The following is a 54,764-nucleotide window of genomic DNA, read 5'->3' on the forward strand; positions in this document are numbered from 1 at the left end:
AAATCACGCACCCCTAGATTGACCTGTCGGCTCTGGATCTGATGGCATGGTGTGGCGGTCTTCGTACTGACCACGGACAGAAGCATGATCCTGGCGACGAGATATCGTTCAGAGGGACTTGACGATCAAAGGCCCATTACAGAAGCCTTCTGTGTTTGCATCGGCTGTCCCGAAGACCGCAATCCGGTTTTCGGGCCGATGCTTAGACAGCCGGTGCGTTCCGGAGTCCGCCGATGTTTTTCGTCCTGTCCAAGATCATCTGGTTCCTGTTCTCGCCGGTGAATCTGCTGATCCTGCTGGCGGCCTTGGCGGCGCTGCTGGCCTTCACCCGCTTCGCGCGCCCGGCGCGCTGGCTCGGCGGATTTGCCATGCTCGGCATCCTGGTGCTGTCCTTCAGCCCGCTGCCGCGGATCATCGTGCGGCCGCTGGAAAACCGCTTTCCGCAGCAGGAGGCCGCCAGGGGGCCGGTTACCGGCGTCATCGTGCTGGGCGGTGCAATCGGCGTCGCGCGCGGCGACATCGTGCTGAACCACGCCGGTGCCCGCATGACCAAGGCGGTCGAGCTCGCCCGGCTGCATCCGCAGGCGAAAATCGCCTTCACCGGCGGCGGCGCCAATCTGCTCTCGCCCGTGGTCAGGACCGAGGCCGATGGCGCCAGGCTGCTGTTCGAGGCGCTGGGCCTGCCGCCCGAGCGGGTGGTGCTTGAGGACAAGTCGCGCAATACCCGCGAGAACGCGATCTTTACCCGCGACCTCGTGATGCCGAAGCCGGGCGAGCGCTGGTTGCTCCTGACCTCGGCCTGGCACATGCCGCGCGCGATGGGCGTCTTCCGAAAGGCCGGATTCGCGGTCGAGGCATTCCCGGTCGACTATCTCTCGAGCAATGAGCCGGCCGATTTCTTCAGGCCCTACCGCGAGGCGTCGCGCGGCCTCGACATCGCAGAGCTCGCCTTCAAGGAATGGGCTGGTCTCGTTGCCTATTACGCCGCCGGCTACACGGATGCGCTGTTCCCCGCTCCCTGACGTTGCGGGGAGCAGGGCCTATTCGCTGCTTGGCAAGGACAGGCGGTAGACGCCGCGGAAATCGTCCGGATCGACCGGGCGGCCCTTTCGGGTAATGACGAGGCGACCTTCCTTCATCATCCGCACGGCGATGCGGCGGATCGGCTGCATCAGCGGCCCCCAGCCATCGGGATGGTCGCCGCCGACGCGGCGCGCGGCATCCATCGCGCTGATCGTACGACCCAGTCCTGCCTCCGTGAGCAGGTCGAGTATGGCGGCTTCGAGGGCGTCAACGTGATCGGTCATGCCTCCCAGAGAGGCAGGGCTGCAGGATTCGTCAAGCGGCGAGGCCAGGGCGGAGGGATCGGCTTGCCCTGCCGCGTGAGGTGAAAGGCACTGCGGTCGCCATCGCGGCAGTGCGCGGAGACGAAGGGCTCAAGCCGGTGCGGTCGCTTTGGCTGCTTCGTCGATCAGAGCGGCGACTTCGGCCGGCTTGGAGGCGAGCGAAGCGTGGCTGGCAGCGAGCGTGATGACCTTTCGCGCGTTGAGGCGGGCCGACATGCGCTCCTGGTTCGCGGGCGCGATCATCCGGTCCTCACCGGAGATCTGGTACCAGGATGGCTTCTTCTTCCAGGCCGGCGCGGTGATGGTGTTGCCGAAGGTGCTGGCAAGCGGGGCCTTCTGCGTCACACCCATCACGAAGCCCTCTTCGGGCGTCAGGTCGGGGCAGAAGCTCTCATGAAATTTGTCGGGCAGGACCCAGAGATAGCCGTCGCTGTCGGGAGAGAGGTTTGCTGCCGCCTCTGGCGGGTGTTCCTGGGTGATTCCGCCCGGGCTCTCGCCAGCATCTGGGGCAAAAGCCGCGATATAGACGAGACCCACCACATTGGGCAGATCTCCGGCTTCCGTGATCACTGCGCCGCCATAGGAGTGCCCGACCAGCAGCACGGGGCCCTTCTGCTGCGTCACCATCTTGCGGGTGCGCTCGGCGTCATCGGCCAGCGAGGTCAGCGGCATTTCGACGGCGTGGAGCGATGTGTAGCCCATCCGGGAGAGTTCGAGGATCACCCTGTTCCAGTGTGAGGCATTGCCCCAGAAACCATGCACCAGGACGATTGCTGGCTGCTTGCTCATGCTGGCCTCCTGATCCGCGGATCGGCTCCCCCCCGGGGCGGACGGTCTCACGGAGGTTCAGCCGGTGTCCAGAGCAATCATTGCGGACGGACAGCCCGAATCAGTGACCGGGGCCTGTGAAGATTCGTGCGGATTCCGACGCGAACTGCCGGCGCCACATCACTGTCAGCACTGCGGCCGTTGCAGCGAGGAACAGCCAAGGATCGATGAACCAGCCGAGATAGGCGAGTGCAAAGAAGAAGGCGCGTTGGCCGCGGTTGAAATGCCGCCCGGCGGCGATGTTCATCGCGATGGTCTCGCGGACGGCCTCCTTCGTCTCCTGCTCGTCGACCCGCTCCCTTGGCGGGATCGCGCCGAGAAGGATCGCGCAGTAGTTGAAGAGCCGGTAGCTCCAGGCGAACTTGAAGAACGCATGGGCGAAGATCACCGCAAGCCCGATCACCTTGATCTCCCAGGCCGCGCGCGAGGTCGGCGCGGTGAAGGGCAGATCGGCGAAGATCGCGACGACGCGGTCGGTCGACTGAAGCAGGGCGAGCGAGCCGCCGATCGCGATCAGCGAGGTCGAGGCGAAGAAGGCGGTGCCGTTCTGCAGTCCGTTCATCACCTGGGTATCGATGATGCGGTTTTCGCGCCGGACCGATTCCTGGATCCAGCGCGCGCGACGGAGATTCATCCGCGCGTTGAGGCTTCGCTCCCCATGTGGGCCCTTTTCCACGGCCAGGCCATAGCCAAGCCACGAGGCGACGAAGAAGATGAAGGCGATCATATCGATCGTCGTGAAGCCGGCCATGAATCGCCTCCCTTGGGCCAGAGTGCTGTCGGCATGGCCGCGCTGCAAGCCCGCGATTGACGCGATGTGCACGAGCGGCCACGGTGCCGCCGACGAGATGGAGGCCGGCAATGCCGCAAGTGATCACCAAAGGCTACAAGGCGTTGCTGGCGGAAGCCGAGGCCAAGGTCGAGACGCTCTCCGTCGAGCAGGCGAACGCGCTGGTCGGCCGTGACGACGTCGTCTTCGTCGATCTGCGTGATCCGCGTGAACTGGAGCGGGAGGGGCGCATGCCTGGTGCCTTCCACTGCCCGCGCGGCATGCTCGAATTCTGGATCGATCCCGAAAGCCCCTATGCCAAGCCGGTGTTCCAGCAGGACAAGCGCTTCGTCTTCTTCTGCGCAGGCGGCTGGCGTTCGGCGCTTGCTGCGCAGGCCGCGCAGGAGATGGGGTTGAAGCCGGTGGCGCATGTCGCCGGCGGGTTCGGCGCGTGGAAGAAGGCTGGTGCGCCCCTCGATGCGCCGGAGCCGAGGAACGCCGGCGACAAGGGCTAGGTCTGCATCTTGTCCCATATCCTGATCGTTCTGCTCGTCGCGGGCTTCATCTTCCGCAAACCGCTCGGACGCCTGCTGGCTCGCCAGTTTCCCGATCGCGCCAAGCGACAACAGGTGCTCGGCACGATCATCGTCGCCTTCCTGCTGGTAATCGCCGTCAGGCTGGTTGCCATGTTCTGGTAGGAAATCCGGCAGGTCCGATAACGGGACTTGCCCATGCAGGGCGTCATCGCTGCGGTCCGCTTTCCAGGGTTGCCCGAAGATTGCCTGTGCCCCCGAGGTCACACATGCCTCGGTTGCAAATGAAGCGGCTTGCGCGTTCGCTGCCGATGCGGCATGTTGTCCGCCTTGGCTTCAACACGCGAAAGGGGAGGGCTGAATGCAATTCATGATCATCGTCGCCACTCCCCCACGAATGTCCCGCCACTAGGTCGGACATTGCCGCGGCCCGCCTGAGGCGGTCCCCAGCCAGGGTTTTTCATCTCTACGTTTCATCCGGAGACGATCGCATTCGCATCGGCTCCACCTGATTTGGAGTCGGCTCCCGCGCGGCGCCGAATGATTTCTATGTCTCTTCAATCCTCAACCGGGCGGCAGGAGCCGTTTCGGGCCGTTCTCGGCTTCACATTCCGGCACTGGGCGCGCCGACCAGGGCCGGTTCTCGGCGTGGCCGGGGCCATGATGGCGGCGACTGCCGCGGACCTGTTCATGCCACTTTATGCCGGCCGCCTCGTCGATGCGGTGGCGGGCGAGGGCGCCAGCGCACTCGATGCGGCGCTATGGGCGCTGGGCGCGATGCTCGCACTCGGAGCGGTCAGCGTGCTGTTCCGGCATCTCGGTTTCATCGGCATCACCGGCATGACGTTGCGCACCATGAGCGAGACGGCGCAGGAGGCGTTCGCACGCCTGCAACGCTTCTCGACCGATTGGCACGCCAACAACTTTGCCGGTTCGACGGTGCGCAAGATCACCCGCGGGATGTGGGCCCTCGACCTGCTGACCGACACGGTCCTGATCGCGCTGTTGCCGTCGCTGGTCGTGCTGGTGGGCACGACGGCACTGTTGGCATGGCATTGGCCGGCGATGGGCCTCGTGGTCTTCCTCGGCTCGGTGATCTATGTCGGTGTCACGATCGCGCTGTCGCTCAGCTACGTCGCGCCCGCTGCGCGGCTCGCCAATAGCTGGGACACGCGTGTCGGCGGTGCATTGGCTGATGCGATCTCCTGCAACCCGGTGGTCAAGGCCTATGGCGCCGAATTGCGCGAGGACGGCCGCCTGGCCGGCGTCCTGGCGAAATGGGCGCTCAGGACCCGCCGGACATGGGTGCGCGGCACGACCTCGGGCACGGCCCAGCAGATCGTCCTGCTGGCGCTTCGCGCCGCGGTCATCGGCCTCGTCATCTGGCTCTGGGCCAACGGCCAGGCCACGCCGGGCGACGTCGCCTTCGTGCTGACCTCCTATGCGGTCGTTCACGGCTATCTGCGCGATGTCGGCCAGCACGTGCACAACCTCCAGCGTTCGGTGAACGACATGGAGGAACTCGTCGCCATGCATGCCCATCCCTATGGGGTGCCCGATCGCAAGGGAGCGACCGACATGGTGGTGCCGGCGGGCGAGATCGCCTTCGAGCAGGTGACCTTCCATTACGGAGGCCATGTCGAGCCGCTCTATCGCGATTTCTCGCTGACGATCCGGGCCGGCGAGAAGGTCGGTCTGGTCGGGCGCTCCGGCTCCGGCAAGACGACCTTCGTCAAGCTGGTTCAGCGTCTCTACGACGTCTCCGGGGGGCGCATCGCCATCGACGGGCGCGACATCGCTGATGTGACGCAGACCTCCCTGCGGGCGCAGATCGCCATCGTGCAACAGGAGCCGGTGCTGTTCCACCGCTCGCTGGCGGAGAACATCGCCTATGCCAAGCCGGGCGCCTCGATGGCCCGGATTGTCCAGGCGGCGAAGCTCGCCAACGCGCATGACTTCATCATGCGCCTGCCCAAGGGCTACGCGACGCTGGTCGGCGAGCGTGGCGTCAAGCTCTCGGGTGGCGAGCGCCAGCGTGTTGCGCTCGCGCGTGCCTTCCTGGCCGATGCGCCGATCCTGATCCTGGACGAGGCGACCTCGAGCCTCGATTCGGAATCGGAGGCGCTGATCCAGGAGGCGATGGAGCGCCTGATGCAGGGTCGCACCACCATCGTCATTGCGCACCGGCTTTCGACGGTGCGGGCGATGGATCGCATCCTGGTCTTCGATCGCGGCAGGGTGGTCGAAGAAGGCAGTCACGAGGCGCTGCTGACCCGCGAGAACGGCGCCTATCGCGCGCTGTTCGAGAAGCAGGTCAGCGAACTGGCGAAGGGTCTGGCGGCATAGATCATAGGACCGGACATCGTATCCGGTCCGATGATCTAACCATCTGTCATTGCATCGGCTTTCCCGAAAACCGCAATCCACTTTTCGGGCCGATGCATAAGCCGCCAGACTGCCTGGCGGCGCGCCCTTTGCGTATGGTCGGGCTTGTCCCGGCCATACGCGTGTTCGCCTCCGGGGGGCAAGACGCGGAGGTTCCCGCCGACCTATTTCGGAGCCGGGGCTCGCGGCCGGACACCCGCGACAGGGCCGGGCGGAAGCTCCGCGCTCACATCTGGATTCAACGACTTCATTTCGAGATTCGGTTTGGTCAGAAACCGATTCAGGCCTGTGACGTAAGTCTCTGGTAACGCCCAGTGTTTGGCGCTCGCGATTACGGTTTCCATATAGCCGGGGCGCGGCTTTCCGAGCGTGCCGCTGCCGCCGATATAGACCAGGGCCCGCTTGGCGCCGCCCTCGACGATGACCGGCTGGCTGATCTTCACATAGAGACCGCTGGCGATGTCCTCGAACTTGTCGAGTGCGCGGATGTCGCCGAGCGAGCAGTCCCAGAGCACGCCATGGACGGTTTCGCGCGGATCGCGAACAGCCGAGGCATAGCCATCGCTCGTCACGATGAAGCGATGGCGCGGCAGGCGCGCGAGTCCGAGTGGCTTCGAACCGGGACAGCGCTTGGCCATCCCGGCGATGTCCATATTCAGACCATAGGCGAAATAGAGGGGCACTGGCCTATTTCGTCTTCTGGAACAGCTCGCGGCCGATCAGCATACGGCGGATCTCGCTGGTGCCGGCCCCGATCTCGTAGAGCTTTGCATCGCGCAGCAGGCGGCCGGTCGGGTAATCGTTGATATAGCCGTTGCCGCCCAGAAGCTGGATGGCGTCGAGCGCGATCTGCGTCGCCTTCTCGGCCGCGATCAGGATGGCGCCGGCGGCATCCTCTCGCGTGGTCTCGCCGCGGTCGCAGGCCTTGGCGACGGCATACACATAGGCCTTGCAGGCATTCATCATCACATACATGTCGGCGACCTTGCCCTGGACGAGCTGGAATTCGCCGATCGACTGGCCGAACTGCTTGCGCTCGTGGATATAGGGCATGACCACGTCCATGGCCGCCTGCATGATGCCGAGGGGCCCGGCCGAGAGCACGACGCGCTCATAGTCGAGCCCCGACATCAGCACGTTGACGCCGCGCCCGACCTGGCCGAGCACGTTTTCCTCCGGGACCTCGCACTCCTCGAAGACGAGCTCGCAGGTGTCCGAACCGCGCATGCCGAGCTTGTCGAGCTTCTGGGCGGTCGAAAAGCCCTTCATGCCCTTCTCGATCAGGAAGGCGGTGATGCCCTTCGCGCCGGCGGCGGGGTCGGTCTTGGCGTAGACCACCAGCGTCTCGGCGATCGGGCCGTTGGTGATCCACATCTTGTTGCCGGTGATGACGTAGCGGTCGCCCTTCTTCTCGGCCCGTGTCTTCATCGAGACCACGTCCGAGCCGGCGCCGGGCTCGGACATGGCGAGCGATCCGACATGCTCGCCCGAGATCAGCTTTGGCAGGTACTTCGCCTTCTGCGCGGCATTTCCGTTGCGGGCGATCTGGTTGACGCACAGATTCGAGTGGGCCCCGTAGCTCAGGCCGACCGAGGCGGAGGCCCGACTGACCTCCTCGATCGCCACGACATGCTCGAGATAGCCGAGGCCTGCGCCGCCATCCTCTTCCTTCACTGTGATGCCATGCAGGCCGAGCGCGCCCATCTGGGGCCAGAGGTCACGCGGAAACTGGTTCGAGCGGTCGATCTCCTCGGCGCGCGGCGCGATCTTCTCCTGCGCGAAGGCGTGGACCGTGTCGCGGATCGCGTCGGCGGTCTCGCCGAGATCGAAATTGAACGGGCGCGGGGCGTTGGCGAGCATGGTGGCCTCCCGGAAGACGCCGCGCATCGGGCACGGCTTTGCAGCGTTATAGCGCGCTTTGTGGCCCTGTCAGGCTGTTCCGGCGCGATCTCCCGGATGGGCGTGGCCACACCGGTGGGTGATCTGCCATGCCACTTGCAGCCGGCGACCGAGAGGGGGTGGGAGCGCCGACGCTCGGTTTACATATCCTATCCCCCTGGATAGGATATGAGCATGAGCCACGCACATGATCCCGATATCGTCAAACGGCTGCGCCGGGCGCAGGGGCATCTCGACACCGTCGTGAAGATGCTCGGGGGAGGGCGCGAGGTGCCGGAGGTGGTGCAGCAGCTCCAGGCGGTCGAAAAGGCGTTGGAGAAGGTCAAGATGCTGCTGATCTTCGACCATATCGACCATCACCTGTTCGAGACGACAGGCACGCAGACACCCGAGACGCGGCGCTCGATCGAGAGCCTGAAGGCGCTGACCAAGTATCTTTGAACCAACCGGAGTTCCAGCGATGTCCGAACTGGCCAGCCTGGCGCCGCGTCACGACCATGTCTTCCTCGGCTCCGATCACCAGGAGAACGAGCGGCGCACCTGGATCGTCATTGCGCTGACCACGATCATGATGGTCGGCGAGATCGTCGCAGGTACGCTGTTCGGCTCGATGGCGCTCGTCGCCGATGGCTGGCACATGTCGACCCATGCGGCGGCGCTGCTGATCGCGGCTCTCGCCTATCGCTTCGCGCGGCGTCACGCCCGCGACCCACGCTTCAGCTTCGGCACCGGCAAGCTCGGAGACCTCGCGGCTTTCGCGAGCGCGCTCGTCCTGGCGCTGGTCGCTCTGTTCATCGGTTGGGAATCGGTGATGCGGCTTGTCCAGCCGGTGCCGATCGTCTTCGGGCAGGCGATTGCCGTCGCGGTTCTGGGCCTTGCGGTCAATCTCGCCAGCGCCTGGTTGCTGAAGGGCGAGCACGGACATGACCATGGCCATGCGCATCACCATGACCATCACCATCATGCGCATGGTGGCGCGGACCATAATCACCATCATGACCACCACCCCGGGAGTGGGCGGGATCATAATCTGCAGGCGGCCTATCTGCATGTGCTGGCGGATGCCTTCACCTCCGTGCTTGCCATCGTCGCGCTGCTCGGCGGCAGCCTCTATGGCTGGGTCTGGCTCGACCCGGCGATGGGCATCGTCGGCGCGCTGGTGATCGCGCATTGGTCGTTCGGATTGCTGCGCGCCTCGGGAGCGGTGCTGCTCGACACTGTGCCCGACAAGGCTCTCGCCGCCGGGATCGAGGCGCGACTCACCGCCGAGGGCGCAGAGGTCGCAGACCTGCATCTCTGGCAGGTTGGGCCGGGGCATTGCTCGGCGATCGTCTCGGTCGTGGCCACTGATCCGAAGCCGCCCGCAGCCTACAAGGCGTTGCTCGCCGGGTTGCCGATGCTGTCCCATGTCACCGTCGAGGTGAACCCGCGCATCGCCGCGCTGTGATGCATCAGGGGCCCGCCCGGGCTCAGTGGATCATGTCGCGGCGCTTGAGTAGTAGATACACGCTGAGCGCTGCCAGGGCGCACAGGATCACGACATAGACAAAGCCCCATTCGTTCTCGAGGAAGGGCAGGCCCTTGGTGTTGACGCCGAACAGGCCGGTGATCAGCGTCGCCGGCATCAGCGTCGCGGTCAGGATCGAGAGCACATAGAGATGGCTGTTGGTCTGGGCGGTCAGGCGCGAGGCAATCTCGTCCTGCAGCAGGCGGGCGCGCTGCTGCACGATCTGGACGTCGGTCAGCATGGTGTCGACGCGCTGCAGCAGGCGGCTGGCGGCGCTCTTCACGGTCTCCGGCGCAGCCCGTGTCGAGGCATTCTCGGAGAAGCGACGGAAGAGCTGGTGCAGCCCGTTGAGCTGGCGGTGCAGCCTCACCGTCCGCCGGCGGATCAACCCTAACCGGCGCGCCTCGTCGCTGACGCGCTCGTCGATGACATGGTCCTCGATCGAGTCGGTGTCCTCTGTCAGCTGCATCACCGCTTCGGCCACATCCTCTATGACGAACTCGATGATGCGCTCGAACAGCATCACCGGCGAGCTCGCCCGGTAGCCGGCCTCCAAGGCGTCGCGCGTCAGGCGCGTTGCCTGCATGGCCTGTCTCCGACCTGTCAGCAGAAACCGGTCGGCGATGATCCAGTGCAGCATGCCCATCTCGTCGGCGGGGCTGTCGACCTCGCGGATCTGGTCGAAGGTGATGCCCCAGGCGAAGTCACGATTGTGATGGAGGCGTTGGTGATCGTCCTGGGTCAGGAACAGGGTCTGCGCCTCGGCGGGCAGAGCGGTGCAATCGGCGACCCATTGCTTGGCGCGGCCATGCACGAGATCGAGATGAATCCAGATGAACTCGGCCCCGGGGAGGGCAAGGTCGGGCATCTCGCGGCGAGGAAGGAGATGCGCACGGCCGTCGGAAGCAAAATGGTAGACCCAGACGAACCCGGCCCGGGATTGCAGATCATGGAGCATTCCGGCCACGCCCTGGCGGGCGATTTCTCATGAGAGGTTGCGCTGCCCGGGATCAGGGCGCGCGTCTCATGACAGCTTCGTGACAGCGCAACGGGTGCCGCAAAGTCAATCGCGGGCGAGAGAGCCGGTCACTTGTGGATCACGGTTGGCGGTCGCCTTGCCCGGAACGCGCGCGGGAGGCAGCATCTTGAGCGTCGCGCCTCCGGCAGCCTGCGGAGCCTTGGAGCCAGCCGATGTCGCAGGTGCGCGGTTGCCGGCAACCTTCGGTTCGCCACCTCGCCACTTCCGGGCTCCAATGTCGAAACGGCCCTCGCGCCAGGCCGCGAATTCCCGCTCGGAGCCGAAGAAGGCGTTGCGGTCGACGTCACCGGTTATGCCGGGCAMGCGTCCTGTGGTGGTGAACTGCCAGAATTCCCATTTGCTGCGCTCATAGCGGTGGCGCAGTGGGGCCGCGGTTGAGCGCAGCCAGTAGGGATGATCGTTGAACTCGCCTTCCAGCACATCCTCGTGGAAGGTGATGTCGGTATAGATGATCGGCTTCTTGCCAGTGTGTTCCTGCAGGCCCTTCAGCATCTCGCTGATCTTCGCCAGCGCCTTATCGCGCGGGATCTTCTTGCCGCAGCTCTCCGACTCGCCGTTCCATTCGACATCGAGCACAGGCGGCAGGGCCTCCGGGTCCTTCGGGATATGCCGCTTGAACCAGCGCACCTGATCCTTGGCCGGGCGGCACCAATAGACGAAATGGTAGGCGCCGCGCGCGACGCCGGCCTTCTTCGCCCCCTCCCAGTTCTTGCGGAAATTGGGGTCGAGGTGGTCGCCGCCCTCGGTCGCCTTGATGAAGGCAAAGCGGGTGCCGGCATCCTTGACCTTGGCCCAGTCGATCTCGCCCTGCCAGCGCGAGATGTCGATGCCCTGGATAGCCTGGCGGCGTGCATCTCGGACGCCGTGATGGGGCGAGGCGTCGCCCTTCTTGGGATAGAGCGCGAGGGCAGGGCCGGAGCAGCCGAGTGTGAGGCCGAGAACTGCAAGAAAGCACCGCAGTCCCTTGTAATCGGTCTTCATACGCGCCGGCATCCGCCCCTCCTGCATGCAAACAGTGGTGCGGCAGTCGTGGTTAAGGCGCGGTAAGCGTTCGCTCGGATGCGAGCGGATGATTTCAGGGTTGGTTAACCGGCGCGCCCGCTATCCGCCGATCTGCAGCGAGGACGGCACGGGCTGCAGCGCGCCGGGTATGACCGGGGCGGGCGGAGCCTGGCTGACCGGAGGCTCGAATTCCGGATCATTGACGATGCTGGGGCTGGGTTGCGCCGGAGAGGCGCGCCGCTTGGTCCACTGCCTCCGGCCGATGTCGAACTCGCCGTTGATCCAGCCGATGAACTGCTCTTCGTCGCCGAAGAACGCGTTGCGGTCGACATCGCCCCTTATGCCCGGCACGCGGCCGGTCGTGGTGAATTGCCAGAAGGCCCAGGGGCGGTTCTCGTAGCGTGTCTCGGGCTTCGCTGCCGTCGAGCGGATCCAGTAGGGATATTCGTTGAACTGCCCTTCCAGCACGTCCTTATGGAAGGTGATGTCGGTATAGATGATCGGCTTCTTGCCGGTGAGCTGCTCGAGCTCGGTCAGCATCAGCTGGATCTTCTCCAGTGCCAGCGAGCGGTCGATCTTCTGCGGGCAGGTCTTGGAATGGCCGTTCCACTCGACATCGAGCACCGGCGGCAAGGCGCCGGGGTCGTTCGGGATATGCTGCTTGAACCAGACTGCCTGCTCATGGGCGGGGCGGCACCAGAAGACGAAGTGGTAGGCTCCGCGCGGCACGCCGGCCCGGCGCGCGCCTTCCCAGTTGCGCAGAAAGGAGGGGTCGATGTGGTCGCCGCCCTCCGTCGCCTTCATGTAGACGAAGCGGGTGCCGGCGCCCTTGACCGCGGCCCAGTCGATCTCGCCTTGCCAGCGCGAGATATCGATGCCCTGGACGGCATAGTTCAGGGCGCTCGCGACGCCGGGATGCGGCCGGGCATCGCCCTTCTGCGGATATCGGCCCTCGAACGCCACGCAGCCGCCAAGGACCGCGAGCGCGGCGACGGCGACGGCGAGAAATGGGGCTGAACGGAGGCGGGACATGCGACGGGCGATCATCTCGCAGAGAATTGCGGAGAAAACTTGACGCCCGGTTTACGTTACCGAAGTTTTTGCTTTCGTCACCCCAGGCCGAGCAGAAGTGTGGCGATCCCCAGAAAGGCGAAGAAGCCGACCACGTCGGTGACCGTCGTGACGAAGGTTCCGGACGCAATCGCCGGATCGATGTCGAGTTTGTCGAGTGCCAGTGGAATGAGGACGCCGGCAATGGCGGCCGAGATCAGGGTGACGACCATCGCGATCGCGATGACGGCGCCGAGGCCCGCGCTCCCGAACCAGGCGGCGGCGATGGCGCCGGTGATCACGGCAAAGCCGAAGCCATTCACGAGGCCGACGACGAGTTCGCGGGTGAAGAAGCGCCGCAGGTTCCAGGCGCCAAGCTCCTGCGTGGCCAGGGCGCGGACGGCGACCGTCATGGTTTGAGTGGCGGCGTTACCGCCCTGGCTCGCTACGATCGGCGCCAGGATCGCCAGCGCCACGACTTTTGCGAGCTGATTCTCAAACAGGCTCATCACCGCGGCGGCGAGAAACGAGGTCATCAGGTTGACGAAGAGCCAGCTGAAGCGGCTCCAGATGATCTTCCGGACCGGGTCCGAGAGCTCTTCGTCGGGATTGACGCCGCCGAGCTGTTTCACATCCTCGTCCGCGGCTTCCTCGATGACGTCGACGATATCGTCGATGGTCAGCACGCCGACGAGACGACCGGTCGCATCGATCACCGGTGCGGCAACCAGATTATAGCGCTGGAACAGCCGCGCCACGTCCTCGAGTTCGTCGGTCGCCTCGACGACCCGCCGGTCCTCTTCCAGCAGCTGCGAAATCACCACGGGGCGCCGGTTGCGCAGCAGTCGGTCCAGCCGCACCGTGCCGACGAAATGATGGGCCGGGTCGGCCACGAATATTTCGAAGAATCGGTCGGGCAGGTCTGCGGTGTCGCGCAGGAAGTCGATGGTCTGGCCGACGGTCCAGAAGGGCGGCACGGCGATGACCTCGCTCTGCATGCGCCGGCCGGCCGTGTCCTCGGGATAATCCAGGCCCTGCTGCAGGGCGATGCGCTCGGAGGGCGTGAGCTTGTCGAGGACCTCCTGCTTGTCCGCCTCGTTGAGGTCCTCGAGAATGTAGACCGCGTCGTCAGTGTCGAGTTCGCGTACGCCTTCCGCGACGGTCTCGGCCGAGAGCTCTTCGAGAATCTCCTCGCGAACGGTGTCGTCGACTTCGGTCAGCGCCGTGAAGTCGAAATAGGAGCCGAGCAGCGAGATGAGGCGCGGGCGTTCGTCGGCGTCGAGCGCTTCCAGCAAGGCGCCGAGATCGGCCTCGTGCATGTCGGCAACGATGCCGCGCAACGTCGTGATGTCCGAGAGCAGGACGGCCTGCGAGACCTGTTCGACCAGCGCGGGATCGATCGCGCCATCCTCGTCACGAATCCTGCGGGCGGCGGATTCGTCGGGAGCGTTTTCGGCTTCGACCATCGGTCCGACTCCACAATTCAAGGAAGAGGCATGGATTCGAGGAAAAGGCATAGATTCGAGGAAGGGGCCCCTTGTGTCAGTCGTGGACTGTGCTGGCAACGCGCCGCGGCGACCTCACGTTTCATGGCCGGCAGGGCCGAAAACCAAAACGGCGACCCGCGAGGGTCGCCGTTTCAAGGCATCAGCCTGAATTTGGTGCGGTCAAGAGGACTCGAACCTCCACGGGTCTCCCCGCTACCACCTCAAGGTAGTGCGTCTACCAATTCCGCCATGACCGCAGCGGCTAAGAGAAAACCGCGGTGAGGCGGTGAACTCCGGAGCGGCGCGGGTCTAACAAATCGAATCCGCCGCGACAAGCTCGTTGTGTGGAAAACTTTGAAATCCTTTTCAGGCGGCCTCGGCAATGGTCTGCGCGCTGAAGACCGTGGGGCGCTTCAGGAGCTCGGTGATCTCGACAGAGATGCGCGAACCGCTGACCACGACGTTGCCGCGGGCGAACGGGTGATTGTTGGCGAGAATCTGGACTTCGTCGTTCTCGGTGGCGTTGAGCTCGATGATCGCACCGCGGCCCATGCGCAGCAATTTGTAGATCGGCATCTGAGTCGAGCCCAGAACCACGGTGAGCTCCACCGAAACGAGATCGAGATCGGCCTTCAAGTCCTGCCTCCGAAACCCTACTTGCGAATTCAACCAACGAAACTTGCCTGCCGGCCGGCTTCGGCGCATGAGCCTGCCGGCGACAGGCGGTAGCCGGTTAGCGATCGTTGAACAAACAGAGTTAATGCACCGTGAAGACACGTGAGACGCTTGCGGTTTCATTCCTGCCGCAGCCGGGCTCCGAGCCCGTCGAATGGGTCCATGCCGGGGGGCTTGTCGGCTATGACGAAGCTGTCGCCGAGATGGACGCGCGCGCGGCGCTGATCGCGGACGGCAAGGCCCGCGAGCGCGTCTGGCTGATCGAGCATCCGCCGCTCTATACCGCCGGCACCTCGGCCCGCGAGGCCGATCTGATCGAGCCCGAACGCTTTCCGGTGCATCAGAGCGGCAGGGGCGGGCAGTTCACTTATCACGGTCCCGGCCAGCGGGTGGCCTATGTCATGCTCGACCTGAAGCGTCGCGATCCCGACCTCCGGCGATTCGTCGCCGCCCTCGAAGCCTGGCTGATCGGCACGCTTGAGCGCTTCAATGTCCGCGGCGAGCGGCGCGAGGACCGTGTCGGCGTCTGGGTGCGCCGGCCCGAGAAAGGAGCGGATAGCGAGGACAAGATCGCCGCCATCGGCATCCGCGTCCGGCGCTGGGTTTCGTTCCACGGCATCTCGCTGAATGTCGAGCCGGAGCTGTCGCATTTCGGGGGAATCGTGCCCTGCGGCGTCAGTGACCAGGGCGTGACCTCGCTGGTCGATCTCGGGTTGCCGGTGACGCTTCCGGAGGTCGATTCGATGCTGCGCGCCGAGTTCGAGAGGATCTTCGGGGCAACCGTTCTCGCCTGAGCCTCGACTAAGGCTCTTCATCCTTCGTTCACCATCCGTTGACCAAAGCCGGCCAACCTCCCGCGGTGGGATGAATCGGAAACGGGGACGAAGATGATCCGGACAGTGATGTTCGCGGCCGCCTGCGCGGTCGTGCTGGGTGCCTGCACCACCAACGACAAGATCATCGCCGGCGCGGCTGCGGGCGCCGGCACGGGGGCCCTTATCGGCGGGCCGATCGGAGCGGTTGCGGGGGGCGCGGTCGGCGCCGTGGCTGCCCCTGCGGTGGCGCGCTGAGAGCGGGCGGATTTGCGCTCGCGCCCCTGCGCATCCGCGCCGGTTGGCGTTTTTCGCGTGGCGCGCCATAACCCGGCGAGGACTTCTTCGCTTAAGGGAGCGTGCCGTGGCGGTCATCGAGAGCAAGGTCGATCTCAACTCGGCCGAGACGCGCGCCAACGCCGAGGCCTGGGACGGCCTGCGTGCCGAGCTGGCCCGGCACCGCGCGGCCGCTGCGCTCGGTGGCAATGCCAAGTCGCGGGAGCGCCATACCGCTCGTGGAAAACTGCTGCCGCGGGAGCGGGTGCTGCGCCTGCTCGATCCGGGCTCGCCCTTCCTCGAAATCGGGGCGCTGGCCGCCTTCGAGATGTATGACAAGGAGATCCACGGCGCAGGCATGATCGCCGGGATCGGTCGCGTTGCCGGCCGCGAGGTGATGGTCGTCTGCAACGACGCCACCATCAAGGGTGGCACCTATTACCCGATGACGGTGAAGAAGCATCTGCGCGCGCAGGAGATCGCACGCGAGAACCGGCTGCCCTGCGTCTACCTCGTCGATTCCGGCGGTGCCAACCTGCCGCACCAGACCGATGTCTTCCCCGATCGCGAGCATTTCGGCCGGATCTTCTACAATCAGGCGACGCTCTCGGCGGAGGGGATTCCGCAGATCGCCGTCGTCATGGGCTCCTGCACGGCCGGCGGCGCCTATGTGCCGGCGATGTCGGACGAGACGGTGATCGTGCGCCGGCAGGGCACGATCTTCCTGGGCGGTCCGCCGCTGGTGAAGGCGGCGACCGGCGAGGTCGTCTCGGCCGAGGACCTGGGCGGCGCCGATGTCCATGCGAGGCTGTCCGGCGTCGCCGACCATTATGCCGGCGACGACACCCATGCGCTCGCGATTGCGCGCCGCATCGCTGCCAACCTGAACAGCGTCAAGCGTCCCGATATCGACATTGCCGAGCCGAGGGAGCCACTCTACGACCCCGCCGAGCTCGAGGCCGTGGTGCCGACCGACCTGAAGAAGCAATACGACATCCGCGAGGTCATCGCCCGGCTCGTCGACGGCTCCGAATTTGACGAATTCAAGCGACTCTACGGCACGACGCTGGTCACCGGTTTTGCCCGCATCCACGGCATGCCGGTCGGCATCATCGCCAATAATGGCATCCTGTTCTCGGAGAGCGCGCTGAAGGGCGCGCATTTCATCGAGCTCTGCTGCCAGCGTCGCATTCCGCTGCTCTTCCTGCAGAACATCACCGGATTCATGGTCGGCCGCGATGTCGAGACGCGCGGCATCGCCAAGGACGGCGCCAAGCTGGTCACGGCAGTTGCCTCGGCCCGCGTGCCGAAGATCACCGTGCTGGTTGGCGGCTCCTTTGGGGCCGGCAATTACGGCATGTGCGGGCGCGCCTATTCGCCGCGTTTCCTGTTCACCTGGCCCAACTCCCGGATCTCGGTGATGGGCGGCGAGCAGGCGGCAAGCGTGCTCGCGACCGTTCGACGCGACAATATCGAGGCCGAGGGCAAGTCCTGGTCGGCCGAGGAGGAAGAGGCCTTCAAGGCCCCGATCCGCGCGAAATACGAGGATGAGGGCTCGCCCTATCACGCCACCGCGCGGCTCTGGGACGATGGCATCATCCTTCCCTCCGAGACGCGCCGCGTGCTGGCGCTGGCCTTCTCCGCCTGTCTCAATGCCGAAGTGCCGGAGACCCGCTTCGGCGTCTTCCGGATGTGAGGCGGGAGCGCTGGCCGCCAGGGGCTCAGCCCAGCACAAATGCCTCGTGCACGGCGCTCTGGACGCCGCCGCCCATTACCGGGCCGCCGCCGGCGACATGGATGGCGTCTCCGACCAGTGCAGCGCCGAGCCCATGGCGGGGCGTCGGCATCGGAGCGTATTGCTCCCAGGCATCGCCAACGGGGTCATAGGCCTCCATCTGGCCGAAGACGCGGTTGGTGCCTTCGCCGCCCATGACGAAGACCTTTCCGAGGTAGAGCACCGCGCCGTGGCCGGAGCGGGCTGTTGGCAGCGGATTGCGCGGCGTCCATTTGTCGGTCGCCGGGTCATAGGCGTGGTGCAGGTTCGAATTGGTGTGGAAGGAGTCGACGCGGCCGCCGATGACATGGATCAGGGGGGCGATGGCGAGCGTGCCGGTGTGGTCGCGGGCGGTCGGCAACGGCGCGCGGTTCTCCCAGTTGTCGGCCTTGGGATCGTAGGTCAGGTGCCAGTCGATCGACTTCTTGGTGTCGGTCGTCTCGCCGATGGCGCCGCCAATGACATGCAACCGACCGCCCAGGCCAACAATCGCCGCCGAGCCGACGGGGCGCGGCAGGGACCTGATCTCGGCCCATCTGTCGCTCGCCGGATCATAGACGAAGCAGCGCGGATGCGGCTTGCGATTCTGCTCCAGGAAGCCGCCGATCGCGTAGAGCTTTCCGTCCAGGAAGGCGACGCCGACATGGTTGGCGCCTAGCGGCAACGGAGCGGCATCGCTCCAGCGGTCGGAGGCTGCCTCGTAGACATGGTGATAGGGGCGGTCGACGCGCTGCTCGGCATACCCCCCGACGATGTGCATCTTGCCCTCATGCGCCGTCGCCCAGGCCATTTCCGAGCGCGGCATCGGCAGCGGCGCCTTCGCCTGCCAGCGGCCAGGGTTGGCGGCCTTCGGGGCAGGAGAATCGAAGACGTTCTGCGTCTTTGCAAGTTCCGGCCGGTCGATGCGGCCGGGCTGGTTCAGCCGCTCATAGGCGCCGCCATGGTGCTCGTGGCCCGGCTGCTGGGCCAGTGCGGGGGCAGTTGCAAGCGTTGCCGCTCCGGTGGCGATGAAACGGCGGCGGCTCAGGCTGGTCATCATGCATCCTCCCTCGCTACAAGACTATGTCAGCCGCGGGCCTTGGCAAGCGAAAGGGCGGGGACGGGCTTGCGCCAAACCCTGTTCCGCATACTGCATACGCTGTTATGGTCCGGCCGCCTGAAACGGTTGAAATCACGGGAAACGCGAGGATACGCATGTCTGGGCACAACAAGGTCGCCATCATCACCGGTGCGGGTTCGGGCGTCGGCCGCGCCGTCGCGATCGCCTTCCTCAAGGACGGGTATCGCACGGTCCTCGCCGGGCGTCGGGTGGACGCGCTGGAGGAGACGATCAAGCTCTCGGGCGCCCCGGCCGCGCAGGCGCTCGCCGTCTCGACCGATGTGACCGACCAGGCTTCCGTGAAGAACCTCTTTGCCAGGACGAAGGAGACTTTTGGCCGCCTCGACGTGCTGTTCAACAATGCCGGCGTCAATGCACCGGGCGGAATCCTGCTCGAGGATCTCTCGCTGGAGCAGTGGCAGGCGGTGGTCGACACCAACCTGACCGGGCCGTTCCTCTGCACGCAGGAGGCCTTCAAGCTGATGAAGGACCAGAGCCCGCGCGGCGGTCGCATCATCAACAACGGCTCGATCTCGGCGCAGGTGCCGCGCCCGAACTCGGCCGCCTATACCGCGACCAAGCACGCGATCAGCGGCCTGACCAAGACCGCATCGCTCGACGGCCGCAAATACGACATCGCGGTCGGCCAGGTCGATATCGGCAATGCACTGACGGAGATGGCGCAGAAGATGACGACCGGCGTGCCGCAGGCCGACGGCTCGATCAAGGTTGAGGCGGTGATGGACGTGGCGCATGTCGCCTCCACGGTTCTGCACATGGCGAGCCTGCCGATCGAGGCCAATGTGCTGTTCGTCACCGTGATGGCGACCAAGGCGCCGCTGGTCGGGCGCGGCTGATCTCTCGGCGTCACGGCTGGGCCTGTCCCGGTCATGACGCCTTGCGTCGCCAGCTCGTTGCAGGACAGTGGGATGCCGGCCTTGAGGAGCGCCTTGCATGTCCGCGTTCGAGACGAACACGCCGTTTGAAGACATGGAAGGTCGGGGCGGGCCCGGCCATGACGGCAAGGCGCAGGCACGCATGGCCCGCGCCTATCGCCTGACCATCTGGGGCATCGCGCTCGGCATTTTCCTGTTCGCCGCCCATGTCGTGGTCTGGGCGCACGGCATCGGCAACGCCCAGCTGCTCAAGGACGGCGTCGACTGGGTCTACGACGTCCTGCTCTACGGCATCGCCGCGCTGGTCTTCGGCCGTGACGAGCGGGCCGAGCGCTGGGCCGCGCTCGGTATCGGGGCGGTCATGGCGGTCGCCGGTATCCACACGCTCTACGACCTCTGGGACAAGATCGTCAGCCCAAGGCCGATCGAGATCTGGACGCTCGGCTTCTCCGCGGCGAGCGCGATCGTCATCGCCATCCTGATCGTCGGCCTGCTCTGGCGCTTCCGCCGCGAGACCAATCCGGTGATCAAGGCGACCTGGCTCTCCAGCCGCAACGACGTGATCTCGACCACCGGCTTTGCGCTGCTTGGTCTCGTCGCCCGCGTCGCCCCGGTGCGCTGGCCGGAATATCTGTTCGACCTCATCGTGGCCGGCATCTGCTTCCAGGCGACCTGGGCGATCTGGAAAGCTGCCCGGGCGCCGCAGGACAAAACCCTCCCAGCGGAAGCCTGACAAGGGCCTTTCGGAAGGATCTTCCCCTACGGCAGGCGCCGGGGGACGGTTCTTGTCCGCACCCGGCAAACAAAAAAATCCTGTTCGGCTGTTCCTGCGCGGCCCTGGCGGCGACGATCTCCCTCCCGATTTCTCGATCAAATGGACGGAGTTGAGGCGATATGGCTGGGAAGAGGCGACTGGGATGGGTGCTCGGTTCGGTGCTGGGGGGGCTCGCATCGATCGGGGCTGCCTGGGCGAATGGCGGTCCGCTGGTGACGACCGAATGGCTCGAGCAGAACCTCGCGAATCCGACGCTTCGCATCGTCGAGGTCAGCGTCGAGCCTGGGCTCTATGAACGCGGCCATATCCCGGGGGCGCAGAACGTCGTCTGGCACACCGATCTGGTCGAGACCGTGTCGCGGGATATCGCGACGCCTGAGAAATTCCAGGCGCTGGCCCGCAAGCTCGGCCTCGACAAGGATACGACGGTCGTTCTCTACGGCGACAGCAACAACTGGTTCGCCGCCTGGGGCGCCTGGGTGTTCGACATCTACGGCCTGCGCGACAACGTGAAGCTGCTCGATGGTGGCCGCAAGAAATGGGAGCTGGAGAAGCGCCCGGTCGCGACCAGTCCGGCACCGGTCAAGGCGTCGGGCTTCACCGTCTCCCAACCCAACCGCACGCTGCGCGCGCGGCTGACGGATGTCGTGAATGTCGTCGAAAGGAAGTCGGATGCCCGCATCCTCGACATCCGCTCGCCCGACGAGTTCTCGGGCAAGATCATCGCACCGGCTGGGTTCCAGGAACTGGCGCTCCGCGCCGGCCATATCCCAGGCTCCGTCAACCTGCCCTGGGCACGCGCAGTAAACCAGGCTGATGGCACGATCAAGCCGGTCGAGGAGCTGAGGAAGCTCTATGCCGAGATCGGCATCGACGGCTCGAAGCCGATCATCACGACCTGCCGGATCGGCGAGCGATCGAGCCATAGCTGGTTCATCCTGTCGCGCCTGCTTGGCTACCAGGTCGCCAATTATGACGGTTCTTGGACTGAGTACGGCAATGTCGTCGGCCTGCCGATCAATAACCCGGCGGGCACGGTCTGGAGCGGCAAGTGAGCGCCAGGCTGGCGAGTCTGCCCGGGCAGCATCCATGAGCATGTCCGACGACACTGGCGCGCTCGATTATCAGCGGGCGCGCGAAGCCGCCTCGGGCGGAATTGCTGCCGATGAGCTGCAGTTCCCGCCTGCGCGCTTCGTGGCCGCGACGGCCGTCGTCCTGGTGCTCGCCGGGGCGATCCAGCTCGTCGGAACCCATGGCGACCCGGCACCGCGACTGCAGCTCTCGCTGATCCTCGGCGCGGTCTTCGGTTTCGTGCTGCAGCGCTCCCGCTTCTGCTTCCTCTGCATCTGGCAGGACTGGCTCGACCGGCGCGACCCCCGCGGTCTGCTCGGTATCCTGACTGCGCTTGCGGTCGGCATCGTCGGCTATACCCTGATCTTCGGAGCCTGGCTGCCCGACCCGTCGGGGGCACGGCTGCCGCCGACGGCCCATATCGGTCCGGTCGGTCCTGTGCTGGTTCTGGCGGGCCTGGCTTTCGGCGCCGGCATGGCGATCTCCGGCTCCTGCATCAGTGCCCATTGGTACAGACTGGGCGAAGGCTCGCCGACCGCGCCCTTCGCGCTGATCGGGGCCGGGCTTGGCTTCGGGCTCGGTTTCCTGAGCTGGAACGAACTCTACCTGCTCAGCATCTCGGAATCCGCGGTGCTCTGGCTGCCGCGCCATCTCGGCTATGCCGGCGCGCTGCTCGGTGGCCTTGGCGCGCTGGCCGCACTGGCGCTCGTGCTGTTGCGGGCAGGGCAGCCGATCGGCGGGACCGAAGCGGAGTCACAAGCCCCTTTGCATCAGGTCTTCGTCGCGCGCTGGCCGTCCTGGCTCGGCGGTCTCTTCGTCGGCCTCGTCGGCATAGCAGCCTATCTGCGGCTGAGCCCGCTCGGCGTCACGGCCGAACTCGGCTCGCGCTCACGGCAGGTGGCGAACGCTTTCGACCTGCTGCCGGAGCGGCTGGAAGGCCTCGACAGCTTTCGCGGCTGCGCCACGGTGATCCGTGACGCCTTGCTGACGCCGAACGGTCTGTTCGTCATCGGCCTTGTGCTGGCGTCCTTCTGCGCTGCGCTCGCTTCGGGCGAGTTCAGGCCGAGCCTGCCGCGTCCGCCACAGATCCTGCGTGGGATTCTGGGTGGCGTGCTCCTCGGCTGGGGAACACTGGTCGGGCTTGGCTGCACGGTCGGCACGCTGCTCTCGGGCGTATCGGCAGGCGCAGTCTCCGGCTGGATCTTTGGTGTGGCGCTGCTGGTCGGAGCTACGGTCACACTGAAACTCGGCCGCCGACTCGGAGTGCTGAGTTAGGCGGGTCTTCCCTTGGAGCGCAACGAAGCCATCGAAAGGGCTGCTCTGTTGCCTCGCGATCGGTCAGTCGGCTGCGCCTCCTCCCAAAGCGGGGAGGAGGTGTAAGCGCGAGGAGCCGCGCATCCGCAGATGCGCAATGGCGCGCAGACATCGCCGTGCGGATTGCTATAACGGGGCAGACGTTCAGAGGACGCCGCCCATGACGATCGCTGAGAAACTGCCTTCCATCCTGATCGCCAATCGCGGCGAGATCGCTTGCCGCGTCATCCGGACAGCCAGGCGCCTGGGCCTGCGCACCATCGCGGTCCATTCCGACGCCGATGAGGATGCACTCTTCGTAGAGATGGCGGACGAGGCCTATCGGATCGGTCCTGCGCCGGCCCGTGAAAGCTATCTCGACGCCGAGAAGATCCTGGCCGTTGCCAGGCAGGCGAATGCTGCCTGCATCCATCCGGGCTACGGCTTCCTCTCCGAGAATGCCGATTTCGCCGATGCCTGCACCGCTGCCGGCATCGTCTTCGTCGGTCCGCCGGCCTCGGCCATTCGCGCCATGGGCTTGAAGGATGCAGCCAAGGCGCTGGTCGAGAAGGCGAAGGTGCCGGTGGTCCCGGGCTATCACGGCGCCGAACAGGATGTCGGCTTCCTCGCGGGGCAAGCCGAAGTGATCGGCTATCCCGTGCTGATCAAGGCGGTCGCGGGTGGCGGCGGCAAAGGCATGAAAAAGGTCGATCGGCCAGAGGATTTCGCCGACGCGCTCTCCAGCGCCCAGCGTGAAGGCAAGAGCGCCTTCGGCGATGCCCGCGTGCTGGTGGAGAAATACGTGCTCTCGCCGCGCCATGTCGAAATTCAGGTCTTTGGCGACAGTCATGGCAATGTCGTCCACCTCTACGAACGCGATTGCTCACTGCAGCGCCGGCACCAGAAGGTGATCGAGGAGGCCCCGGCTCCGGGCATGAGCGCCGAGGTCCGGGCGGCGATGGGCAAGGCAGCCACCGAGGCGGCGCGCGCTGTCGGTTATGTCGGCGCCGGCACGGTCGAGTTCATTGCGGATGGGCGGGAAGGCCTGAGGGCCGACCGCTTCTATTTCATGGAAATGAATACGCGCCTGCAGGTCGAGCACCCGGTCACGGAGGCGATCACGGGGCTCGATCTGGTCGAGCTCCAGCTCAAGGTGGCGGCTGGCGAGCCGCTCGGCTTCACCCAGTCCGATGTGCAGGCGAATGGGCATGCCGTCGAAGCGCGGCTCTATGCCGAGGATCCCGAAAAGGGGTTCCTGCCGTCGACCGGCAAGCTCTGGGCGCTGCAGTTCACCGAGGGGGAAGGCATCCGCATCGATACGGGCGTCGAGGCCGGCGACACGGTGACGCCGTTCTACGATCCGATGATTGCCAAGGTCATCGCCCATGGCGCCGATCGCAATGAGGCGCTCGACCGACTGGCGCAGGCGCTGGGCGAAACGATCGTCGCCGGGCCGCGCACCAACCTTGCCTTCCTCAAGCATCTCGCGGAGGCCGAGGGCTTCCGGCAGGGGCCATTCGATACCGGTTTCATCGATCGTAATCTCGATGCGCTGGGTGCCGTGCCGCAGCCGCTTGATGCCGCTGCGGTAGCTGCTGCCGCGCTGCAGCTCGAGGAGCAGCGCCAGGAGGCCGGCCTCGTTGCAGCGGCGGCGCATGAGGGCGGGGCGCTTTCGCCCTGGGTCGTTCCCGATGCCTTCTCGCTGATGCCGCGCCAGCCGCTTGGCCTGCCGCTCTCAGTCGACGGCGAACGGATCGATGCCCGGATCGAGTGGCATGAAGACGGTGCGCGCGTCAGCCTGCCTGGCCATGAGATCGATGAGGGCGAGCACGAGATCACGCTGGCGCAGGCCGAGCGGGGCGTCTGGTTCGCGCTGCACCGCGGGCGGCAGACGACGGTTTCGCTCTACGATCCGTTTGCGGTCGATCTCGACGCCGCCGCGGGGTCTGGGGGCGTCATCAAGGCGCCGATGCATGGCAAGCTGATCGCGCTCTTCGTCCAGCCCGGCGAGCTGGTCACCAAGGGCCAGCGGCTCGCGATCGTCGAGGCGATGAAGATGGAGCATGTGCTGACGGCTCCGCKCGACGGCACCGTGACTGAAGTTGCCGGTCAGCCGGGGGCACAGGTGGCCGAGGGCGCCAAGGTCGTGGTGCTGGGAGAGTAGGGCTCCAACTGATTTCGGTTATCCCAGCGTTGCTGGCCCGCCATCGTTGATGCCACCGCCGCGCTTCAGCGGGATAGCCTTGTGCCAGCCGAGAATTGGGCCGGCTCTAGGTTTCATCGAGGAGCGCCGCAGCCTTTTCCGCGACGGCAAGATTGATCTCTGCAAGCGGGTCGTCGTCGCCGAGGAACCAGGCGGCCKACAATCCGCACCAGGCCAGGAGCCAGCTCAGCAGGCGGCGGCGTTCCAGCCCCGATTTCTCCAGAACGATCTCCAGCCGACGCTCGAAACGCCCCGGGACGATGGCGACAGGCGGATCGGGGTCCGAGAGATCGGGATCGCAGAACAGGATCGTGTACTCGAAGGCGCGGTCGCCGAGCACACATTTCGGGTCGATGGCGAGCCAGCCGCGCGACTCGAAATCGAGCACGTTGTCGTGGTGGAGATCGGCATGCAGCGGCACGATCTCGCGCTGCGCCGGGAGCAATTCGGTCGCCGCCGCAGCAGAGCGCGCCAGGATGCCGCCCCGCTGCGAGGCCATCGGAAACAGGTCGGCAAACCAGGTTTCGAGCGGAATGAGGCCGGCCGGTGCCGGGCCGCGCGGTTTGTGCAATCCCGCGATCGCTTCGCACAGGATCGCCGTCGCCTCGTCGTCGGCAGCGGCGCTGTTGCGAGCCATGGCCGAAAGCGAACGTTGGCCGGTCGCGCGTTCGAGCAGCATGGCGTCGCCGGTCGGGCTGCGGGCGAGCAGCCGTGCCGCCCCCTCGCCAGCCCAGTATTCCAGCGGCAAATAACCGAGGCGCTCGTCGGGCGCCTCCGGCAGCTTCAGCATGGCGGGTGCGCCGCGATGCCTGACAGGGAGAAGGTGGCTGCTATGGGTGACGATCGGCACGCCGTCGGGCACCAGGCCCCAGCGTGCGAGATGGGGCGCGAAGTCATAGTCCGGCATGGTCTCTCAGGTCGTCTGCGTGCGGTTGCGGCCGATCAGCGGATATTGCTCGACCTCGTAGATCTGGCCGGAGACCGGCGCGCTGTCGTCGGAGAGCCAGAACGCTGTGTGGGCGGCGATCTCGTCGGGCTGCATGATCCGGCCCGTCGGGGCGAAGACCGGCGAAACATGGTTCTGCCAGCCCGGCTCGCGCCCCTCGCGCTGCTGGGTCGCGTCCTCGTTCGCCGTAAAGGTCCAGCCAACATTCAATGCGTTGACCCGGATGCGTTCCTGCCCGAGCGCATCGGCGAGATTACGCGTCATCGTCGTCAATGCGCCCTTCGACATGGAATAGACCGTCAGGTCGCTCTGGCCGCAGAGCGCGTTGATCGAACCGACAGTGACGATGGCGCCTCCGGATTTCTGCAGGCGGAAGGCGGCGATCGCCGCCTCGGCGCACAGAAGCGGGGCGCGGGTATTGATCGCGAAGACATGGTCGAAGAAGGCGGCCGTGGTCTCGCCGATGACGCCGCGTGGATAGATGCCGGCATTGTTGACCAGCCCGTCGATGCGGCCAAAGGCCCCGACGGTGGCGTCGACGAGCACCTGGGCGGTGGCGGGCTCGGCGAGGTCGCCAGCCGCGCCTTGCGTGGAGGCTCCGAGCTTGGCGCAGGCGGCCGCCACATGTGCGTCGTCCTGGCCATGAACCAGGACTTTGGCGCCTTCGGCGACGAGACGCTCAGCCATCGCATAGCCGATGCCCGATGTGCTTCCGGTAACGAGAATAGCCTTGCCGGCAAGTCCACGCATGTTCTGGGTCTCCTTCTCCCGGTACTGAGGTATCGCGTCTCTCGGCTGTCGTCATCCCGGGTCAGCGCAAGCAGAGCCCGGAGACGGCTGAGAGCGGGCGATCCAGCCTCTGTGGAGAAACTCCGGCAACGCTGGCCCGGTTCGCCAGGGGGGATTAATATGCGGCCATGGCCTTGCACATGCTCAAACTCTGCGTCGGCGCCGAATCCATTCGCGATCTCGAGGAATGGGTCGAGGAGCAGATGGCGTTGATGCGCCGGCTCGGCCGCCGGGAAGAGCAGACCCATACCACCCGCATGGTGCCCAAGCGCATCGAGGAGATCGTCGATGGCGGCTCGCTCTACTGGGTGATCAAGGGGCAGATCTCGGCGCGCCAGCGACTGACGGATATCCGGCCTTTTACCGATGGCGAGGGGATCGGGCGCTGCCATCTGGTGATGGAGCCGGTGGTGATCCCGGTCGAGCCCCGGCCGTTCCGTCCCTTCCAGGGCTGGCGCTACCTGCAGCCCAAGGACGCCCCGCGTGACATCGGCCAGCATGGCGGCGACCTTGCCGAGATGCCCGAAGAGATGCGGCGCGAACTGGCTGGGTTGGGACTGCTCTAGGCTGGCGTTCTCTCGCGGAGCGGCCGGCTGCGCCCCCAAGGGCTGCTCGGGGTCCGGGTTAGCCCGTCACACGGAAATATTGTCGATCAGCCTCGTTCCGCCGAGGCGCGCCGCCACCAGCAGCCTGATCGGGCCGTCGGCCAGGCCGGTGACCGGGGCCAGCGTCTCGGCGTGGCGGGCCTCGAGATAGTCGAGCTCGAACCCGGCGGTGATGATCTCGCTTTGCGCCTGGCCGACCGCCTGGAAGAGCGGGTCCTCGTTGCGGATGCGCATGGCAAGGTTTTGCATGACATGGTGGAGCACGGGCGCCAGCGCGCGTTCCTCAGGGGAGAGGTAGCGGTTGCGTGAGGACATCGCGAGGCCATCCGGCTCGCGATGGGTCGGCGCGGGGATGATCTCGATGCCGAGATCGAGGTCCGCCGCCATCCGCGTCACCACCTTGAGCTGCTGGTAGTCCTTCTCGCCGAAGACGGCGCAATCAGCCCGGCTCTGGGTGAACAGCTTGCAGCAAATCGTTGCGACACCCTCGAAATGCGTCGGGCGGAAGCGATCGTCGAGGCCGACGGCGGCCGGGCCGAGCAGCAGCACGCGGCTGGCGAAGCCCGCCGGGTACATCTCCTCGACCGAGGGGAAGAAGATCGCGTCCGCCTGCGCCGCTTCCAGCAGGCTGCGGTCGGTGTCGAATGTGCGGGGATATTTCTTGAAGTCTTCGTGCGGGGCGAACTGGGTCGGATTGACGAAGATCGAGACGACAACGCGGCGCGCATGCTGCTGCGCCAGCTTCACCAGCGCGATATGGCCCTCATGCAGGGCGCCCATGGTCGGCACCAAGGCGACCCTTTCGCCCGCTGCGTGCCAGCCCGCCACCGCCCGGCGCAGGTCCCGGACCGTCTCCACCACCGCCACCTGCGTCATCGGTTCTCTCTCCATCGGCCGGAGACGGGTAGCAAATGCCGGAGCGATGGCCAATATCAGGTTTGGATTCGAGTTTGGCAGCGTGATGCGCCCGGGACCCTGATGACGCGAGAGACCGACAAGGCTGTAGGCAAGGCGGCGGGCGTTTCGCCCAATGCGCCACAGGCCGGCCATTCCGCGCCGGGAGAGATCGACAGGTTCCTCGGCGCCGCCAAGCAGCTCGCACCGCTTGCGACCGGGCAGGCCGGTCGGCTCGTCTTCGCGCTCGACGCCACGATGAGCCGTCAGCCGACCTGGGACCTCGCCTGCTCCCTGCAGGCAAGAATGTTCGAGGTCGCGGCCGGCTCCGGCGGGCTCGCTGTGCAACTCGTCTATTTCCGCGGCTTTGCCGAATGCCGCGCCTCGGGCTGGATCGGCGAACCGCGCCGCCTGACCGGGCTGATGACGCAAATTGCCTGCGAAGGCGGGCAGACCCAGATCTCGCGTGTGCTCAGGCACGTCCGCGACGAGGCCAGGGCAGTGCCGGTGCGCGCCTTCGTCTTCGTCGGCGATGCGATGGAGGAGGATGTCGACACGCTTGCCACCCTTGCCGGCGAACTCGGCCTGCGCGGCATTCGCGGCTTCATGTTCCAGGAGGGGGGCGATCCTGCGGCAAGCGCTGCCTTCGCCTCCATCGCGCGGCTGACCGGTGGCGCCTATGCGCGTTTCGACGCGACTGCGCCGGGCTCGCTGCTCGATCTGCTGCGCGGCGCTGCCGCCTATGCCAGCGGAGGACGCGAGGCGATGCTGAAGCTTGCCGGTGCGAGCCCCGCCGTGAAGGGCCTGCTCGCCGCCATGGATGGAGGCCGTCGGTGACGCTGCTCTACGGCATCGCCGTCGTGATCCTGCTCTGGTGGGTTTCGAAGCTCTTCACCGGGGCCAATCCGCAACTGCTGGCGAAGGCGCTGAAGACGCTGGGTGGCGTTCTCTCGCTTGGCGTGGCGGCTCTCATGATGCTGCGAGGCCGGCTCGACATGGCGATCTTCGTCGGCGGTATCGGAGCCTGGCTGCTCGGCTGGAGTGCCTATGGGCCCGGCGGAATGCGCTTTCCCTGGAGCGGCGGGGCCCGGGAGACACCGGGCGCGCGCTCGCGTGTCTCGTCGACATTGCTGGAGATGGAACTCGACCATGATAGCGGCGGCATGACCGGTAAGGTCAAGGCCGGCGCTTTCGCCGGCCGCGATCTCGATGCGCTGAGCCTCGACGAGATCGCCCGTCTGATGCGGGACTGCCTGGCGGGGGACCCGGAGGGAGCGCGGCTGCTAGAGGCTTATCTCGACCGCCGGACGCCCGGCTGGCGTGAACACGCTGATGGTCACCGCGACGCGGGGCAGGGCGGCGCGACGCGCCCGGGCGCGATGACGCAACAGGAGGCCTACGAGATCCTGGGGCTTCAGCCTGGGGCGGGCGAGGAGGCGGTCCGCGAGGCCCATCGAGCCCTGATGAAGCGGATCCACCCGGACGCCGGAGGCACCAGCGGGCTTGCTGCTCGCGTCAATCAGGCCAAGGATGCTCTGCTGAAGTGAGATTCCGGGCTGGAACGACATGGCTGAGGTCCTTTCCCAGTTCGTTCAGCCGCGGATCGCGAAGCAGGAGAAGCCGTCGCGCTTGAGCTTGGCGCAGGCGTTCTGAGCGTCCTTCGGATCCTCGAAGCCGGCGAAGCGGGCGCGGAAGAGCGTGGTGCCGCCCTTCTCGACCTTCTCGGTGAAGGGGGATGCCTCGGCGAGCGGGCCTGCGGCCTTGGCGCGGGCCTTGGCCAGGATATCCTTGGCCTTGGCTTCGTCATCGGTGGCGCCGAGCTGGATCACCCATTTGCCGGATGGGATCGCGGTTGAACCGCTGCGTGCATCGCTCGCCTTGTTGCTGTCCTGGGCCTTGGCGAGCGTCGTGGTGCCGGCAGAGGGAGCCTTGGCCTGGGCGATGGCCGGGGCGACTTCAGGCTGGCGCAGTTCGACCTTGGCGGGCTCGGGAGCCCGGGCGACGGGCTTTTCTTCAGGTTCGGCAACCTTTGCAATCGACGAGGTGACATCGACATTCGCCGGGGGGCGCAGGATCTTGCCGTCAACCGGCGGGGCGCCGATCGACCAGCGCATGGCCGAGGGTGTGGTCGTCGCGGTGACCGGACGCATGCCGGAGAGCGGCAGCGGCTGAGCGCCGAGATTGATCGGGCGCGGCGGCGCGATCGGTGTGGTGGTGGTCGCGGCATAGGCGCGGGCAGCCGCCGGGACTTCCGGCTCGCTCTCGACGCGCGGACGCGGCACCGGCCTTGGCGCGGGCTCGCTGGCGGCCGCATGCTGGACGGGAGCCGCGGCAACCTGGGTCGCCTGATGCGGACGCTCCTGCGCCGGCTCGGCCTCGGCGACCATCGGGGCGGACCGTCCGCCGGCCGCGGCGCGCGGCAGATTGGCGGCGACCAGGTCGGCCATGATCTTGTCGCGGCTGGCGCCCGAACGGCCGCCGAGCACGACCGAGACGATCTGGCGACCATCCGACTTGGCCGATGTCATCAGGTTGAAGCCCGAAGCGTTGGTGTAGCCGGTCTTGATGCCGTCCACGCCCTCGACGCGGCCGAGCAGCTTGTTGTGGTTGCGATAGGCGCCGCCCGCATAGTTGAACACGCGGGTCGAGAACATCGGGTAATAGCGCGGGAAGCGTTCCTGGATCGCGCGGGCGAGAATGGTGAGGTCGCGCGCCGTCGTCAGGTTCGGCGGATTATGCGGCAGGCCATGCGGGTTGTAGAAGCTGGTCCGGCTCATGCCGAGCGAGCGGGCGCGCGCCGTCATCATCCGTGCGAATTCGTCCTCGGAGCCGCCGACATTCTCCGCGACCGCCATGGCGACGTCATTGGCCGATTTGGTGATCAGCGCCATGATCGCGTCGCGCACCTCGATCGTCTCGCCGGGCGCGAAGCCGATCTTGGAAGGCGCCTGACGCGCCGCGTAGGACGAGACCGTCAGCTCGGAGTTCATGTTGAAGCGGCCGCGCTCGAGCTGCTCGAACAGCAGATAGAGCGTCATGACCTTGGTGAGGGAGGCGGGGATGCGCGGGGCATCCTCATTCGCCGCGTGCAGCGTGCGACCGCTCTTCACGTCGACGACCATCGCCGCATAGGGCGGCGTATAGCCACCGCCCACATGGCGCCGCTTCTTGCGTGCGGCCTCGGCAGGGGACGCGGCCACGCTGAGCGCGACGGCGACAACACCGATCAGTCCGACAAGTGCGCGAAGACGCACGCGCCGGGAACCTACGCTACCAGAACTCATGCAACCCGCCTCAACCCAGTACTACTGTTCCCCGGTCTCCGCGGCGTCTGGCGACGTGGCGCGAAGGACACAGTTGGGAAGGTTAGGATGATGGGGTTACGGAGCCGTTAAACGGCGAAAGATCGTGATCCGATCCCGCTCCCGGATGGGCTCCGGGCGGAATGGCATTACCCAGCGTTTGATGCATTGCAGCGCGGCCTTGACTTTTATGTTGCGCTGCACAATATACAGGAAGTCCCCGGTGGTGAACAGTTTCATCAGGCCTTGGGGCGTGGAAACAGGGCCTACGGGCTCGCCAGCAAGGAGGCAACGCTAACGCGTTGTGGGAAGAATGATCCAGCAGTTCGAGACGATCCAGAAGGCTTCCAAGGATAACGTTGATGCGGCTCTGAAGGCCTTCGGCGTCACCTCGAAGGGCGTGCAGACCATTGCCGTCGAAGCCACCGACTATGCCAAGAAGTCCTTCGAGGCCGGCACTGCCGCCATCGAGAAGCTGGCTGGCGTCAAGACGCTCGACAAGGCGCTTGAGATCCAGGCCGACTTCATCAAGACCTCGTTCGAGGGCGCCGTTGCCCAGATGACCAAGATGGGCGAGCTCTACAGCGCCCTGGCCAAGGACGCCTACAAGCCGTTCGAAGGCATCGTCGCCAAGGTCACCCCGACCGCTAAGTGATACCGGGCCTGCTGCCGCGCCGCCTCATAGCGGCGCGCTGCGGGCAGATAGCGTTGAGTTTCGGAAAGCCCGGCCATCTGGTCGGGCTTTTTCTTTGCGGAGGCGCGAAAGCTCCCGATCTCGCTGGACGGGACGGGAGCACGCCTGATGGAGTCCCGCTTTGAGTGCAGATCAGGCAGATCGCCTCTGAGCGCGACCAACCTCCGAAGGGGAGAGGGCCTTGGCGCCCGCGCCTTATCGAGAGTGCGAGAGGATGTTCAGGCCCGCGACATTCGCCTCGATCTGTTGCCAGCCCAGGGGAAAGTAGAAGGGCGTGTTGTCAGGCGTCGCGCAGAGATAGACCGTTGGAAAGCCCGCCTCGAAAGCCCTTGCCGCCGCGGCCCGCACCAGTGCCGCTCCTACGCCCCGGCGGCGCTGCGCGGGATCGACCCACAGCGCCGCAATCCAGGGGCTGTACCCGGGCCGTTCGTCCATATCGTTGTCGATCAACGACACCGTTCCGAGAAACCGTTCGCCCGCGGCAGCGACAAGCGCAGCCGGGATGATTTCGGGTCCGAGGCTTTGCCGAACGCGGTCGTCGATCTGCTCGAGGAGGTATCCCTCGTCGCGCCACCATGCCTTCCAGATCCGGTCGGACACCGCCTCGCGGAAATGTGGCCGTTCGCTCAGCGCCGTAATCTCGATGGTCTGGTCAGTCGTCGTCATCATCGCACCGGCTTTTCCAAGGGGCAGTTCGCAATGGCAAGCCAAAGGCGGTCGCGCTATGGGAGAAGGCGAAGTTACGCTGGCCACGCGGGCGGCCAATGTACGGAACCGGACTGCGGGATGCCTCACGACATGATCGTTACCGGCGCCGGTGCCTGCAACACCTTCGAGACCGAACGACTCTTGCTTCGTCCGCGTACGCTGGCCGACACCAATGATTGCCTCTGCATGGATCGTGAGCCGGAGGTCACCCGCTTCGTCAGCGGTCCATGGTCCGACCCATCCGCCCACCGGGAATTCATCGAGAATCGGACGTCCGGCCCGTGGCTGCCAGGCATGGGCTACTGGACGATCGTGCTGCGCCAGGAGCCTGCCGTTTTCGTCGGATGGGTGCTCTTGATTCCCGTCGACGCAGTCGGACCGGACATCGAGATTGGCTGGCGGCTTCGCCAGCGGTTCTGGGGTCAAGGATTGGCCACGGAAGCCGCGCGACCCGTTCTGACCCACGCCTTCGAGGTGCTGAAGCTCTCGGAGGTCGTTGCGGAGATCGACCGCGAGAATCTCGGTTCCCTGCGGGTTGCGGAGAAGATTGGATTGAAGCAGCGGGGGGCCGCGCCGCATTCGGCAAAGCCCGCTGTCCGGTATTCACTGACCTTCGGCGAAGCTGCAACGGCTTCCTAGCGCCCTCGACCGCCGTGATTGGGGATGGCGGCCGAAGCGAAGAGCCATGTCGACCTTGTCGTCAAGCAGGGCGTAATCGTCGCCGATCCGGTTCGGGCTCCCTGATCCCAGTCAACAATCCCAGCCCGGCTTTCGTATCATTCTTCCCTTCGGTCATGAACCGTCGGATGATGACCTGGAAATCCAGGCCGAGACGATGTCCGGTGCCCCTATGACCGAACCGACGACGGAGAGGCGAAGGAAGCGGCGAGCTGTGAAGCTCCTTGCTGCGACCCTCATTCTCTATCTCGGCGTCAGCTATCTCATTCTGCCCGCGGTCTGGACGCGCATCGAGCGAGAGCCGGAGCTGTCAACACGGACGATGTTGACCGCGAATGCGCAGGGCATCCCGGGCGATCCGATCAATGTCGGCCTGATCGGAACGCGTGACGATGTCGTGCGTGCGTTTCATGCGGCCGGTTGGTATCCCGCCGATCCGGTCACCCTGCGGACCAGCCTGGAAATCATCGGGAGCGTCCTGCTCGACAGGCCCTACAAGACCGCGCCGGTCAGCCCTCTCTACTTCGAAGGACGACGCGAGGACCTGGCATTTGAAAAGCCGGCGGGCGGCAGTGCCGATCGCCGTGAGCACGTGCGGCTCTGGCAGACGCTTGCAAACGGAACTGATACGCGTCCTGTCTGGCTCGGCTCGGCAACATTTGACAGCGGGGTCACGCTCAGCCGCGACACCGGACAGGTTACACACCGCATTGCCCCCGCTATCGACGAAGAGCGCAACAGGCTGATCGAGGGGCTGAACAGAGCTCGCATGGTGGTCGGCATCGATCAGATGAAGGGCATTGGCCCGACGCTGACTGGCCGCAACGCTGAGGGCGACCCCTATTATTCGGATGGCGAGATTTGGATAGCCCGCCTCGTCACCGCTGGTAGCGAGGCAGCCAAGCCTGCCGAGATCACGGCGCCACCTCCCCTGATACAGCTGAAGGATGCCGCATTCTCTCTGGGGTCTCGCCTCCTTGCTGATTGACAAGGCTTCGTGTCGGGAGAGGCGCACCATCCTGTCCCGGCGATGTGCTGCGCCGGTTGCAATGCGCGGCTGCTCCGTCGCGGAGCCGCGCACTTCAAAGCTTGCGCCTGTCAGAACCTGACGTCGAGCCTGCCCTTGAGCGCATGATCGCGGGCGTTGTCGCCCAGTGCGGCGCTGTAGCTGACGCCGAGCGTGGCGGTGGCGGTTGCGCGCCAGGCGAGGCCGGCCTCGGCCACCAGGGCGTTGCGGGCAAGCGGGGCGGCGTAAGTCTGAAACGGTGTTGCGGCACCGATGAAGACAAGCTTGGCCGCGGGGGTGGTGTCGCCGAAGGCATGGCGCCAACCGAGCATGCCGCGGGCCAGCAGCGGCGTCGCGCCGAGCTGCATCTCGGCCCGCAGCCCGAGCGTCGAGAAGCCGAGGTGCTGATCCCGGCCGAGTACCTGCAGTGCGGTCGGGCCACCTGTCTCGGCGTCGCGGCTGGTGCGGACCGTGACGGCTGCGATCTGCGCGAAGGGCTCGAACGAGACCGGCCCGTAGGGCAGGGCGTAGCCGATCTCGGCGAAGGCCTGTGCGGTCGCGCTGCGGCCATCGAAGCGCAGCACATCGGAGATGCCGGGCAGTGTCACCCGGCGCGTTACGTCGAGATCACTCCACGCATAGGCCGCGCCGGCCCGCAGCGAGACCGCCCCGAAACGCATGCCGCCATAAAGCGCGCCATGGGCGCTGCCCAGCTCTCCGCTGGAGCGGCGCCCATCGACATCGAAATCGGTGCGCGTATAGCCGCCGGCGATGCCGAAGCGCCATTGCCCGGCATCGCTCCAGGTCGAGTTGAGCTCGGCGCCGAACAGCATGCCACCGCCGCGCCGGTCGAGCGAAGCCGCGTTGCGGTCCCCGTCCGTGCGTCCCTGCGCTCCGATCGCCTCACCCCAAAGCGTGAAGCGTTCCATGGCGAGGCGCGGCGCCGGCAGAGTTGTGCCGGCTGATCTGCCGGGCGCGTCGGCGCTGAAGGCGCCGTTGACCGAGCCGCCGGACGAGCCGGCGGCCAGGGGCCAGCGCAGCCGGTTGAGGATGGATTCGCGAATGAGATGGCTGTCCTCGATCGCGACGCTGACTGCTTGCGCGTGGATCTCGCCCGAGAGCGCATCGAAGCCGGCGCGGGCGTCGGCGACACTTGCCGTGAGCAGCGCATCGTAGACACGATGGCCGGCGCCCAGCGCTTCGGCCGCTCCCGCGGCACCGGCCTGGTTACGGGTCAGGGCGACCTGCGGAAAGGCGATCGCGTTGCGATCGAGCGTCAGCGCCACGTCATTGGCGCCATAGGCGAGGCTCGGGGTCAGGAAGGCGAAGTTCGAGGTCACCGCGGCGAACTGGCCGATGACCCCGCCCTGCGCCGTCAGGATGGTGTAGCGCGTCGAGGCGCCATAGCCGCCTTGTTCCGCCAGGAGCTGCACCGTTCCCCCGGACACGGTCGCGGTCCCGGTGGCGGCGATCCTGTCGGACTGGCCGGCGGCGTTGACCTCGAGCTGATAGGTCGAGCCGGGGTTGAAGGAAATGTTGCCGGCAACGTTCAAGGTGCCGATCGAATTGCCCGGTGCGACCGTGCCGGCATGGCCGACAATGACGCTCCCGACCGTGCCGGAACCGCCGAGCGCACCGCCGGCCAGGGTAATCGCGGAGCCCGTCAGCGAGCCGTTGACCGTGAGCAGACCCGACAGCACCGAGGTCGCCCCGGTATAGCTGCTGTTCCCCGTCAGAATGAGCCGGCCGGAACCCTGCTTGGTCAGCGTCCCCGTGCCCGAGATGTTTGCCGCAAGGATGGAGACATCGACAAAATTGGCGAGGATCTCGCCGTCATTGACGATCGCCGGTGTAACGATCGTGCCGGCAAGCCCGCCGGCGCCGATCGCGAGCGTGCCAAGGTGGCCGATCTGCAGGCCTGCGCCGGCATTGACGGTGCCGCCGTCAGCCGCAGTGAGAGCACCGGTGTAATCGCCGCAGCCACAGCCGGGATAGCCGACGAGCAGGCCGCCATTCGCGTTCAGCACGGAACCGGCGCCTGTTACGCTGACGCTGGCGCGGGCAAATCCGAGCGACGGATCCGGGTCCGAGCCGATCCAGAGCGGCCCGGAGGAGTTGACGGTGCCTCCGGCCGAGATGGTCAAGGCACCAGTGCCGCCGAAGGAAAAGCCGCCGACGAACAGAGTGCGGCCGACCGTCCAGCTCGAGCCGGGCCCTGTCACCGTGACGGTCGTCGACGCCCCGATGCCTTCGATAGCGGCCTCGGCCCTGCTCTCCATGGCGGCGCCGGCGCTGATCGAAAGGCCGACGTTGCTCGGGCCACCGATCGCCGTGAAACCTTCCACGGTCACCAGGGAATTCGGGCCGGAAACCTCCATGTTCGACTGCATGGCGAGAAGCCCGGACGGATCGACCATATGCAGCCTGCCGCCATTGACGACCCGCAAGGTGCCGCCGGCCACAGCGACGCTACCGAAGCCCCCCGCCGGATCGCCGACGCTCAGCGACCCGCCATTGATTTCGAGTGTCGGGTTCGAGCAGCCGCAAAGGAGAAGCAGTCCCTCGATGCTGTTGTTCGAGCCGGTCAACGACAGCGTGCCAGGCCCATCAAGGGAGAGAGAGCCCGGACCGGAGATCTGGCCGGAGAAGATAGTTGCGAGGGGCTTGGCGCCGATGCTCAGCATGGTGCCACTGCCGATGACGACATTGCCCGCTCCCGACAGCGCACCCACCGTGGCGCCGAACCCGGCAGCGCTTGCAATCTCCATCGTCGCCCCAGCCGCGACCCCGTAATGTGAGTTCGCCGAGAACGCGGTCGAAGAGTCGGCGACCAGGCGCCCACCCAGGATACTTGTTGCGCCCGTGTAGTCGTTGTTGCCGGAAAGGGTGACCGTGCCGGAGCCGGTCTTGGCGAGTGCGCCCGTGCCGGTCACCGCGTTGGCGATGGTGATGTCGACGCCGTTGCTCTGGTCGAGCGTCAACGTGCCGGCGCCGAGAGCGATGTTGCCGGTGAGATTGGCGGTGCCGGCCGTCGCGACCGTCAGGCTACTGTTGCCGGATAGCGCGAGAGCGTTTCCACGGGCGCCGCCGCCATCCAGACCGCCGGAGATCGAGCCGCTCGCGCCCAGCGTGATGCTCAGGCTTTGACCGGAGATGCCGGCTCCTGCCTGGCCGGTCGAGCCCGGGACGATGCCGGAGCCGCCGGCGCCGCCGTCTCCACCACGCACCGCGCCATTGACCACGAAGCTGGTACCAGTGGAACCGATCAGGCCGACGCCGCCAGAGCCGCCGCTTCCGCCAGTCGCGCCGGTGCTGTTCCCTCCAGCTCCGCCGTCGCCGCCCCTGACACCGGCACCGATCGTGAGCGACGTGCCGGCTGCGCCGGTCACTGCCAAGCCGATGCCGCCGCTGCCGGCATTGCCGGCCTCCGAGTGACCGCTGCCACCATTGCCGCCATTGCCGCCCGTCGTTGTCGACGTGAGCAAGCCGAGCGCACCGGTGCCGGATATCACCGCGCCATATCCGCCGGCGCCGCCACCGCCGCCGCTTCCCGCGAGGCCATCGCCGCCATTGCCGCCATTGCCGCCTGAGACGCTGCCGGTGGGAGCCGCCACATCCACGCTGCCATGAGCGCCACCGCCGCCACCGCCAGCGCCGTTGGAATCCTGCCCGTCCTGTCCCGCAGCTCCCGCGGTGGCTCCTCCGATTCCGCCGGTGCCGCCGATACCGGCGTTGCCTCTGCCGCCTGAGCCGCCGGTTATGCCGGAGCCGCCCCCGCCGCCGCCCCCGCCGCTACCGCCGACGTTCCCGCTGTCACCGGGAAGGGTGAGATTGTCGCCACCGCCTGCGCCGTCCCCTCCGCCGCCAGCTCCGCCATCGGCCAGAGCCGGCGCAGCCAGTGCGAAGGTGAGAAGGGCGAGCATGGCAGGACGTGACCGCGCAACACAAGGTCGCCGCAGCGCGACGCCTCGCGACACCTCATCCAGTCCCGCTGCTGATGACACGCAATTGCCCCCCGGCCGAGTCCGCACCATAGCCTCTGGTGTGAGGCAGGCAACGAACCACCGTTCATCGCCGATTAACTCTGCGGAACGTTGCATTCCAGGCACAGTTCAAAGGGGCGGATTTCCAGGCCGGATTCTCGCGAGCGGCGCATCAGCTTCGCGCAAGGAGGCACCCGGCAAGGACCGCTCCGCTAATCCAGCTCGAATACTCTCTGTGGTGGCCGCGGTGCTGCTCGGCGCCAGTGGGTGGGCTGCCAGCCGAGTGGGGTGCCATCATCGGCCAGCCAAGCGGCCTCCGCTTCGCGCGTCGGGCCGCGACCATCCCGGAAGCGGGCATGCTGCGTGCGGTTGCCGTCCGTCACTTCGACCTGTGCGCTGAGCCCCCTCCGTGTGGGGGGAGTCCCGAGTGTCCAACAATTCGCCATCGCAACCATGCTTCACGTCGCGGCGACGTCCTGCTCATGCTGTTTCGCGCCTCGCATCTCACCGTGGTTCAGCAGTAACACTCCAACCTGAATCGACGATTTCCTTGTTTTGGTTCGAGCCCAGTAAAGTAGAGCATTAAATATTCAATCAGAGCGTGGCGTGAGCATATTGTGTTCTTTGTCTCGCCCTGAATGGAGAAAATAATCAGATTGATCCCTCATATTCATGCCTCAGTCACGAAAGTTGGAATGTGATCGCATCCGGAAGAGAGCTGCTTGTCTCCTAAGTTCCGATATTCTTCTTCCGCCCTCTCGGTGAGAGCTCTATTCACAGCAGAACGTAGCAAGCCGCCGATAACGCCCGTCGACCATCGAAGCAGCCAGCGATGCCAACATCCAAGCGACTACTGAGTTCGCCCGACATGCGGCTCCGGGTGATCGAGGACAAGTTCAGCATTGGAACCTGGAGCTGGGATCTCGACACATCCGAGGTCACCTGGTCGACCGGACTGTTCAGGATCCTCGGCCTGGACGCCGCGGCGGTGGTGCCAACGATCGATCTCTATCAGTCCCTGGTGCATCCGGACGACCAGCTGGACTTCAGCAATGCCATCGGGCTCGCGGCAGACAAGCGGCTCCAGGACCGGACGTTTCGGATCATTCGCCCTGATGGCAGCCTGAGATGGTTGCGCAGCAAGGGGCAGGCTCATTTCGATCGAAACGGCCGCCCTGTCGCGATGTTCGGCGTCATTACGGACGTCACCGATGTTCAGGAACTCATGACGACGCTCGATCTCGAGACGATGTGGCGGCAGGCGCTCTCTCGCCTGCTGGGTGATCACGTCTGGCGCGCCTATCCGAATGGAAAGCTGGTCGAGACGACGGAGTGGTCGAAGCTCACGGGGCAGTCACCGGCGGAAGCCAGGAACTGGGATGAACTGGCGGCCATTCACCCGGATGATCGAAGGACCTTCCTCGAAGCCTGGAAGTCTGCGGTCGCGACGGAGAAGGAATATCAGGCCACGATCAGGGTCCGGACCGTGAAAGGGGATTATGTCACCCTCACCGGACGAGCGCTCCCGGTGCGCGGACCCAGCGGGGAGATCCGGGAGTGGATTGGCTGCACGACCTATGAACACGACGCCCGTCCGCAACCGCGGCAGACGGCACCGCTGCACGCCGCGCAGGTGCGGGCGGCGCGCGCGCTCCTGAACTGGTCGGCGCCTACGCTTGCCAGGGAAGCGCAGGTTTCCTTCTCCACCATTCGCCGCATGGAAACTTCAACGGCGGGCGTCCGGTCGGAAAATCTGCGGAAGGTCCGGGACGTGTTCGAGCGCAATGGCATTCGCCTCTTCCATGACGGCGAAGGGCGGGCCTGCCTCGGCCTGGCCGAAAGGGGCGCTTCGTAGCGGGCCGATGGGCTGTCCCGGAGAGCGGGCCGGCGAGCAGCTGATCGCCAGGGCAACGCAGGCCGGGGGAGCAGAGCGCAGGCGTGCTTTCCATTGATTTGCCCTTCCGTTAGGGCATTCAATTTGCCGCGATGCTCCTGTGGCGGCTCGTTGCCGGAGCAGAAGCGATCTGCTGGAAACTCTGCCTGGACCGTACAGGCAGCAACGCACCCCAATGACCGGGAGAACCTGCCGTGAATATCTGGGCCTCGATGATCCTCATGGACGGCAGCGACCCTGCCATCGATCGTATCGTGCGGGAAACGGCCTCGGAGCGCCTGACGATCGTCTTCGTGCCGACGCCCGAAGCGGCCCCTGACGTTGCTCTGTCCCTGATCGCCGAGGGCGTCGAACTGATCGAGCTCTGCGGAGGCTTCGGCGTCGAGCCGGGTGCCGCGGTCGTCAGGGCTGTCGCAGGCCGCGCCGCGGTCGGCCTGGTCAGCTTCGGCATCGATTCCCTGACCCAGGCGGCTGCCTACAAGGCCAAGTTCGAGGCCGGCGGCTGAACGCCGCGGGGCGCCCAGGGGCGCGGCCCGGCCCGTCGCGCCCGGTTTCAACATACCAGGATATCAGGCGGACAATTTCCTCGGACCTCGGCCGGGAGGGCGCTCCGTGACGGTCTCGTTGAGACGAGTTCCTGCCGCTGATCCGGCACGCTGGTTGCTTGTTCCCAATCATGGACATGCGGTGGCGGGGCCTTCGGCCTGTGTCATCCACAAATTCCTTCGTGCCCGCCATGCTTGTGCCCCACCTGCATGGAACGGACTGGCGAAGGGGAGGAGAGGCCTGTAAATTCTCTTGCGGCGCATTATCTGCGGTGAAGCGTCAGGACGATAGCTTTGAAGACAGCGGCGACCATGGGAAGCGGAACGGAAGCGGGGCCTCGGGGCGACGGCGAAGACCTGCGCGCGCCGCTCTCAATGGCCGATCGGCCGAAACGCCCAAGTTCTCCCGTCGATGGCGGTGGCCGCGAAGGGGCCGGCACCGCCGTGCTGACGCGGACCAGGACACGCAAGCCCAATCTCTATCGCGTGCTCCTGCTCAACGACGACTACACCCCGATGGAATTCGTGGTGCATGTGCTCGAGCGGTTCTTCAACAAGGACCGCGCCGAAGCGACCCAGATCATGATGCATGTGCATCAGAACGGCGTCGGCGAATGCGGGATCTTCACCTACGAGGTCGCCGAGACAAAGGTCACCTTGGTGATGGACCTGGCGCGCAAGCACATGCATCCTCTGCAATGCGTGATGGAGAAGAAGTAGTCTTGGATTCGATCATCCTCCTGAAAGCGGAATAGGAGCGCATCAGTGCCGAGTTTCTCGCGCAGTCTCGAACAGGCGCTTCACCGGGCTCTGGCGCTCGCCAATGAGCGTCATCACGAATACGCCACGCTGGAGCATCTGCTGCTCGCCCTGGTCGATGATCAGGACGCTGCCGCCGTCATGCGCGCCTGCAGCGTCGATCTCGACATGCTGAGGCGCAATCTCGTCGATTATATCGATGCCGAGCTGAGCAATCTCGTCACCGATGGCCGCGACGATTCCAAGCCGACAGCCGGGTTCCAGCGCGTGATCCAGCGCGCGGTCATCCATGTCCAGTCCTCCGGTCGCGAAGAGGTGACCGGCGCCAATGTGCTGGTCGCGATGTTCGCCGAGCGCGAGAGCCATGCCGCCTATTTCCTGCAGGAGCAGGACATGACCCGTTACGACGCGGTCAATTACATCAGCCATGGCATCGCCAAGCGCCCCGGCGCGAGCGAGAGCCGGCCGGTGCGCGGCAGCGAGGAAGAGCCCGAGCAGCAGCAGCGCGAGTCGCGGGCCGACCAGGGCAACGATGCCGACAAGGACAAGAAGAAGAAGGAAAGCGCGCTCGAGGCCTATTGCGTCAACCTCAACCGCAAGGCGCGTGACGGGCGCATCGACCCGCTGATCGGCCGCGAGGCCGAGGTGCAGCGCACCATCCAGATCCTTTGCCGCCGGCAGAAGAACAATCCGCTGCTGGTCGGTGACCCCGGCGTCGGCAAGACCGCGATCGCCGAAGGGCTCGCGTTGAAGATCATCCGCGGAGAGGTGCCGGAGGTTCTCGAGGACGCGACGGTGTTCTCGCTCGACATGGGCACGCTGCTGGCCGGCACGCGCTATCGCGGCGATTTCGAAGAGCGCCTCAAGCAGGTGATCAAGGAGATCGAGGCCCATCCCAAGGCGATCATGTTCATCGACGAGATCCATACGGTGATCGGCGCTGGCGCGACCTCGGGTGGGGCGATGGATGCCTCCAACCTGCTGAAGCCGGCGCTGGCTTCGGGTACGCTGCGCTGCATCGGCTCGACGACCTACAAGGAATACCGTCAGTATTTCGAGAAGGATCGGGCGCTGGTGCGTCGCTTCCAGAAGATCGACGTCAACGAGCCGTCGGTGCCGGACACGATCGAGATCCTGAAGGGGCTGAAGCCCTATTTCGAGGAGTTCCACAAGCTCCGCTACACCAATGACGCCATCAAGGCGGCGGTGGAGCTGTCGGCGCGCTACATCCATGACCGCAAGCTTCCGGACAAGGCGATCGACGTGATCGACGAGACCGGCGCCTCGCAGATGCTGCTGACCGAGAGCAAGCGCAAGAAGACCATTGGCGTGAAGGAGATCGAGGCTGCGGTCGCGGTCATGGCGCGTATCCCGGCCAAGACCGTCTCCAAGGACGACGCCGAGGTTCTGCGCAATCTCGAGAACACGTTGAAGCGCACGGTCTACGGCCAGGAGAAGGCGATCGAGGCGCTGTCGTCCTCGATCAAGCTGGCGCGTGCCGGCCTGCGTGATGGCGAAAAGCCTATCGGCTGCTACCTGTTTGCCGGCCCGACGGGCGTCGGCAAGACCGAAGTGGCGCGCCAGCTCGCCGCGTCGCTCGGCGTCGAGCTGATCCGCTTCGACATGTCGGAATATATGGAGCGCCACACGGTTTCGCGGTTGATCGGCGCACCTCCCGGCTATGTCGGCTTCGATCAGGGCGGGCTTCTGACCGATCAGGTCGACCAGCATCCGCATTCGGTGCTGCTGCTCGACGAGATCGAGAAGGCCCATCCCGACCTGTTCAACATCCTGTTGCAGGTGATGGATCACGGCAAGCTGACCGACAATAACGGCAAGCAGGTCGATTTCAGGAACGTCATCCTGATCATGACGACCAATGCCGGAGCCGCCGACATGGCACGCGCAGCCTATGGTTTCACGCGGGCCAAGCGCGAGGGGGACGATACCGAGGCGGTGAACCGCCTGTTCGCGCCGGAGTTCCGCAACCGGCTGGATTCGGTAATTTCCTTCAGCCATCTGCCGAAGACGGTGGTGGCGCGTGTCGTCGACAAGTTCGTGCTCCAGCTCGAAGCTCAGCTCGCCGATCGCAATGTCACGATCGAGCTCACCGACGAAGCGCGCGAGTGGCTGGTCGAGAACGGTTACGACGAGGCGATGGGGGCGAGGCCGATGGCTCGCCTGATCCAGCAGACGATCAAGACACCGCTCGCCGACGAGGTCCTGTTCGGGCGCCTGAAGGGTGGTGGGGCGGTCAAGGTCGTCGTCGTTCAGTCCGAGACCGGCATCAAGGTGCTGGGGCTCGAATTCCCCGACGGGCCGGTCAAGCCCAAGCCGGAGAAGGACGTGGCGGCGGCGGCCGAGAAGCGCACGCCGCGGGCAAAGGCGAAGGGCTCAGCGAAGCCGGGCACGCCCGGCACACGCCGGGCGCCGAAGGGCGGCGGAGACGGCAAGGGCGGTGGCCCGGCCGAGCCGCCCAAGGCGGCGCAACGCGCCATTCGTACCGTGCCGAAGGTCCCGCTGACGAAGGCCTGAGACCGTGTTCTTTCGACGCAAGACCCAAGCTGCCGCGCTCCAGACCAGCGGCGAAGCCCCGGTACAGCCTGCCAAGGAAAAACTTGGCTGGTTCGAGAAGCGTGCGCGCCGCCGCCGGCGGCGCGTGCTGTTCGAGGAAATCCTCGGCTGGATCCTCGTGCCGGCCTTCGGCTATCTGATCTATCTCGGTATCAAGTCGGTTGGCGGCGTGCCGAAGGAAATCATCGATTTCGGCAACGAGCTGATCGGCATCGTGATGAAGGGTGGCACCTGAGAGCCACCCCTTGCCTTTGCAGGCTGTGCAAGGGTGACCGCGCGATGCCGGATGTCGGCTTCCCGCGCGCGAGCGTTTAGAACGGGTCCCGCCCGGCCATCTCAGGCCGGTGCGGCTTTTCGAGTGACCGACCCGTCAGGCGTGCAGAATCTCTCATGAGCGTATCGGCCGACTGGAGCTGGCAGCGCACCGCGCTGGCCGGGATACGCGATGCGCTGTCGCTGCCGGCCTGGGTTGTCGGCTTTGGACTCGTCGGTGTCGGCTCGCTGGCGCGCGATGTCGGCTATCCCGTCGATGTCGCTGTGCTCTCGACCATGCTGGTCTGGGCCGGGCCGTCGCAGGTGATCTTCTTCGCATCGATCGCGGCGGGGGCTGCGTGGAGCGCGATCGCGCTTGCGATCGGCTTTGCCTCGCTGCGCTTCCTGCCGATGACGGTGGCGATCCTGCCGCTGCTGCGCCGGCCGGGGCAAGGCATCGCGATGCAGCTGCTGCTCGCGCATTACGTTGCCGTTACCGCCTGGACCGAGGGCCTGCGCCGCCTGCCGGGGATCGCGCCGCACCAGCGCGTGGCCTATTTCCTCGGCTTCGCCAATGCCTGCATGATGGTGAGCGCAGCGGGCACCTATGCAGGCTATTACCTCGTTGGAGCGCTTCCGCTTCCGCTTGCTGCCGGGCTGCTCTGCCTGACCCCGATCTTCTTCCTCGCATCGATCGCTGCCGGTATCCGCCACCGCGGGGACTTCATCGCGATGGGGCTTGGCCTTGCGCTGGCGCCGATCTTCGACCGTCTGATGGGCAGCGGCTTCGACCTGATCGTCTCCGGCCTGATCGGCGGCAGCATCGCCTTTGCCGTGCGGCGCATCGGGGCGCGGCGCGCATGACACAGCCGATCCCGCTGCTCGACGGCCCATTCTGGCCCTATCTCGCGCTGCTGCTCTTCGCTTTCCTGCCGACCGAGATCTGGCGCTGGCTCGCAGTCGCCTTCGCGCGGCGCATCAACGCCGATTCGCCCGCATTGGAATGGGTGAGGGCGGTGGCGACGGCGTTGCTCGCCGGGGTCGTCGCCAAGTTGATCATCGCGCCGCCAGGCGCGCTCGCGGCCTTGCCGCTCTCCTTGCGCGTCGGAGCGTTGGCGGCGACGCTGGCCATCGTCCTGTTCGACCGACGGCGCGTTTTTCTCGCCGTCATTGTCGGCGAGGCGGTGCTGATCGGCGGCGGCTGGATGCTGAGCCAGGCGGCCTGACAGGTCCCTCAGGGACCAGGCTGCTGAAGATGGCGCAGCTTGTCGGGATTGCGGACCACGTAGATGGCGTGGATCAGCCCGTCGCGGATGTCGAGCGCCGTTGCCTGCAGGGTCTGGCCGTTCTCCAGGCTGACATAGCCGGGCAGGCCATTGACCAGTACAGGTTCATAGCTGGTCGTCGAGACGTTGCGCTGGGTCAGTGCGTGGGAGAGGCGCGCAAAGAAACGAGCGACCTTGTCCGCGCCGAAGATCAGCTTGAACACGGCCTGGACCTTGCCGCCGCCATCGCTGTGCAGGACGACATCCTCGGCGAGCAGACGCTGCAACATCGTCGGGTCGGATTGATGTGACGCCTTGAAAAAGGCCTCGGCGAAGCGCGCGGCCTCCTCCCGGGAAACCTTGTTGCGCGGCGGCGTGTCGAGCCGGACATGGTCGCGTGCGMGCTTGGCGAGCTGACGGCAGGCGGCCTCGCTGCGCTCCAGCATTGCGGCGATCTCAGTGAAGTCCATGTCGAAGATGTCGTGCAGAAGGAAAGCCGCCCGCTCCAGTGGAGACAGGCGTTCGAGAGCCAGCATCAGGGCGATGGGGGCATCGAGCTCGTCATCGGCGACCTCGGCGCTGCCGAGTCTTTCGACGAGCGGTTCCGGTAGCCAGGTCCCGACATAGAATTCGCGGCGGCTGCGGGCCGATTTCATCTGATCGAGGCAGAGCCGCGTCACTACCTGGGCGAGATAGGCGCGAGGGTTCGAGATTTCGTCGCGACTGGCCTCGTGCCAGCGCAGCCAGGCATCCTGGACGATATCCTCGGCGTCGCTGACGGAGCCCAGCATTCGATACGCAAGTCGGGTCAGGAAGCGCCGATGCTGTTCGAACGCGGTCTGCAGGGTCATGAATGCCATCTCGCAGGTGAGCGAGAGCCCGCGACAGCGGACTCTCGGATTTCTTGCGCAGGATCCCTGCGCGAGGCGGCCTCAGGCAGCCGCGGACCGTTGGCGATCCTGCGGGTGCCGGGCTCGGAAGCCGGCATTGATGCGGTTCCAGGTGTTGATTGCTCCGATCGCGACCGAAAGATTGACCGCTTCGGCTTCGCTGAAATGCTCGCGCAATTCGGAGAAGGCCTCGTCGCTCGCACTGGCTTCGGACAAGCGCGTCAACGCCTCGGCCCAGCGCAGGGCAGCGCGCTCGCGCGGGGTGTAGAGTTCCGACTCGTGCCAGGCGCTCAGCAGATAGAGCCGCGCTTCGGTCTCGCCGGCCTTGCGCGCATCGGCCGAGTGCATGTGCAGGCAATAGGCACAGCCGTTGATCTGCGATGCGCGCATCTTCACCAGTTCGAGCAGGCTGTGCTCCAGCCCGCACTCTTCGACATAGTTCTGCATTCCCAGGACGGCGTTGACCGCGGCCGGAGCAACCTGGAAGACATTGAGGCGTTGGGGCATGAACTTCTCCATCTGTGTCTGATGGAAGCAAGACGAGGCAGGCCCGACGCCTGTGACATGCCTTCAGATATTTTTTAGCGCGGCCCGGATTTTTTCGGCGTTCGCAGCAAGCACGTCATTCGCCTCCATCGCACCCGTATGGGGGCGAAGCGCAACGCCGTCCCAGCGCGGCATGACATGGACATGCAGGTGGAACACGACCTGGCCGCCAGCCGGCTCGTTGAACTGCTGGATGGTGATGCCGTCGGCTGCGCAGGCGCTCTTCACGGCATGGGCGAGCTTCTGGGTCGTCAGCGCCACTGCCTTGAGCGCGTCCGGCGGCGCATCGAACACATTGCGGCAGGCGGCCTTGGGGAGGACAAGGACGTGCCCGTCGGCACGGGGCATGATGTCCATGATGGCGACGGTCTCGTCGTCCTCATAGACCTTGTGGCTGGGCAGCTCGCCGCGCAGGATCTTGGCGAAGACATTGGCAGAATCATAGGCGGTCATCGTTGGCCGGTCCGTTCTACGGGAAAGATACTGTCAGGGTGAGGTGCGCTGCCGCCCAGCGTCAAGAGACAGCGTCTCGATGATTGCGGCATCCAGCACGAGATCGTCGCGCGCGCCAAGCAGCCAGAGGTCGCGCGCCTCGAAACGCAGGAGCGGGCGATGCCACCAGCGCTCCACGATACCGGCGAGCGCGGCGGCCTCGGCGGGGGAAAGGTCGTCGGTCAGATTGTAGAGGCCGACGACATAGAGATCGGTCTGCTGCCGACCGAGCGCAGATTGAATGGCATGAAAGACGTTCTGGCCGTCGCGCTGCTCCGGATAGGCGCGCAGATAGAGCCGGCCACGATTGACGTTTCCGGAGAACAGGCCGCGCAGTTCGACGGTGAGGCGACCGAGATCGCCGAGCGCTGCTCGAGCAGCGGGATCGATGGACGGCGGAACGTCCGTGCCAAGCGAGCCGCAGAGGGTGGCGTGCAGGCGCTCGGCGCGCCTCGGCAGGATATCCCAGGCGATCTTTGCGGCGAATGGCGCGGTCTTCAGCTCGGATTCCATGGCGATGAACGCGGGCGAGGCACGCAGCGCGGCATCGTCGACCGGCAGCACGAGCGAGAAGACCGACGGGTGCCGTCCCATGTCGTAGAAGCGCCCCGGCAGATTTGCGATCACGCCCGGGTGATGCGGGGCAACCAGCGGCAAGTGGGCGAGGCGATAGGCGTCGTCGAGCAGCAGCGGCTCCCCGGACGCGAAGGCGGTGCGGCTACGATCATAGCTGAGCACTGCGTCGTCGCAGAATGTGACCTCTCGCGCAGGATGGGCGCCGCCGCTGTCACGCTTCATCTGTGCGTCCATCCCTGCGGAACGGGCTCTCAGCCGCGAGCGCCGCGCAGGCGGCTGCAATATGCTCGCGCTCGGTCCCGAGATAGGCCGAAACCGCGCGGCGCAGACCGGGATCGGCGAGGTGATGGGCCGAGCGCGTGATGACGGGGCGATAGCCGCGCGCGATCTTGTGTTCGCCCTGGGCGCCGGCTTCGACGCGGGCGAGCCCATGTGCGATCGCGTAGTCGATCGCCTGGTGGTAGCAGAGCTCGAAATGAAGGAAGGGGTGGTCCTCGATGCAGCCCCAGTTGCGGCCATAGAGCGTGTTCGCTCCGCGGAAATTGATGGCGCCTGCGATATAGCGCCCGGCGCGGCGGGCCATGACCAGCACGATGCGCTCGCCCAGTGCTTGCCCGACCAGTGAAAAGAAGCGCCGGTTCAGATAGGGCCGGCCCCATTTGCGCGAGCCGGTATCCTGATAGAAGGCGAAGAAATCATCCCAGACCGCCTCGGTCAGGCCGGAGCCGCTGAGAACCTCCACCGTGATGCCGACCGAAAGCGCCTCACGCCGCTCGCGTTTCAGCGCCTTGCGCTTGCGCGAGGCAAGGGTGGCGAGGAAATCGTCATAGGTCGCGAAACCGTCATTGCCCCAGTGGAACTGGAGATCGTGGCGCTCGAGATAGCCCGCCTCGATCAGTGCACCGAGATCGGGCTCCTGCGCGAAGGTGACGTGGATCGAGGAGGAGCGTGTCTGGTCGCGCAGTGCCTCCAGCCCGGCGATCAGGCCGGCGCGTGCTTCGCCGGTGCGCGGCCCGTCCGCCGCGAGCAGGCGGGGACCCGTTGCGGGGGTGAAAGGCGCGGCCACCTGGAGCTTGGGATAATAATGCCCGCCGGCCCGTTCATAGGCGTCGGCCCAGGCATGATCGAAGACATATTCGCCCTGGCTGTGACCCTTCACGAAACTCGGTGCCGCCGCGAGCAGCCGGTCGTCGCCGTCCTCGACGAGGAGATAGGCGGGAGACCAGCCGGAGCGGCCGCCGACGCAGCCGCTTTCTTCCAGGGCTCTCAAGAAGGCGTGAGAGACGAAGGGGTTATCTGTGTCGTGTTGAGAAAGTGAATCGGTTGCTTCGCAGCTTGATTCAAGTCGTGCAGGCGAAGGCACGCTGGCCGCATGCGGGTTGGCGCAGGCGTCCCAGGCTTCCGCCGGCACGGATTTCAACGAGGTCGCGACCCGGACCCGCAGGTCGTTGCGGTCGCGACCTGCACTCAAGGGCGGAACCCTTCGAAGACCATCTGGTCGGCGTGAGCGCGGGCTGTTTCCCGATCCTCGGGGGTGCGCACCGTCCAGCTCATCAGCGGCAGGCCAAGTGCCTTGTTGCAGAGGAACGGGGCGGCACTTGGCAGATCCGAGACCTTCCAGGACAGGAAATCGGGGCGGCTTTCCTCGAAATGCAGCAGGTTCGCGAGCGCGTGCTTCTGGCGCGCGTCGAGCCGGTCATAGTCGGAATAGGCATATTCGTTCATGGCCACGATGCCGCGCGGGATCGCCGGAGCGAGCTCGCGCAGGGCAGTGACGATCGTCGGATCGAAGGACTTGAAGACGATCGGCTGACCGGAGCGCCTGGCGACGATTTCGGCTGCGCGTCGCGTCAGCGCGAGATCGCCGTCGAAGCGGCTCTTGACCTCGATCACCAGCGGCACGCGGCCGGCGATCCGATCAAGAAACGCGTCGAGGGTCGGAATCCTGTCGCTGCTGCCCTTCAATGAAATCGCGGCAAGCGCATCCGCCGTCCTGGCATTGACATTGCCGGTCTCAGCCGTCAGCCGATCGAGCACGAAATCGTGAAACACCATGGCTTGGCCATCGGCGCTGAGCTGGATGTCGCATTCGATGCCGAAGGTGCCGGCAATGGCGGCGTCTGCCGCCGAGATGCTGTTCTCGATCAGGCCGGCGGCGAGGTCGTGCAGGCCGCGATGCGCGATCGGCCGCGCGACCAGCCAGTCGAGGGAAGGACGCGCGCTCATCAGGCGATCTCGAACATCGCCTCGACCTCGACAGCGGCATCTGCCGGCAGTTCGGCGACGCCGACGGTCGAGCGGGCATGGCGGCCGCGATCGCCGAGAACCTGGACCATCAGGTCGGACGCGCCGTTCATGATCGCGGGAAGCGCCGAGAAATGCGGGGTCGCGTTGATGAATCCGCCAAGCCGGACGCAGCGTTTGATGCGCTCGAGATCGCCGCCAAGCGCGGCTTTGGCCTGCGCCAGCACGTTGATCGCGCAGAGACGCGCGGCCTCGAGCCCGGCTTCGTTGAAGATCTCGGCGCCGAGCTTGCCCTTGTGCTTGTCGGAGAGCTTGCCGTCGAGGCCAAAGCAGATCTGCCCGGAGATCACCAGCAGGTTGCCGGTGATGACATAGGGCACATAGTTCGCCACGGGCGCAGCGGGAGCGGGCAGGGTGATGCCCAGTGCAGCGAGGTTGGCTTCGATTTCGCTCATCGGGTCAGGCTCCTGGCGCTCGGTCGAGTCGGATCATCTGCGCGGTGGCCCGCCTGGGCCTCGGCCCAGAGCTGCGGCGACGCAGGATTCCTACATGGCCGATGGCCGGGTAAGCCGCAAGCGCGGGGCCTGCCAAGCGGGGTTGTGCCATGGGCGTAGCTCGCCGCGATATGCGCCTTGTTTGCGCCATTGCCGCATTGCACTAGACTCAGCGATCAGGTGCAGCAAGGCGGCGGGCAAATGAACAGAATCGGTTTCGGTCTCCTGGGCTCGGCGGGCGCTGCGACGCTCCTGCTGATGGCATTGCCAACGGCCGCTCTGGCGCAGGCCAAACCAGGGGATCGCGTCGTCCTGGTGCCGCACCGCGCAGTCTACGATCTCGTGCTCGACGATGGGAAACCGGCCAAGAACATCGAGGCGGCTCGCGGGCGCATTGCATTCGACTTCACCGGCGATGCCTGCGAGGGTTATGCACTCTCCTTCCGGCAGGTGACCCAGCTCACCAGTGAGGGCGGGCCGCGCACGATCGATGCCCGGACGACGAGCTTCGAAGCAGGAGACGGCCAGAGCTACCGCTTTAAGACCGAGAGTTCCGCAAGTGGCGCGCCGACCGAAGTCGTCGACGGCACTGCGAAGAAGTCGGGAGCCGACGGCTATGAGGTCAAGCTGACCGCTCCCAAGGCGGAGACGCATCGTGAGGCCGGCGACGCGTTGTTCCCCAATGCGCAGATGAAAGCGCTGATCCTGGCGGCGCGAGCGGGCCAGAACACCTTTAGCGTGCGGCTCTATGACGGCGCCAATAGTGGCAAGGAGGTCTATGACACGCTCTCCGTCATCGGCAAGCACATCGAAACGCCGCCGAGCGAGGCGCCCTTGAGGCGCCCGGAATTCGAGAAACTGACACGCTGGCCGGTCACCGTATCCTATTACAAGGTCGGTTCAGGCGAGGTCACGCCGGCCTATTCGATCTCGTTCGAACTGTATGAGAATGGTGTCACCGGCGCGGTCCGGATGGACTATGGCAGTTTCGCGTTGCGCGGCACGCTCACGCGTCTGGATTTTCTGCCTCATCAGGATTGTGCGAAGTAGACTTGGTCCCCGATGGCGGTCGGTCCGGGCTGCGCAGGCTCAGGCCTTTTCCGATCGCATCATCGCCGAAGCGGGCGCGGAGCTTGTCGAGCGCGCCCTCCATGGCCTTGAGACGCGGCGTGGCAACGTCGGCGAGGTCGCCATGGTCGGCCTCCTCGGGGCCGGTGAGATCGCTCGCGCCGATGCCGATCAGCCGGTAGCGCTGCCCGGTGCATTCGCGCTTCAGCAGTTCGCGTCCGGCCGCAAAGAGGCGCCCGGCGAGCTGCGTTGGTTCGGGCAGGCGGCTCGCACGCGTGATCGAATGAAACTCTGCCGTCTTCAGCTTCAAGGTGACGGTTCGCCCGGCAAGCTCCTGGGCCTTGAGGCGCTTCGAGGTCTTCTCGCACAGCCGCCAGAGAATCGGCTCCAGCTCGTCGAACCGGGAGAGGTCGACATCAAGCGTGGTTTCGCTGGAGACGCTCTTGGTCTCGTGATCCGGCGTCACCTTGCGGGCGTCGATGCCATTGGCGAGGTTCTTCAGCCGCGGTCCGTCCTTGCCGGCGAGCCGGAACAGCGCCTGTGTCGGCGCGTCCCGCAAATCGCCGATCAGACGAAAGCCGGATTCGGCCAGCTTGGCTGCGCTTGCCTTGCCGATGCCCGGGATCAGGCTGACGGGTTTGTCCGCGAGAAAGGCGACGGCTTCACCGCGGCCGATGATGGAAAAGCCGCGCGGCTTGTCGAGGTCGGAGGCGACCTTGGCCAGGAACTTGGCGTAGGACAGGCCGACGGAAATGGTGATGCCGATCTCGTCTTCGATCCGCCTGGCGAAGCGCGCCAGCGTGATGGCCGGGCTGGCGTGATGCAGCCGCTCGGTGCCCGAGAGATCAAGGAAGGCCTCGTCGATCGATAACGGTTCGACCAGAGGGGTCAGTTCCCGCATCAGCTGCCTGACCTCGCGCCCGACAGCGACATATTTCGCCATGTTGGGCTTCACCACGACGGCTTCCGGGCAGGCCTTCAAGGCCTGGAACATCGGCATGGCGGAACGCACACCGTATGTGCGGGCAATATAGCAGGCCGTGGAGACGACGCCGCGCTTGCGGCCGCCGATGATCACCGGCTTGTCGAGCAGGGACGGATCGTCCCGCTTCTCGACCGCGGCGTAGAAGGCGTCACAGTCGATATGAGCGAGGCTCAGGCTGTCCCGTTCGGGGTGGCAGATCAGGCGCGGCGAGCCGCAGGCGCGACAGCGGCGTGAGGCTCCCGCCGCGCCGTCGTTGTCAGTGAGGCAATCGCGGCAGAACGCAGGCGCTTGGCGCGGACGGTCACGCTCTTCTGTCAAGCATCGTCACCGTGATGGGGGCCAGCGAGGGTTTCCCGCGCCTGCCCAATGATTTCCGGATTCAGGCTTAAATTTCCGACAAATTCGAGCAGGAGCGATTCGTTGCCGAGAAGGTGATCGAGCACTGCGACCAGGAAGCCGGGCTCGCCGGCTGCTGCACGCAATGTCTCCGGCCCAAGCCCTGTTGCGGCCAGAAATAGCGCGATTCGCGCGGAATCGGCAGCGAGGAAGCCCAATGCGCGCAGGGCAAGGGTTTCAGCATCGGGTGAAGCGATCGAGCGTGGCATGGTCGGTTGTCGGGTCCAGGATCAGGTTTGCGTTTCGTCAACGGCTGGCGTGCTAGGATGATCATCGAACGGAGCTGTCGGCTTGGAAAGCCTGGAATAGACCGACGCCTTCCGAGGCGAAACAGGGGAACGGCATGACGAAGACGGTCCTGATCGTCGAGGACAACGAGCTCAACATGAAGCTCTTCAACGATCTTCTCGAGGCGCATGGCTATGCGACGCTGAAGACGGCCGATGGCATCGAGGCTATCGAGCTGGCGCGCGCCCATCATCCCGATCTGATCCTGATGGATATCCAGCTTCCCGAAGTCTCGGGTCTGGAGGTCACGAAGTGGATCAAGGAAGACGACACGCTCAAATCCATTCCCGTGATCGCGGTGACCGCCTTCGCAATGAAGGGAGATGAGGAGCGGATCCGGGAGGGCGGCTGCGAGGCCTATCTCTCGAAGCCGATCTCGGTTGCCAAGTTCCTGGAAACGGTACGCGCCTATGCCGGCGCGGCCTGAGCGGCGGGAGCGGCTCCATGTCTGCGCGTGTCCTGGTCGTCGATGACATCCTCACAAATGTGAAGCTGCTCGAGGCCAAGCTGTCGGCGGAATATTTTGACGTGACGACGGCCCTCAACGGGGTCGACGCCCTGGCGATCTGCGAGCGCGGCGAGGCGGATATCGTGCTGCTCGACGTCATGATGCCGGGCTTGAACGGGTTCGAGGTCTGCCGGCGGCTGAAGAACAGCCCGACCACCGCCCATATCCCCGTCGTGATGGTGACCGCACTCGACCAGCCGAGCGACCGGCTGAAGGGGCTCGATGCCGGAGCCGATGATTTCCTGACCAAGCCGATCGACGATGCCGCGCTCTTCGCCCGGGTGCGCAGCCTGGTGCGTCTGAAGTCGGTCACCGACGAATTGCGCCACCGGGCAATTGCATCGCGGCGTCTCGGTATCGCCGACCCGCTGGCTGCAGCGGCGTCCGAGACCGGGCTGAACGGCCGCGTCCTGCTGATCGAAGATCGTCCCACGGCTTCCGAGCGGCTCTCCAGCGCGCTGTCGACGTTTCACAGCGTCGAGGTCGAGGCAGACCCGAACCTGGCTCTCGCCAAGGCGGCCGAGGGCGATTTCGAAGCCATCCTTGTCAGTCTCGACCTGCAGAACCATGACGGCCTCAGGCTGTGCAGCCAACTGCGCTCATTGGAGCGGACCCGCAACGTCTCGGTGCTGCTGCTCGGCGAGGCCGAGGACCGCGCTCGCAT

General features: G+C 65.8%; 57 protein-coding genes and 1 tRNA gene (1 of these 58 running past the window's edge). 30 read left to right on the forward strand and 28 right to left on the reverse strand.

Translation table 11 applies throughout. From position 1 onward, the window contains the following. The first annotated feature begins 233 nt into the window (after nt 1-233). A complete protein-coding gene (locus AC1DGP_RS11350; RefSeq protein WP_441508481.1) occupies nt 234-1,022 on the forward strand; it encodes a YdcF family protein in 789 nt (262 codons plus the stop codon). 18 nt (nt 1,023-1,040) lie between these two features. Here AC1DGP_RS11350 and AC1DGP_RS11355 read toward each other — a convergent pair whose 3' ends face one another. The 3 genes from AC1DGP_RS11355 to AC1DGP_RS11365 all read right to left on the reverse strand — a co-directional run bounded on the left by AC1DGP_RS11355 (nt 1,041) and on the right by AC1DGP_RS11365 (nt 2,925). Beyond that, nucleotides 1,041-1,307, reverse strand: coding sequence for a DUF3253 domain-containing protein (locus tag AC1DGP_RS11355; RefSeq protein ID WP_441508480.1), 267 nt, complete (start codon nt 1,305-1,307; stop codon nt 1,041-1,043). A 129-nt stretch (nt 1,308-1,436) separates the two neighbouring features. Next, nucleotides 1,437-2,135 carry an alpha/beta hydrolase gene (locus AC1DGP_RS11360; protein ID WP_441493268.1) on the reverse strand — a complete coding sequence of 233 codons (699 nt, stop codon included), beginning with the start codon at nt 2,133-2,135 and terminating at the stop codon, nt 1,437-1,439. Nucleotides 2,136-2,235: 100 nt separating this feature from the next. Then, on the reverse strand, nt 2,236-2,925 hold the full coding sequence (locus AC1DGP_RS11365) for a DUF599 domain-containing protein (protein WP_476832148.1): 690 nt from the start codon (nt 2,923-2,925) through the stop codon (nt 2,236-2,238). 110 nt (nt 2,926-3,035) lie between these two features. Between AC1DGP_RS11365 and AC1DGP_RS11370 the strand changes: the two genes are divergently transcribed. From AC1DGP_RS11370 to AC1DGP_RS11380, 3 genes are all read left to right on the forward strand, one after another. Beyond that, nucleotides 3,036-3,458, forward strand: a complete 423-nt coding sequence (locus tag AC1DGP_RS11370; RefSeq protein ID WP_476832149.1) for a rhodanese-like domain-containing protein — start codon at nt 3,036-3,038, stop codon at nt 3,456-3,458. 9 nt (nt 3,459-3,467) lie between these two features. After that, entirely contained in the window at nt 3,468-3,641 is a 174-nt protein-coding gene (locus AC1DGP_RS11375) for a hypothetical protein (protein WP_476832150.1), read from the forward strand. A gap of 384 nt (nt 3,642-4,025) precedes the next feature. After that, nucleotides 4,026-5,822 carry an ABC transporter ATP-binding protein gene (locus AC1DGP_RS11380; RefSeq protein WP_441493264.1) on the forward strand — a complete coding sequence of 599 codons (1,797 nt, stop codon included), beginning with the start codon at nt 4,026-4,028 and terminating at the stop codon, nt 5,820-5,822. A 203-nt stretch (nt 5,823-6,025) separates the two neighbouring features. Here the strand turns inward: AC1DGP_RS11380 and AC1DGP_RS11385 are convergent, their stop codons facing one another. Both AC1DGP_RS11385 and AC1DGP_RS11390 read right to left on the reverse strand, forming a co-directional pair. Beyond that, nucleotides 6,026-6,544 (reverse strand): gamma-glutamylcyclotransferase family protein, encoded by a 519-nt coding sequence (locus tag AC1DGP_RS11385; protein ID WP_476832151.1) that lies wholly within the window; start codon nt 6,542-6,544, stop codon nt 6,026-6,028. A gap of 4 nt (nt 6,545-6,548) precedes the next feature. Continuing rightward, the gene (locus AC1DGP_RS11390; protein WP_476832152.1) at nt 6,549-7,721 is read right to left on the reverse strand and encodes an isovaleryl-CoA dehydrogenase; all 1,173 of its coding nucleotides are present in this window, start codon (nt 7,719-7,721) and stop codon (nt 6,549-6,551) included. Between the two features lie 213 nt (nt 7,722-7,934). Between AC1DGP_RS11390 and AC1DGP_RS11395 the strand changes: the two genes are divergently transcribed. Together AC1DGP_RS11395 and dmeF are read left to right on the forward strand one after the other, a co-directional pair. Then, complete coding sequence (locus AC1DGP_RS11395; protein WP_476832153.1) at nt 7,935-8,201, forward strand: metal-sensing transcriptional repressor; 267 nt, start codon at nt 7,935-7,937, stop codon at nt 8,199-8,201. A gap of 19 nt (nt 8,202-8,220) precedes the next feature. After that, entirely contained in the window at nt 8,221-9,207 is a 987-nt protein-coding gene (dmeF, locus tag AC1DGP_RS11400; RefSeq protein ID WP_476832154.1) for a CDF family Co(II)/Ni(II) efflux transporter DmeF, read from the forward strand. A 22-nt stretch (nt 9,208-9,229) separates the two neighbouring features. Here the strand turns inward: dmeF and AC1DGP_RS11405 are convergent, their stop codons facing one another. From AC1DGP_RS11405 to AC1DGP_RS11430, 6 genes are all read right to left on the reverse strand, one after another. Then, nucleotides 9,230-10,225, reverse strand: a complete 996-nt coding sequence (locus tag AC1DGP_RS11405; protein ID WP_476832155.1) for a CorA family divalent cation transporter — start codon at nt 10,223-10,225, stop codon at nt 9,230-9,232. A gap of 105 nt (nt 10,226-10,330) precedes the next feature. Continuing rightward, complete coding sequence (locus AC1DGP_RS11410) at nt 10,331-11,299, reverse strand: glycoside hydrolase family 25 protein (RefSeq protein WP_476832156.1); 969 nt, start codon at nt 11,297-11,299, stop codon at nt 10,331-10,333. 108 nt (nt 11,300-11,407) lie between these two features. Continuing rightward, the gene (locus tag AC1DGP_RS11415) at nt 11,408-12,340 is read right to left on the reverse strand and encodes a glycoside hydrolase family 25 protein (protein WP_441493257.1); all 933 of its coding nucleotides are present in this window, start codon (nt 12,338-12,340) and stop codon (nt 11,408-11,410) included. A 77-nt stretch (nt 12,341-12,417) separates the two neighbouring features. After that, nucleotides 12,418-13,824, reverse strand: coding sequence for a magnesium transporter (mgtE, locus tag AC1DGP_RS11420; RefSeq protein WP_476832157.1), 1,407 nt, complete (start codon nt 13,822-13,824; stop codon nt 12,418-12,420). Nucleotides 13,825-14,017: 193 nt separating this feature from the next. Further along, nucleotides 14,018-14,102: transfer RNA gene (locus tag AC1DGP_RS11425), tRNA-Leu, on the reverse strand. 109 nt (nt 14,103-14,211) lie between these two features. Next, entirely contained in the window at nt 14,212-14,481 is a 270-nt protein-coding gene (locus tag AC1DGP_RS11430) for a FliM/FliN family flagellar motor switch protein (RefSeq protein ID WP_074471588.1), read from the reverse strand. A 131-nt stretch (nt 14,482-14,612) separates the two neighbouring features. Between AC1DGP_RS11430 and lipB the strand changes: the two genes are divergently transcribed. From lipB to AC1DGP_RS11445, 3 genes are all read left to right on the forward strand, one after another. Beyond that, a complete protein-coding gene (gene lipB, locus AC1DGP_RS11435) occupies nt 14,613-15,314 on the forward strand; it encodes a lipoyl(octanoyl) transferase LipB (protein WP_441493255.1) in 702 nt (233 codons plus the stop codon). 93 nt (nt 15,315-15,407) lie between these two features. Beyond that, nucleotides 15,408-15,590, forward strand: coding sequence for a hypothetical protein (locus AC1DGP_RS11440; protein WP_476832158.1), 183 nt, complete (start codon nt 15,408-15,410; stop codon nt 15,588-15,590). 106 nt (nt 15,591-15,696) lie between these two features. Next, entirely contained in the window at nt 15,697-17,304 is a 1,608-nt protein-coding gene (locus AC1DGP_RS11445; RefSeq protein WP_441508471.1) for a carboxyl transferase domain-containing protein, read from the forward strand. Nucleotides 17,305-17,329: 25 nt separating this feature from the next. Here the strand turns inward: AC1DGP_RS11445 and AC1DGP_RS11450 are convergent, their stop codons facing one another. Then, a complete protein-coding gene (locus tag AC1DGP_RS11450; RefSeq protein WP_476832159.1) occupies nt 17,330-18,421 on the reverse strand; it encodes a Kelch repeat-containing protein in 1,092 nt (363 codons plus the stop codon). A gap of 155 nt (nt 18,422-18,576) precedes the next feature. On the opposite strand from AC1DGP_RS11450, the gene AC1DGP_RS11455 reads away from it, so the two are divergent. The 5 genes from AC1DGP_RS11455 to AC1DGP_RS11475 all read left to right on the forward strand — a co-directional run bounded on the left by AC1DGP_RS11455 (nt 18,577) and on the right by AC1DGP_RS11475 (nt 24,680). Further along, a complete protein-coding gene (locus AC1DGP_RS11455) occupies nt 18,577-19,338 on the forward strand; it encodes an SDR family oxidoreductase (RefSeq protein WP_476832160.1) in 762 nt (253 codons plus the stop codon). Nucleotides 19,339-19,435: 97 nt separating this feature from the next. Further along, a complete protein-coding gene (locus AC1DGP_RS11460) occupies nt 19,436-20,110 on the forward strand; it encodes a cation efflux transmembrane domain-containing protein (protein WP_476832161.1) in 675 nt (224 codons plus the stop codon). 161 nt (nt 20,111-20,271) lie between these two features. Beyond that, entirely contained in the window at nt 20,272-21,207 is a 936-nt protein-coding gene (locus tag AC1DGP_RS11465; protein ID WP_476832162.1) for a sulfurtransferase, read from the forward strand. A 40-nt stretch (nt 21,208-21,247) separates the two neighbouring features. Then, the gene (locus AC1DGP_RS11470; RefSeq protein WP_476832163.1) at nt 21,248-22,498 is read left to right on the forward strand and encodes a YeeE/YedE family protein; all 1,251 of its coding nucleotides are present in this window, start codon (nt 21,248-21,250) and stop codon (nt 22,496-22,498) included. Nucleotides 22,499-22,697: 199 nt separating this feature from the next. Then, complete coding sequence (locus tag AC1DGP_RS11475) at nt 22,698-24,680, forward strand: acetyl/propionyl/methylcrotonyl-CoA carboxylase subunit alpha (RefSeq protein ID WP_476832164.1); 1,983 nt, start codon at nt 22,698-22,700, stop codon at nt 24,678-24,680. Between the two features lie 106 nt (nt 24,681-24,786). Here AC1DGP_RS11475 and AC1DGP_RS11480 read toward each other — a convergent pair whose 3' ends face one another. Both AC1DGP_RS11480 and AC1DGP_RS11485 read right to left on the reverse strand, forming a co-directional pair. Then, nucleotides 24,787-25,626: an aminoglycoside phosphotransferase family protein gene (locus AC1DGP_RS11480; RefSeq protein WP_476832165.1), complete on the reverse strand. Its 840-nt coding sequence runs from the start codon at nt 25,624-25,626 to the stop codon at nt 24,787-24,789. A gap of 6 nt (nt 25,627-25,632) precedes the next feature. Further along, the gene (locus AC1DGP_RS11485) at nt 25,633-26,415 is read right to left on the reverse strand and encodes an SDR family NAD(P)-dependent oxidoreductase (protein WP_441508941.1); all 783 of its coding nucleotides are present in this window, start codon (nt 26,413-26,415) and stop codon (nt 25,633-25,635) included. A gap of 167 nt (nt 26,416-26,582) precedes the next feature. On the opposite strand from AC1DGP_RS11485, the gene AC1DGP_RS11490 reads away from it, so the two are divergent. Then, nucleotides 26,583-27,020, forward strand: coding sequence for a DUF1489 family protein (locus AC1DGP_RS11490; protein ID WP_113519247.1), 438 nt, complete (start codon nt 26,583-26,585; stop codon nt 27,018-27,020). A gap of 66 nt (nt 27,021-27,086) precedes the next feature. Here AC1DGP_RS11490 and panC read toward each other — a convergent pair whose 3' ends face one another. After that, entirely contained in the window at nt 27,087-27,935 is an 849-nt protein-coding gene (gene panC / locus AC1DGP_RS11495; protein WP_441508943.1) for a pantoate--beta-alanine ligase, read from the reverse strand. A gap of 102 nt (nt 27,936-28,037) precedes the next feature. On the opposite strand from panC, the gene AC1DGP_RS11500 reads away from it, so the two are divergent. Further along, entirely contained in the window at nt 28,038-28,790 is a 753-nt protein-coding gene (locus AC1DGP_RS11500; protein WP_441493243.1) for a VWA domain-containing protein, read from the forward strand. After that, the gene (locus AC1DGP_RS11505) at nt 28,787-29,500 is read left to right on the forward strand and encodes a J domain-containing protein (RefSeq protein ID WP_476769100.1); all 714 of its coding nucleotides are present in this window, start codon (nt 28,787-28,789) and stop codon (nt 29,498-29,500) included. Before AC1DGP_RS11500 ends, AC1DGP_RS11505 begins: the two co-directional genes overlap by 4 nt. Before the next feature lie 45 nt (nt 29,501-29,545). On the opposite strand, the gene AC1DGP_RS11510 is transcribed toward AC1DGP_RS11505, so the two are convergent. Then, nucleotides 29,546-31,237 carry an SPOR domain-containing protein gene (locus tag AC1DGP_RS11510; protein ID WP_441493241.1) on the reverse strand — a complete coding sequence of 564 codons (1,692 nt, stop codon included), beginning with the start codon at nt 31,235-31,237 and terminating at the stop codon, nt 29,546-29,548. A gap of 96 nt (nt 31,238-31,333) precedes the next feature. Then, nucleotides 31,334-31,495 (reverse strand): hypothetical protein, encoded by a 162-nt coding sequence (locus tag AC1DGP_RS11515; RefSeq protein ID WP_476769098.1) that lies wholly within the window; start codon nt 31,493-31,495, stop codon nt 31,334-31,336. Nucleotides 31,496-31,568: 73 nt separating this feature from the next. On the opposite strand from AC1DGP_RS11515, the gene AC1DGP_RS11520 reads away from it, so the two are divergent. Then, nucleotides 31,569-31,910, forward strand: a complete 342-nt coding sequence (locus AC1DGP_RS11520; RefSeq protein WP_069880213.1) for a phasin family protein — start codon at nt 31,569-31,571, stop codon at nt 31,908-31,910. A 234-nt stretch (nt 31,911-32,144) separates the two neighbouring features. Here the strand turns inward: AC1DGP_RS11520 and AC1DGP_RS11525 are convergent, their stop codons facing one another. After that, nucleotides 32,145-32,618: a GNAT family N-acetyltransferase gene (locus AC1DGP_RS11525; protein WP_476769096.1), complete on the reverse strand. Its 474-nt coding sequence runs from the start codon at nt 32,616-32,618 to the stop codon at nt 32,145-32,147. Nucleotides 32,619-32,735: 117 nt separating this feature from the next. Here AC1DGP_RS11525 and AC1DGP_RS11530 point away from each other — a divergent pair, with 117 nt between their 5' ends. Both AC1DGP_RS11530 and AC1DGP_RS11535 read left to right on the forward strand, forming a co-directional pair. After that, nucleotides 32,736-33,296 (forward strand): GNAT family N-acetyltransferase, encoded by a 561-nt coding sequence (locus AC1DGP_RS11530; protein WP_476832166.1) that lies wholly within the window; start codon nt 32,736-32,738, stop codon nt 33,294-33,296. 253 nt (nt 33,297-33,549) lie between these two features. Continuing rightward, entirely contained in the window at nt 33,550-34,323 is a 774-nt protein-coding gene (locus AC1DGP_RS11535) for an LssY C-terminal domain-containing protein (RefSeq protein WP_476769094.1), read from the forward strand. Between the two features lie 110 nt (nt 34,324-34,433). Here the strand turns inward: AC1DGP_RS11535 and AC1DGP_RS11540 are convergent, their stop codons facing one another. After that, entirely contained in the window at nt 34,434-38,264 is a 3,831-nt protein-coding gene (locus AC1DGP_RS11540) for an autotransporter outer membrane beta-barrel domain-containing protein (RefSeq protein WP_476832167.1), read from the reverse strand. Between the two features lie 892 nt (nt 38,265-39,156). Here AC1DGP_RS11540 and AC1DGP_RS11545 point away from each other — a divergent pair. The 7 genes from AC1DGP_RS11545 (at nt 39,157) to AC1DGP_RS11575 (ending at nt 45,574) form a co-directional block, all read left to right on the forward strand. Then, entirely contained in the window at nt 39,157-40,179 is a 1,023-nt protein-coding gene (locus AC1DGP_RS11545) for a PAS domain-containing protein (protein WP_441506006.1), read from the forward strand. A 233-nt stretch (nt 40,180-40,412) separates the two neighbouring features. After that, the gene (locus AC1DGP_RS11550; RefSeq protein ID WP_441489661.1) at nt 40,413-40,724 is read left to right on the forward strand and encodes a DUF6506 family protein; all 312 of its coding nucleotides are present in this window, start codon (nt 40,413-40,415) and stop codon (nt 40,722-40,724) included. Nucleotides 40,725-41,138: 414 nt separating this feature from the next. Then, nucleotides 41,139-41,483, forward strand: a complete 345-nt coding sequence (gene clpS, locus AC1DGP_RS11555) for an ATP-dependent Clp protease adapter ClpS (RefSeq protein WP_043233033.1) — start codon at nt 41,139-41,141, stop codon at nt 41,481-41,483. A gap of 45 nt (nt 41,484-41,528) precedes the next feature. Then, nucleotides 41,529-44,057: an ATP-dependent Clp protease ATP-binding subunit ClpA gene (gene clpA, locus AC1DGP_RS11560; RefSeq protein ID WP_441489662.1), complete on the forward strand. Its 2,529-nt coding sequence runs from the start codon at nt 41,529-41,531 to the stop codon at nt 44,055-44,057. Between the two features lie 4 nt (nt 44,058-44,061). Beyond that, nucleotides 44,062-44,331, forward strand: coding sequence for a hypothetical protein (locus AC1DGP_RS11565; protein WP_441489663.1), 270 nt, complete (start codon nt 44,062-44,064; stop codon nt 44,329-44,331). Between the two features lie 155 nt (nt 44,332-44,486). Then, entirely contained in the window at nt 44,487-45,212 is a 726-nt protein-coding gene (locus tag AC1DGP_RS11570; protein ID WP_441489664.1) for an AzlC family ABC transporter permease, read from the forward strand. Next, nucleotides 45,209-45,574 (forward strand): AzlD domain-containing protein, encoded by a 366-nt coding sequence (locus AC1DGP_RS11575; RefSeq protein ID WP_441489665.1) that lies wholly within the window; start codon nt 45,209-45,211, stop codon nt 45,572-45,574. The genes AC1DGP_RS11570 and AC1DGP_RS11575 overlap by 4 nt, the downstream gene beginning before the upstream one ends. 8 nt (nt 45,575-45,582) lie before the next feature. Here the strand turns inward: AC1DGP_RS11575 and AC1DGP_RS11580 are convergent, their stop codons facing one another. From AC1DGP_RS11580 to AC1DGP_RS11610, 7 genes are all read right to left on the reverse strand, one after another. Next, a complete protein-coding gene (locus AC1DGP_RS11580; RefSeq protein ID WP_476832168.1) occupies nt 45,583-46,464 on the reverse strand; it encodes a sigma-70 family RNA polymerase sigma factor in 882 nt (293 codons plus the stop codon). Nucleotides 46,465-46,545: 81 nt separating this feature from the next. Then, the gene (locus tag AC1DGP_RS11585; protein WP_441489667.1) at nt 46,546-47,010 is read right to left on the reverse strand and encodes a carboxymuconolactone decarboxylase family protein; all 465 of its coding nucleotides are present in this window, start codon (nt 47,008-47,010) and stop codon (nt 46,546-46,548) included. Between the two features lie 63 nt (nt 47,011-47,073). Continuing rightward, entirely contained in the window at nt 47,074-47,502 is a 429-nt protein-coding gene (locus AC1DGP_RS11590) for an HIT family protein (RefSeq protein ID WP_441489668.1), read from the reverse strand. A gap of 33 nt (nt 47,503-47,535) precedes the next feature. Further along, nucleotides 47,536-48,339, reverse strand: a complete 804-nt coding sequence (locus AC1DGP_RS11595; RefSeq protein ID WP_441489669.1) for a hypothetical protein — start codon at nt 48,337-48,339, stop codon at nt 47,536-47,538. Continuing rightward, nucleotides 48,329-49,588: a GNAT family N-acetyltransferase gene (locus tag AC1DGP_RS11600; RefSeq protein ID WP_441506004.1), complete on the reverse strand. Its 1,260-nt coding sequence runs from the start codon at nt 49,586-49,588 to the stop codon at nt 48,329-48,331. Before AC1DGP_RS11600 ends, AC1DGP_RS11595 begins: the two co-directional genes overlap by 11 nt. Then, nucleotides 49,585-50,343, reverse strand: coding sequence for a glycerophosphodiester phosphodiesterase family protein (locus AC1DGP_RS11605; RefSeq protein ID WP_441489671.1), 759 nt, complete (start codon nt 50,341-50,343; stop codon nt 49,585-49,587). The genes AC1DGP_RS11600 and AC1DGP_RS11605 overlap by 4 nt, the downstream gene beginning before the upstream one ends. Next, nucleotides 50,343-50,816: a RidA family protein gene (locus AC1DGP_RS11610; RefSeq protein WP_441489672.1), complete on the reverse strand. Its 474-nt coding sequence runs from the start codon at nt 50,814-50,816 to the stop codon at nt 50,343-50,345. The genes AC1DGP_RS11605 and AC1DGP_RS11610 overlap by 1 nt, the downstream gene beginning before the upstream one ends. A gap of 240 nt (nt 50,817-51,056) precedes the next feature. Between AC1DGP_RS11610 and AC1DGP_RS11615 the strand changes: the two genes are divergently transcribed. Next, nucleotides 51,057-51,905, forward strand: a complete 849-nt coding sequence (locus AC1DGP_RS11615; RefSeq protein ID WP_441506003.1) for a cell envelope integrity EipB family protein — start codon at nt 51,057-51,059, stop codon at nt 51,903-51,905. Here AC1DGP_RS11615 and AC1DGP_RS11620 read toward each other — a convergent pair. Together AC1DGP_RS11620 and AC1DGP_RS11625 are read right to left on the reverse strand one after the other, a co-directional pair. Continuing rightward, nucleotides 51,862-53,226, reverse strand: coding sequence for a DNA polymerase IV (locus AC1DGP_RS11620; protein ID WP_441506002.1), 1,365 nt, complete (start codon nt 53,224-53,226; stop codon nt 51,862-51,864). The genes AC1DGP_RS11615 and AC1DGP_RS11620 overlap by 44 nt on opposite strands. Next, nucleotides 53,223-53,513 (reverse strand): DUF3572 domain-containing protein, encoded by a 291-nt coding sequence (locus tag AC1DGP_RS11625; RefSeq protein ID WP_441489675.1) that lies wholly within the window; start codon nt 53,511-53,513, stop codon nt 53,223-53,225. The genes AC1DGP_RS11620 and AC1DGP_RS11625 overlap by 4 nt, the downstream gene beginning before the upstream one ends. 134 nt (nt 53,514-53,647) lie before the next feature. Between AC1DGP_RS11625 and AC1DGP_RS11630 the strand changes: the two genes are divergently transcribed. Continuing rightward, nucleotides 53,648-54,019 (forward strand): response regulator, encoded by a 372-nt coding sequence (locus tag AC1DGP_RS11630; protein WP_043232944.1) that lies wholly within the window; start codon nt 53,648-53,650, stop codon nt 54,017-54,019. 17 nt (nt 54,020-54,036) lie between these two features. After that, nucleotides 54,037-54,764, forward strand: the 5' portion of a protein-coding gene (locus tag AC1DGP_RS11635; protein ID WP_441506001.1) for a PleD family two-component system response regulator. It continues 649 nt past the right edge of the window; the window shows 728 of its 1,377 coding nt (coding positions 1-728); its start codon is at nt 54,037-54,039; its stop codon lies off the right edge, out of view.

The sequence above is a fragment of the Allobosea sp. 05T433 genome (assembly GCF_056396065.1).

Coding starts and splice junctions, on each gene's coding strand:
- AC1DGP_RS11585 (WP_441489667.1), bottom strand. CDS start 47,010: ATGCCCCAACGCCTCAATGTCTTCCAGGTTGCTCCGGCCGCGGTCAAC.
- AC1DGP_RS11575 (WP_441489665.1), top strand. CDS start 45,209: ATGACACAGCCGATCCCGCTGCTCGACGGCCCATTCTGGCCCTATCTC.
- AC1DGP_RS11540 (WP_476832167.1), bottom strand. CDS start 38,264: ATGCTCGCCCTTCTCACCTTCGCACTGGCTGCGCCGGCTCTGGCCGAT.
- AC1DGP_RS11470 (WP_476832163.1), top strand. CDS start 21,248: ATGTCCGACGACACTGGCGCGCTCGATTATCAGCGGGCGCGCGAAGCC.
- AC1DGP_RS11450 (WP_476832159.1), bottom strand. CDS start 18,421: ATGATGACCAGCCTGAGCCGCCGCCGTTTCATCGCCACCGGAGCGGCA.
- AC1DGP_RS11390 (WP_476832152.1), bottom strand. CDS start 7,721: ATGCTCGCCAACGCCCCGCGCCCGTTCAATTTCGATCTCGGCGAGACC.
- dmeF (WP_476832154.1), top strand. CDS start 8,221: ATGTCCGAACTGGCCAGCCTGGCGCCGCGTCACGACCATGTCTTCCTC.
- AC1DGP_RS11625 (WP_441489675.1), bottom strand. CDS start 53,513: ATGCCACGCTCGATCGCTTCACCCGATGCTGAAACCCTTGCCCTGCGC.
- AC1DGP_RS11530 (WP_476832166.1), top strand. CDS start 32,736: ATGCCTCACGACATGATCGTTACCGGCGCCGGTGCCTGCAACACCTTC.
- AC1DGP_RS11415 (WP_441493257.1), bottom strand. CDS start 12,340: ATGTCCCGCCTCCGTTCAGCCCCATTTCTCGCCGTCGCCGTCGCCGCG.
- AC1DGP_RS11490 (WP_113519247.1), top strand. CDS start 26,583: ATGGCCTTGCACATGCTCAAACTCTGCGTCGGCGCCGAATCCATTCGC.
- AC1DGP_RS11405 (WP_476832155.1), bottom strand. CDS start 10,225: ATGCTCCATGATCTGCAATCCCGGGCCGGGTTCGTCTGGGTCTACCAT.
- AC1DGP_RS11545 (WP_441506006.1), top strand. CDS start 39,157: ATGCCAACATCCAAGCGACTACTGAGTTCGCCCGACATGCGGCTCCGG.
- clpS (WP_043233033.1), top strand. CDS start 41,139: ATGGCCGATCGGCCGAAACGCCCAAGTTCTCCCGTCGATGGCGGTGGC.
- AC1DGP_RS11520 (WP_069880213.1), top strand. CDS start 31,569: ATGATCCAGCAGTTCGAGACGATCCAGAAGGCTTCCAAGGATAACGTT.
- mgtE (WP_476832157.1), bottom strand. CDS start 13,824: ATGGTCGAAGCCGAAAACGCTCCCGACGAATCCGCCGCCCGCAGGATT.
- AC1DGP_RS11440 (WP_476832158.1), top strand. CDS start 15,408: ATGATCCGGACAGTGATGTTCGCGGCCGCCTGCGCGGTCGTGCTGGGT.
- AC1DGP_RS11515 (WP_476769098.1), bottom strand. CDS start 31,495: ATGAAACTGTTCACCACCGGGGACTTCCTGTATATTGTGCAGCGCAAC.
- AC1DGP_RS11350 (WP_441508481.1), top strand. CDS start 234: ATGTTTTTCGTCCTGTCCAAGATCATCTGGTTCCTGTTCTCGCCGGTG.
- AC1DGP_RS11615 (WP_441506003.1), top strand. CDS start 51,057: ATGAACAGAATCGGTTTCGGTCTCCTGGGCTCGGCGGGCGCTGCGACG.
- AC1DGP_RS11455 (WP_476832160.1), top strand. CDS start 18,577: ATGTCTGGGCACAACAAGGTCGCCATCATCACCGGTGCGGGTTCGGGC.
- AC1DGP_RS11365 (WP_476832148.1), bottom strand. CDS start 2,925: ATGGCCGGCTTCACGACGATCGATATGATCGCCTTCATCTTCTTCGTC.
- AC1DGP_RS11500 (WP_441493243.1), top strand. CDS start 28,038: ATGACGCGAGAGACCGACAAGGCTGTAGGCAAGGCGGCGGGCGTTTCG.
- AC1DGP_RS11610 (WP_441489672.1), bottom strand. CDS start 50,816: ATGAGCGAAATCGAAGCCAACCTCGCTGCACTGGGCATCACCCTGCCC.
- AC1DGP_RS11605 (WP_441489671.1), bottom strand. CDS start 50,343: ATGAGCGCGCGTCCTTCCCTCGACTGGCTGGTCGCGCGGCCGATCGCG.
- AC1DGP_RS11465 (WP_476832162.1), top strand. CDS start 20,272: ATGGCTGGGAAGAGGCGACTGGGATGGGTGCTCGGTTCGGTGCTGGGG.
- AC1DGP_RS11460 (WP_476832161.1), top strand. CDS start 19,436: ATGTCCGCGTTCGAGACGAACACGCCGTTTGAAGACATGGAAGGTCGG.
- AC1DGP_RS11395 (WP_476832153.1), top strand. CDS start 7,935: ATGAGCCACGCACATGATCCCGATATCGTCAAACGGCTGCGCCGGGCG.
- AC1DGP_RS11355 (WP_441508480.1), bottom strand. CDS start 1,307: ATGACCGATCACGTTGACGCCCTCGAAGCCGCCATACTCGACCTGCTC.
- AC1DGP_RS11360 (WP_441493268.1), bottom strand. CDS start 2,135: ATGAGCAAGCAGCCAGCAATCGTCCTGGTGCATGGTTTCTGGGGCAAT.
- panC (WP_441508943.1), bottom strand. CDS start 27,935: ATGACGCAGGTGGCGGTGGTGGAGACGGTCCGGGACCTGCGCCGGGCG.
- AC1DGP_RS11380 (WP_441493264.1), top strand. CDS start 4,026: ATGTCTCTTCAATCCTCAACCGGGCGGCAGGAGCCGTTTCGGGCCGTT.
- AC1DGP_RS11630 (WP_043232944.1), top strand. CDS start 53,648: ATGACGAAGACGGTCCTGATCGTCGAGGACAACGAGCTCAACATGAAG.
- AC1DGP_RS11525 (WP_476769096.1), bottom strand. CDS start 32,618: ATGATGACGACGACTGACCAGACCATCGAGATTACGGCGCTGAGCGAA.
- AC1DGP_RS11510 (WP_441493241.1), bottom strand. CDS start 31,237: ATGAGTTCTGGTAGCGTAGGTTCCCGGCGCGTGCGTCTTCGCGCACTT.
- AC1DGP_RS11570 (WP_441489664.1), top strand. CDS start 44,487: ATGAGCGTATCGGCCGACTGGAGCTGGCAGCGCACCGCGCTGGCCGGG.
- AC1DGP_RS11370 (WP_476832149.1), top strand. CDS start 3,036: ATGCCGCAAGTGATCACCAAAGGCTACAAGGCGTTGCTGGCGGAAGCC.
- AC1DGP_RS11485 (WP_441508941.1), bottom strand. CDS start 26,415: ATGCGTGGACTTGCCGGCAAGGCTATTCTCGTTACCGGAAGCACATCG.
- AC1DGP_RS11590 (WP_441489668.1), bottom strand. CDS start 47,502: ATGACCGCCTATGATTCTGCCAATGTCTTCGCCAAGATCCTGCGCGGC.
- AC1DGP_RS11595 (WP_441489669.1), bottom strand. CDS start 48,339: ATGAAGCGTGACAGCGGCGGCGCCCATCCTGCGCGAGAGGTCACATTC.